The 57,425-nt window shown below is 71.7% G+C and carries 46 protein-coding genes and 2 pseudogenes (1 of these 48 running past the window's edge); 25 read left to right on the plus strand and 23 right to left on the minus strand.

Features of this window, described 5'->3' with window-relative positions; all coding sequences use genetic code 11:
• Positions 1 to 340: 340 nt before the first annotated feature.
• The 3 genes from ABZ635_RS13520 to ABZ635_RS13530 form a co-directional block, all read right to left on the minus strand.
• Positions 341 to 898 carry an SRPBCC domain-containing protein gene (locus ABZ635_RS13520; RefSeq protein WP_357763743.1) on the minus strand — a complete coding sequence of 186 codons (558 nt, stop codon included), beginning with the start codon at positions 896 to 898 and terminating at the stop codon, positions 341 to 343.
• Positions 895 to 1,194, minus strand: coding sequence for a metalloregulator ArsR/SmtB family transcription factor (locus ABZ635_RS13525; RefSeq protein ID WP_357763746.1), 300 nt, complete (start codon positions 1,192 to 1,194; stop codon positions 895 to 897). The genes ABZ635_RS13520 and ABZ635_RS13525 overlap by 4 nt, the downstream gene beginning before the upstream one ends.
• A gap of 279 nt (positions 1,195 to 1,473) precedes the next feature.
• Positions 1,474 to 2,901 carry a hypothetical protein gene (locus tag ABZ635_RS13530; protein ID WP_357763749.1) on the minus strand — a complete coding sequence of 476 codons (1,428 nt, stop codon included), beginning with the start codon at positions 2,899 to 2,901 and terminating at the stop codon, positions 1,474 to 1,476.
• A 176-nt stretch (positions 2,902 to 3,077) separates the two neighbouring features.
• On the opposite strand from ABZ635_RS13530, the gene ABZ635_RS13535 reads away from it, so the two are divergent.
• Positions 3,078 to 3,593 (plus strand): DinB family protein, encoded by a 516-nt coding sequence (locus tag ABZ635_RS13535; RefSeq protein ID WP_357763751.1) that lies wholly within the window; start codon positions 3,078 to 3,080, stop codon positions 3,591 to 3,593.
• A 27-nt stretch (positions 3,594 to 3,620) separates the two neighbouring features.
• Here ABZ635_RS13535 and ABZ635_RS13540 read toward each other — a convergent pair whose 3' ends face one another.
• Entirely contained in the window at positions 3,621 to 5,249 is a 1,629-nt protein-coding gene (locus ABZ635_RS13540) for an MFS transporter (protein ID WP_357763753.1), read from the minus strand.
• Positions 5,250 to 5,430: 181 nt separating this feature from the next.
• Between ABZ635_RS13540 and ABZ635_RS13545 the strand changes: the two genes are divergently transcribed.
• The 7 genes from ABZ635_RS13545 (at position 5,431) to ABZ635_RS13575 (ending at position 11,199) form a co-directional block, all read left to right on the plus strand.
• Entirely contained in the window at positions 5,431 to 5,682 is a 252-nt protein-coding gene (locus ABZ635_RS13545) for a DUF2795 domain-containing protein (protein ID WP_357763756.1), read from the plus strand.
• A 177-nt stretch (positions 5,683 to 5,859) separates the two neighbouring features.
• Complete coding sequence (locus ABZ635_RS13550; RefSeq protein WP_357763759.1) at positions 5,860 to 6,852, plus strand: ABC transporter substrate-binding protein; 993 nt, start codon at positions 5,860 to 5,862, stop codon at positions 6,850 to 6,852.
• 91 nt (positions 6,853 to 6,943) lie between these two features.
• Complete coding sequence (locus ABZ635_RS13555) at positions 6,944 to 7,930, plus strand: iron chelate uptake ABC transporter family permease subunit (protein ID WP_357763762.1); 987 nt, start codon at positions 6,944 to 6,946, stop codon at positions 7,928 to 7,930.
• 139 nt (positions 7,931 to 8,069) lie between these two features.
• On the plus strand, positions 8,070 to 9,053 hold the full coding sequence (locus ABZ635_RS13560) for an iron chelate uptake ABC transporter family permease subunit (protein WP_357763990.1): 984 nt from the start codon (positions 8,070 to 8,072) through the stop codon (positions 9,051 to 9,053).
• Positions 9,050 to 9,805 (plus strand): ATP-binding cassette domain-containing protein, encoded by a 756-nt coding sequence (locus ABZ635_RS13565; protein ID WP_357763764.1) that lies wholly within the window; start codon positions 9,050 to 9,052, stop codon positions 9,803 to 9,805. Before ABZ635_RS13560 ends, ABZ635_RS13565 begins: the two co-directional genes overlap by 4 nt.
• Positions 9,806 to 9,826: 21 nt before the next feature.
• Positions 9,827 to 10,735, plus strand: coding sequence for an aminoglycoside phosphotransferase family protein (locus ABZ635_RS13570; RefSeq protein ID WP_357763767.1), 909 nt, complete (start codon positions 9,827 to 9,829; stop codon positions 10,733 to 10,735).
• Positions 10,736 to 10,902: 167 nt separating this feature from the next.
• A complete protein-coding gene (locus ABZ635_RS13575) occupies positions 10,903 to 11,199 on the plus strand; it encodes a DUF4287 domain-containing protein (RefSeq protein WP_357763770.1) in 297 nt (98 codons plus the stop codon).
• A gap of 136 nt (positions 11,200 to 11,335) precedes the next feature.
• On the opposite strand, the pseudogene ABZ635_RS13580 reads toward ABZ635_RS13575, so the two are convergent.
• A pseudogene (locus tag ABZ635_RS13580) lies at positions 11,336 to 13,143 on the minus strand (alkyl sulfatase dimerization domain-containing protein).
• A gap of 131 nt (positions 13,144 to 13,274) precedes the next feature.
• Entirely contained in the window at positions 13,275 to 15,821 is a 2,547-nt protein-coding gene (locus ABZ635_RS13585; RefSeq protein ID WP_357763773.1) for a PEP/pyruvate-binding domain-containing protein, read from the minus strand.
• Between the two features lie 373 nt (positions 15,822 to 16,194).
• On the opposite strand from ABZ635_RS13585, the gene ABZ635_RS13590 reads away from it, so the two are divergent.
• Positions 16,195 to 17,271 (plus strand): alpha/beta hydrolase, encoded by a 1,077-nt coding sequence (locus tag ABZ635_RS13590; protein ID WP_357763776.1) that lies wholly within the window; start codon positions 16,195 to 16,197, stop codon positions 17,269 to 17,271.
• 23 nt (positions 17,272 to 17,294) lie between these two features.
• Positions 17,295 to 17,717: a hypothetical protein gene (locus ABZ635_RS13595; RefSeq protein ID WP_357763779.1), complete on the plus strand. Its 423-nt coding sequence runs from the start codon at positions 17,295 to 17,297 to the stop codon at positions 17,715 to 17,717.
• A 42-nt stretch (positions 17,718 to 17,759) separates the two neighbouring features.
• Here ABZ635_RS13595 and ABZ635_RS13600 read toward each other — a convergent pair whose 3' ends face one another.
• Positions 17,760 to 18,635, minus strand: a complete 876-nt coding sequence (locus tag ABZ635_RS13600; protein WP_357763782.1) for an alpha/beta hydrolase — start codon at positions 18,633 to 18,635, stop codon at positions 17,760 to 17,762.
• A gap of 372 nt (positions 18,636 to 19,007) precedes the next feature.
• Between ABZ635_RS13600 and nhaA the strand changes: the two genes are divergently transcribed.
• Both nhaA and ABZ635_RS13610 read left to right on the plus strand, forming a co-directional pair.
• The gene (gene nhaA / locus ABZ635_RS13605) at positions 19,008 to 20,270 is read left to right on the plus strand and encodes a Na+/H+ antiporter NhaA (protein WP_357763784.1); all 1,263 of its coding nucleotides are present in this window, start codon (positions 19,008 to 19,010) and stop codon (positions 20,268 to 20,270) included.
• Positions 20,271 to 20,676: 406 nt separating this feature from the next.
• Positions 20,677 to 22,215 carry a DEAD/DEAH box helicase gene (locus tag ABZ635_RS13610; protein WP_357763788.1) on the plus strand — a complete coding sequence of 513 codons (1,539 nt, stop codon included), beginning with the start codon at positions 20,677 to 20,679 and terminating at the stop codon, positions 22,213 to 22,215.
• An 83-nt stretch (positions 22,216 to 22,298) separates the two neighbouring features.
• On the opposite strand, the gene ABZ635_RS13615 is transcribed toward ABZ635_RS13610, so the two are convergent.
• Complete coding sequence (locus ABZ635_RS13615; protein WP_357763791.1) at positions 22,299 to 23,264, minus strand: DMT family transporter; 966 nt, start codon at positions 23,262 to 23,264, stop codon at positions 22,299 to 22,301.
• A 581-nt stretch (positions 23,265 to 23,845) separates the two neighbouring features.
• Here ABZ635_RS13615 and ABZ635_RS13620 point away from each other — a divergent pair.
• Together ABZ635_RS13620 and ABZ635_RS13625 are read left to right on the plus strand one after the other, a co-directional pair.
• On the plus strand, positions 23,846 to 24,610 hold the full coding sequence (locus tag ABZ635_RS13620) for an FCD domain-containing protein (RefSeq protein WP_357763798.1): 765 nt from the start codon (positions 23,846 to 23,848) through the stop codon (positions 24,608 to 24,610).
• Positions 24,607 to 25,806, plus strand: a complete 1,200-nt coding sequence (locus ABZ635_RS13625) for an MFS transporter (RefSeq protein ID WP_357763801.1) — start codon at positions 24,607 to 24,609, stop codon at positions 25,804 to 25,806. Before ABZ635_RS13620 ends, ABZ635_RS13625 begins: the two co-directional genes overlap by 4 nt.
• 177 nt (positions 25,807 to 25,983) lie before the next feature.
• Here ABZ635_RS13625 and ABZ635_RS13630 read toward each other — a convergent pair whose 3' ends face one another.
• A complete protein-coding gene (locus ABZ635_RS13630; RefSeq protein WP_357763804.1) occupies positions 25,984 to 27,549 on the minus strand; it encodes a DASS family sodium-coupled anion symporter in 1,566 nt (521 codons plus the stop codon).
• Between the two features lie 255 nt (positions 27,550 to 27,804).
• Here ABZ635_RS13630 and ABZ635_RS13635 point away from each other — a divergent pair, with 255 nt between their 5' ends.
• Positions 27,805 to 28,803, plus strand: coding sequence for a TAXI family TRAP transporter solute-binding subunit (locus tag ABZ635_RS13635; protein WP_357763806.1), 999 nt, complete (start codon positions 27,805 to 27,807; stop codon positions 28,801 to 28,803).
• Positions 28,804 to 28,907: 104 nt separating this feature from the next.
• On the opposite strand, the gene ABZ635_RS13640 is transcribed toward ABZ635_RS13635, so the two are convergent.
• From ABZ635_RS13640 to ABZ635_RS13650, 3 genes are read right to left on the minus strand one after another with little or no spacing between them, the layout of a single operon-like run.
• Complete coding sequence (locus ABZ635_RS13640; protein WP_357763809.1) at positions 28,908 to 30,311, minus strand: HAMP domain-containing sensor histidine kinase; 1,404 nt, start codon at positions 30,309 to 30,311, stop codon at positions 28,908 to 28,910.
• Between the two features lie 3 nt (positions 30,312 to 30,314).
• Positions 30,315 to 30,983, minus strand: a complete 669-nt coding sequence (locus ABZ635_RS13645) for a response regulator transcription factor (protein ID WP_357763812.1) — start codon at positions 30,981 to 30,983, stop codon at positions 30,315 to 30,317.
• Between the two features lie 50 nt (positions 30,984 to 31,033).
• Positions 31,034 to 34,792 (minus strand): hypothetical protein, encoded by a 3,759-nt coding sequence (locus tag ABZ635_RS13650; protein ID WP_357763815.1) that lies wholly within the window; start codon positions 34,790 to 34,792, stop codon positions 31,034 to 31,036.
• A 310-nt stretch (positions 34,793 to 35,102) separates the two neighbouring features.
• On the opposite strand from ABZ635_RS13650, the gene ABZ635_RS13655 reads away from it, so the two are divergent.
• The gene (locus ABZ635_RS13655) at positions 35,103 to 35,873 is read left to right on the plus strand and encodes a DUF1963 domain-containing protein (protein WP_357763816.1); all 771 of its coding nucleotides are present in this window, start codon (positions 35,103 to 35,105) and stop codon (positions 35,871 to 35,873) included.
• 245 nt (positions 35,874 to 36,118) lie between these two features.
• On the opposite strand, the gene ABZ635_RS13660 is transcribed toward ABZ635_RS13655, so the two are convergent.
• Together ABZ635_RS13660 and ABZ635_RS13665 are read right to left on the minus strand one after the other, a co-directional pair.
• The gene (locus ABZ635_RS13660) at positions 36,119 to 36,559 is read right to left on the minus strand and encodes a DoxX family protein (protein ID WP_357763819.1); all 441 of its coding nucleotides are present in this window, start codon (positions 36,557 to 36,559) and stop codon (positions 36,119 to 36,121) included.
• 195 nt (positions 36,560 to 36,754) lie between these two features.
• The gene (locus tag ABZ635_RS13665) at positions 36,755 to 37,261 is read right to left on the minus strand and encodes a MarR family transcriptional regulator (protein ID WP_357763821.1); all 507 of its coding nucleotides are present in this window, start codon (positions 37,259 to 37,261) and stop codon (positions 36,755 to 36,757) included.
• A gap of 82 nt (positions 37,262 to 37,343) precedes the next feature.
• Between ABZ635_RS13665 and ABZ635_RS13670 the strand changes: the two genes are divergently transcribed.
• From ABZ635_RS13670 to ABZ635_RS13680, 3 genes are all read left to right on the plus strand, one after another.
• A complete protein-coding gene (locus ABZ635_RS13670) occupies positions 37,344 to 38,123 on the plus strand; it encodes a class III extradiol ring-cleavage dioxygenase (RefSeq protein WP_357763824.1) in 780 nt (259 codons plus the stop codon).
• 49 nt (positions 38,124 to 38,172) lie between these two features.
• A complete protein-coding gene (locus ABZ635_RS13675) occupies positions 38,173 to 38,805 on the plus strand; it encodes an NADAR family protein (RefSeq protein WP_357763827.1) in 633 nt (210 codons plus the stop codon).
• Between the two features lie 272 nt (positions 38,806 to 39,077).
• Positions 39,078 to 39,317 (plus strand): hypothetical protein, encoded by a 240-nt coding sequence (locus ABZ635_RS13680; RefSeq protein WP_357763830.1) that lies wholly within the window; start codon positions 39,078 to 39,080, stop codon positions 39,315 to 39,317.
• A gap of 106 nt (positions 39,318 to 39,423) precedes the next feature.
• Here ABZ635_RS13680 and ABZ635_RS13685 read toward each other — a convergent pair whose 3' ends face one another.
• Positions 39,424 to 40,002, minus strand: a complete 579-nt coding sequence (locus tag ABZ635_RS13685) for a TetR family transcriptional regulator (RefSeq protein WP_357763832.1) — start codon at positions 40,000 to 40,002, stop codon at positions 39,424 to 39,426.
• A gap of 127 nt (positions 40,003 to 40,129) precedes the next feature.
• On the opposite strand from ABZ635_RS13685, the gene ABZ635_RS13690 reads away from it, so the two are divergent.
• The gene (locus ABZ635_RS13690; RefSeq protein ID WP_357763835.1) at positions 40,130 to 40,738 is read left to right on the plus strand and encodes a dihydrofolate reductase family protein; all 609 of its coding nucleotides are present in this window, start codon (positions 40,130 to 40,132) and stop codon (positions 40,736 to 40,738) included.
• 76 nt (positions 40,739 to 40,814) lie between these two features.
• On the opposite strand, the gene ABZ635_RS13695 is transcribed toward ABZ635_RS13690, so the two are convergent.
• Positions 40,815 to 41,636 (minus strand): SDR family oxidoreductase, encoded by an 822-nt coding sequence (locus ABZ635_RS13695; protein WP_357763838.1) that lies wholly within the window; start codon positions 41,634 to 41,636, stop codon positions 40,815 to 40,817.
• Between the two features lie 153 nt (positions 41,637 to 41,789).
• Here ABZ635_RS13695 and ABZ635_RS13700 point away from each other — a divergent pair, with 153 nt between their 5' ends.
• The 3 genes from ABZ635_RS13700 (at position 41,790) to ABZ635_RS13710 (ending at position 45,117) form a co-directional block, all read left to right on the plus strand.
• Positions 41,790 to 42,698, plus strand: coding sequence for a helix-turn-helix transcriptional regulator (locus ABZ635_RS13700; RefSeq protein WP_357763841.1), 909 nt, complete (start codon positions 41,790 to 41,792; stop codon positions 42,696 to 42,698).
• Between the two features lie 33 nt (positions 42,699 to 42,731).
• Positions 42,732 to 44,339, plus strand: coding sequence for a hypothetical protein (locus tag ABZ635_RS13705; RefSeq protein ID WP_357763843.1), 1,608 nt, complete (start codon positions 42,732 to 42,734; stop codon positions 44,337 to 44,339).
• Positions 44,340 to 44,463: 124 nt separating this feature from the next.
• Positions 44,464 to 45,117: a TetR/AcrR family transcriptional regulator gene (locus tag ABZ635_RS13710; RefSeq protein ID WP_357763845.1), complete on the plus strand. Its 654-nt coding sequence runs from the start codon at positions 44,464 to 44,466 to the stop codon at positions 45,115 to 45,117.
• A gap of 171 nt (positions 45,118 to 45,288) precedes the next feature.
• Here ABZ635_RS13710 and ABZ635_RS13715 read toward each other — a convergent pair whose 3' ends face one another.
• Positions 45,289 to 46,593 carry an Ig-like domain-containing protein gene (locus ABZ635_RS13715; RefSeq protein WP_357763848.1) on the minus strand — a complete coding sequence of 435 codons (1,305 nt, stop codon included), beginning with the start codon at positions 46,591 to 46,593 and terminating at the stop codon, positions 45,289 to 45,291.
• A gap of 339 nt (positions 46,594 to 46,932) precedes the next feature.
• On the opposite strand from ABZ635_RS13715, the gene ABZ635_RS13720 reads away from it, so the two are divergent.
• Positions 46,933 to 47,256, plus strand: a complete 324-nt coding sequence (locus ABZ635_RS13720; RefSeq protein ID WP_357763851.1) for a multidrug efflux SMR transporter — start codon at positions 46,933 to 46,935, stop codon at positions 47,254 to 47,256.
• A 31-nt stretch (positions 47,257 to 47,287) separates the two neighbouring features.
• A complete protein-coding gene (locus tag ABZ635_RS13725; RefSeq protein ID WP_357763853.1) occupies positions 47,288 to 47,860 on the plus strand; it encodes a TetR family transcriptional regulator in 573 nt (190 codons plus the stop codon).
• A 3-nt stretch (positions 47,861 to 47,863) separates the two neighbouring features.
• Here ABZ635_RS13725 and ABZ635_RS13730 read toward each other — a convergent pair whose 3' ends face one another.
• The 6 genes and pseudogenes from ABZ635_RS13730 to ABZ635_RS13755 all read right to left on the minus strand — a co-directional run.
• Entirely contained in the window at positions 47,864 to 49,891 is a 2,028-nt protein-coding gene (locus ABZ635_RS13730) for an AarF/UbiB family protein (RefSeq protein ID WP_357763855.1), read from the minus strand.
• A 188-nt stretch (positions 49,892 to 50,079) separates the two neighbouring features.
• Complete coding sequence (gene dacB, locus ABZ635_RS13735) at positions 50,080 to 51,657, minus strand: D-alanyl-D-alanine carboxypeptidase/D-alanyl-D-alanine-endopeptidase (RefSeq protein ID WP_357763857.1); 1,578 nt, start codon at positions 51,655 to 51,657, stop codon at positions 50,080 to 50,082.
• 178 nt (positions 51,658 to 51,835) lie between these two features.
• Complete coding sequence (locus ABZ635_RS13740) at positions 51,836 to 54,058, minus strand: ABC transporter ATP-binding protein (protein WP_357763860.1); 2,223 nt, start codon at positions 54,056 to 54,058, stop codon at positions 51,836 to 51,838.
• Complete coding sequence (locus ABZ635_RS13745) at positions 54,055 to 54,978, minus strand: ABC transporter permease (protein ID WP_357763863.1); 924 nt, start codon at positions 54,976 to 54,978, stop codon at positions 54,055 to 54,057. The genes ABZ635_RS13740 and ABZ635_RS13745 overlap by 4 nt, the downstream gene beginning before the upstream one ends.
• The gene (locus ABZ635_RS13750) at positions 54,971 to 55,981 is read right to left on the minus strand and encodes an ABC transporter permease (protein ID WP_357763866.1); all 1,011 of its coding nucleotides are present in this window, start codon (positions 55,979 to 55,981) and stop codon (positions 54,971 to 54,973) included. Before ABZ635_RS13750 ends, ABZ635_RS13745 begins: the two co-directional genes overlap by 8 nt.
• 81 nt (positions 55,982 to 56,062) lie before the next feature.
• Positions 56,063 to 57,425, minus strand: a pseudogene (locus ABZ635_RS13755) (ABC transporter family substrate-binding protein); it runs 349 nt beyond the window's last position.

The raw sequence follows: 57,425 nt of genomic DNA on the forward strand, positions 1-57,425 counted from the left end.
AAGGGGTACGCAGTAAGCGGCACAGGACCTACCGGCCCAAAGGGATAAACGGGTTGGCCGTAGAACCCTCGCGCTACACCAACCACAACCGTAGAACCCACAACTCACAGCAACCACAGACCGTAGAGCCGGCTACAAACACCAACCACAGCCCTCGTTCCCACAGCTCACAGCCCACAACCCCCGTACCCACAGCTCACATCAACCACAGACCGTAGATCCCGCCACACACCCACACACAGCAACCACAGCCACCTGACGCTCAGGGGACTCGGTCACCCACGCACTCGGTCACCCACTTCTCGACGCGAACGAGACCATCGAGCTGGTGCGCCGACCCTCAGGACTCCGGAACGGGCGCCTCGGAAGCCCCCGACGCCTCCGATGACCCCGCGTAGAGCGCGGCGACCTCGCCGATCCGCGCCCAGGCCGCGTCGGCCGACCCTCCTTCGAGGTCCAGCGCCAGGGCGTCGAGCATCACGTGCCAGCCGGTGGCGAAGTCAGTGGCGAAGTCGGCGGCGGGCTCCGGCTCCAGCTCGCCGTGCACGAGCGTGAGCAGCGTCCCCTCCGGGACGGGCTCCAGAGTCCAGCGCACCACCGAGTCCGGCACCCCCTCCCACGACCACCCATGCACGAGCAGGCCGCGCTCACCGGGCGGCTCCGCCTCGCTGACCACCCCGGTCGCGGCTCCTTCGTCACCGAAGTCGAAGCGGACCGCACCGCCGACCCGGGTGTCGATCGCACAACCCGGCAACCACCGTTCCAGGCGCTCCGGCTCGGCGATCCACGCCCAGACACGGCCCGGGGCGTGCGCGAGGACCCGCTCGAAGCGGATACGGAAGTCTCCCGCCGGGCCGACACCGAGCGTGCCGCGCAGGGGATTCTGTGTCTGGGTCATCGGGACTCTCCTTCGTCCATGGCCTGTTCCAGGGCGTCGAGCGCGGTGTCCCACCGGGCGCGCTGGGCTTCGAGCCAGTCGCCCACCTCGTCCAGCGCGGCGGCGTTGACCGAGTACATCCGCCGCCGCCCCTGAGTACGCACGCTCAGCACTCCGGCCTCGACGAGCACCCCCAGGTGCTGCGAGACGGCCGGGCGACTGATGTCGAAACTGGCCGCGATCTCACCGGCCGAGCGTTCGCCCGCCGACAGGACCTCGACCACGCGCCTGCGGTTCGGTTCACCGATCGCTTCCATGACATCCACGGAAAACATGTAAGCAGAGACTTACACGTTGGGTCAAGGAGTCCCCTCCGCCCCAGAAACCGCGCCGAACCCCACACCCTCCGCGCCGACGAGCGGCCCCCAGGCCCCCGGCGTGCTCCCGGGGTTCTCCCTGCACGAGGAGCTGGAGCCTGATGGTGCGGGCGGGGCTCTCGCCCCTGCGCGCCCTCCAGACCGCCACCCTGGAACCGGCCCACGGGGGCGTGACCTCCCCTTCCGGGGTGCGGCGGGCCCTCGGATGGCCAGGTGCTCCTAGGTGACCTGGGCGGCGACCTCCTCCGCGAGCCGGAACGCGTCGTCGAGCGCGTCGTTCGCCGAGGGCATCGGTCCCGAGGCGGGCCTGTCGTACAGCCGTACCCGCGCCACCAGGTCGCCGTCGAGCAGAACCACCTCGGCCGACCACCCGTTCTCCCCGCGCACGTGACGGGCGAAGGCCTCCTCTGCGGGGCCCGACAACGCGGTGAAGACGTGCTGGTCGGGCTCCTCCCCCGTTTCCGCCTCGGGGGCGACGCGGGCGTTGAGGTAGTGGAAGGCGAACTCCCGCGCGGCGGCGGCCGCCGCCCCGTCGGGGCCCTCGTCCGCCAGCCCGACCTCCACGGTCAGGTTCCGTCCGCCCCGCCACGCGCAGGCTCCCGTCGCCGCGCCGGACGCGCCCTCCCCGGTGAAGAGGGCCCCCTCCCCCGCCTCCGAGCCCGCGGGGACCCCGGTCTGCCTGAGCAGCTCCTCCGGCAGGTCCACGCAGGGGTCGGGCAGTTCGCCGTGCGGGTCCGCACCCTCCGGGACCGCCGCGAAGGGGCGCTGGGACGGCTGGCCCAGGCCGCGCGCGATCTCCTCCGCCGCCGTGAGCGCGCCTCCCCAGGTCGTGCCGGTGTCGAGGGGTTCCGCCTCGGGCGCGTGCAGCAGGTCAACGTGCGACTCCCACTCCGGGTCGGCACCCGAGGAGGAAACCTCCACCACGGCGTTGACGGTGCGGAACAGGACGGTGGTGCGGCCCGCGCGGTACTCGACGCCCCCCTCGTCCCCCAGGACCGGCCCCTCGGTGTCCACCGCGTTGACCAGCACCGCCTCATCACCGAGCCCCGCGAACGGCAGCGCCTCCACGGTCGCGAACAGCCCCCGGGTCCCCTCGACCGACGCGGCCAGTTCGGTGCCGAGGTCGCGGACCGCCCGGGCGTCGGACCGCGCGCCCTCGCCCAGGTCCTCCGTGGCCCGCACCGTGACGTCCAGCTCACGGCTCCGTTCCCCGCCTCCCGTGTCGAGGACGTCCGTGGACCACCGACACGTGCGTGCGACACCGCCGGAGTCGGAGCGGTCCCCGGTCCGCGGCCGAACGTCCGGTACCAGGAGGGCCGCCGTCTCCTCGGACACACCGCAGCCGGAGGGCAGGTCGGTGACGACGGGGCCCAGGGTCCGCCGGTCGAGCACCTCGGCGCGGGCGACCGGCCCGCCCGGGGTCGCGTCGGGCTCCTCGGAGCCGTCCGCCGTCAGGTACACCACGACAGCCAGGACCGACGCCAGGGCACCGGCCCCGAGCACGGTGCCGGTCCTGCGGAACCGCGCGACGCGCCGCGCCCGGGCCCCGCCCGAGGGCATCCGCCCGGTTCCGCCCTCCGGGGCCGTCTCCCCACCGGCCCGGCCCGCGCGGTCCGTTCCCTCTCCGGTCGTCTCTTCCCTGGGCATCGCCCGAACCTCCCCCACGCTCCGCCGGGGCGCGTCCGGCGCACCGGCCACCGGTACGACCGGTCACAGGTGTGGACGCGTCACCGTCCCGACCGGTTCTCTGCGGACGGAGCCCGGCACCCGGCCGCCGGAAAAAGGAGCTGTGCCGCAGGTGCGCGGTGTGACAGGTTGGGCGTATGCCTGACTACCGCCGCGACCTTCTGCGCGACCAGTACGACCTGACCTGGGCGCTCTTCGAGTACCACCTGGAGCGCCTGGAACCCGAGGACTTCCTCTGGGAGCCCGCCGAACTCTGCTGGACCCTGCGCCGGGGCGCCGGAGGCGTGTGGACCCCCGACTGGGCCGACAGCGAGCCGGACCCCGTCCCGGTCCCTACCATCGCCTGGCTGACCTGGCACATCGGCTGGTGGTGGACGGTCACCCTCGACCACACGCTGGGGCGCACCCCGCAGGACCGCGCGGAGATCCGGTGGCCGGGCGAGGAGGGGGCCGCGGACTGGCTGCGCGGCATGGGCCTGGACTGGGTGGAGGCGCTGTCCGAGATGGACCTGGACCAGCGCGCCTCCTTCCCGTGGCAGGGCGCGGAGGGCAAGACGAACGCGCACACCGCCGCGTGGGTCAACAGCGAGCTGATGAAGAACGCGGCCGAGGTGGGACAGCTGCGCATGATCCGCGCCGCCCGCAAGCGCTAGACCCACCGACCTTCAGGGTCAGTACACCTAGCTCCGGCCGGGAGCGGCCGGAACCCGGCCCCCCTCGTCCTCACTGGAGGCCCCCTCCGCACCCGTGTCGGACGCTCCCTCGGCGCCCTCCTGCGAAGCGTCGAGCCGGGTGCGGCGCAGCAGCCACAGGACGGCCAGCCCGGTGGCGACGAGCAGCACCGCGCCGAAGGCGTACCCGGTCCGCACGGCCGTGGTGAAGGCGTCGAAGGCAGCGTCCAGGAGCGGCCCCGCCTGGTCCGCCGGGAGCCCGTCGGCGACGCCCACGGCCCCGCCCACGCTCTCCCCGGCGCGTTCCAGCGCGGACGCGGGGACCTCCTCCAGCCCGGCTCCGTCGAGCCCGCGCCGGTAGACCACCGCGGCCATACTGCCCAGCAGCGCCATGCTGACCGCGCCGCCCAGTCCGCCCGCGACGTCGGACATCGCCGCCGCGGACCCGGCCCGGCTCACCGGGGCGCTCACCATGATGAGGTTCATGCCGAGGGTGAAGAGCGGGCCGAGGGCCAACGCCATGACGGTGGCCGCCGCGATCAGCGCGAGAGCGCCGGTACGGCCCGCCATGAACGCGAGCGCCCCGCCCGCGACAGCGGCCAGGAGCAGACCCCCGCCCATGGCGACGGAGGGCCGCATCCAGCGGGTGAGCAGGGGCGCGGCCAGTCCACTGGCGATGGAGACGAGCGCGGGCACGACCATCAGGGCGCCCGTCTCGGCGGGCGAGAGCCCGAGGTCGGTCTGGAGGTACTGCACCAGCAGCATGTCGGCGCCGCCGTAGGCCAGGAGCATGAGCATCAGCGCGGCCAGCGAGACCGTGAAGGCGGGGGTCGCGAAGAGCCGCATGTCCAGGAGGGGGTCGGGCAGGCGCAGCTGCCTGCGCACGAACAGCGTGCCCAGCACCAGCCCGGCCGCGACCGGGAGGAGGTAGGGCCACACGGTGGAACCGGCGGAGGCGCGGTCGGCGATCTCCTGGAGGCCGAAGACCACGCTGATGATCGCCGCCATGGACAGCAGGACGCTGGGCAGGTCCACGCTCCCCTCGGTCTCCTCGCGGTGTCCGGGCAGCAGGAGCGCGGCCGCCACCAGCAGCAGCGCGGCGACCGGGACGTTGATCAGGAAGACGGCGCCCCAGGAGAAGTGTTCGAGGAGGACCCCGCCCAGGGGCGGCCCCAGCGCCATCCCGCCGGAGAAGGAGCTCATGACCACCGCGACCGCCACCGAGAACTGGCGGGAGTCGGCGAAGATGACGCGGAGCAGCCCGAAGACGCTGGGCGACATCGTGGCGGCCGCCGCGCCCATGAGGGCGCGCATCGCGATGAGGACCTCCGGGGTGGGGGCGAACGCCGCGACCAGGGAGGCCAGTCCGTAGACGGTCACGCCCGCCATGAGCAGGCGTCGGCGCCCGACCCGGCTGCCCAGCCAGCCCATAGTGAGGACGAGACTGACCCCCATGAACTCCCCGGCGTGCAGGACCCACAGCATCTGGGTGCTGCCCGGCGCGAGATCGGCGGCGATCGCGGGCAGTGCCATGAACAGGACGGACATGTCGGTGGCGACCATGAGCAGCGGGAGCGTCATGACGGCGAGCGCCAGCCACTCACGCCAGGTGGCGCGTCCGGGGGTTGTGGTGTTCACGGTCTCCTCCGAGGTGGGGCGGCAGTGCCGCCGACCCTAGGACCTCAACCTTTGTTGACATCAAGTCCGTGGCGCCCGGACCGGGGTTGAGGCCCCCGCCCGCCGGGTAGTCCCACCTGTGTCCGAGCAGGTCAGGGCGGCCGCGCCCCGAGGGTGCGCGGCGTTCTCGAAGGGACGAACCATGGGCGTCGAACGCGGGCTCACCGGGCTCCGCAACATCCTGGACGGACTCCGGTTCCCCGTGACCCGGGACGCGGCGGTCGACGCGGCGCTGGAGGCGCGCGCCGACGAGGAGATCGTGAGCGCCCTGCGGGCCATGCCGGACGCGGAGTACAACGAGCCCAAGGAGATTCTGGGCGCCGTCCCGCTCCCCGAGCGCGAGCCGCGTTCGCACACCGAGTCGGCGCGGGCCCGGGAGCGCGACGGGAACTGAACGTGCGCCCCCCGGAAGCACCGCGAACACCGGACGGGCACACACGGACCGGCACAGAACCGCAGGTCACGGGCTCCCCACACTGAGGCCAACCTCTCAAAGGGGACTCCCCAGTGCATTCCGGACAGAGGTTAGGTTAGGCTCTCCTTCATCCCTGGAAACTGGAGGAGAACCACCATGAAGCCCCCCGTCCGCCCCGTCACGGCGCTCTCGCTCGTCCTCGCGTCCTCCCTGGTCATCGCGGGTTGCTCCGCCGACCCGAAGGAGTCCGACGACTCCGCGGCCGCCGCCGGGGGCGCCACGATCGACGTCGAGGACAACAACGGTACCCAGACGGTGAACTCTCCTCCCGCCTCGGTGGTCGCCCTCGACAACCGCACCTTCGAGACCCTCTCCGACTGGGACGTCGAACTCTCCGCCGCCGCCGTGTCGCTCATGCCCGACACCATCGGCTACACCCAGGACGACTCGATCATCGACATCGGCACGCACAACGAGCCCGACCTCGAAGCGATCGTCGCCGCCGAACCCGACCTCGTCGTCAACGGCCAGCGGTTCACCCAGCACGCCGAGTCCATCGCCTCCCTGGTGCCCGACGCCACCATCCTCGACCTCGACCCGCGCGAGGGCGAGCCCTTCGACACCGAACTCAAGCGCCAGACCACCGTGCTCGGCGAGGTCTTCGACAAGCAGGACGAGGCCGCACAGCTCGTCGACGACCTCGACTCCGCCGTCGAGCGGGTCAAGGAGGCCTACGACGGCGACACCGTCATGGCCGTCACCACCTCCGGCGGCGAGATCGGCTACCTCGCCCCCGGCGTCGGCCGCACCCTCGGCCCCGTCTTCGACCTCCTCGAACTCACCCCGGCGCTGGAGGTGGACGGCGCCAGCGACGACCACCAGGGCGACGACATCTCCGTCGAGGCCATCGCCGACTCCGACCCCGACTGGATTCTCGTGATGGACCGCGACGCCGCCGTCGCCGCCGACGAGGCCGGATACGAGACCGCCGAGAACATCCTGTCGAGCTCCGAGGCGCTCTCCGGCGTGTCCGCCGTCAAGGACGAGCAGATCGTCTTCATGCCCGCCGACACCTACACCAACGAGGGCATCCAGACCTACACCGAGTTCCTCAACGCGTTCGCGGACGCGCTGGAGGCCCGGGCTTGATCCCGCTCTCCCCCGCGGCACGCGCCGACGCCTCCGGGCCCGTCGGCGCGTGCCCGCGCGCAGACCGCCGTCGCGCCGGAGGTGACCGGACGTGACGCCCGCGACCCCGTCCCCGTCGCGCACGCGCAAGGGACGGCTGTTCGACTGGAAGCTGCTCATCGGCGTCGCCGTCGTGGCGGCCCTGCTCGCACTGTCCCTCGCCACCGGCGTGTACGACGTCCGCGGCGCCGAGGACGGCCGCGAGATGTTCGCGATCACCCGTGTGCCGCGCACCCTCGCACTGGTCCTGGCGGGTGCCGCCATGGCCATGTCCGGGCTCGTCATGCAGCTGCTGACGCAGAACCGCTTCGTCGAGCCGACCACCACCGGCATCACCGAGTGGGCGGGCCTGGGCCTGCTCACCGTCATGATCCTGATGCCCGGGGCGAGCATCGGCACCCGCATGGGCGGAGCGATCGTCGCCGCCTTCATCGGCACGATGGTGTTCTTCCTCTTCCTGCGCCGCGTCACCCTGCGCTCCTCGCTGATCGTCCCGATCGTGGGCATCATGCTCGGCGCCGTCGTCAGCTCGGTGTCGACCTTCGTCGCGCTCCAGACCGACATGCTCCAGAACCTCGGCGTCTGGTTCGCGGGCAGCTTCACCTCGGTGCTGCGCGGCCAGTACGAACCCCTGTGGATCGTGGCCGTGGTGGCCGTCGCCGTGTTCGTCGTCGCCGACCGGTTCACCGTCGCCGGGCTGGGCGAGGAGATCTCCACCAACGTCGGCCTGAACCACAACCGGGTCGTCCTGCTGGGCACCACCCTCATCGCGGTGGCCACCGGCGTGGTGACCGTGGTGGTGGGCAACCTGCCGTTCCTCGGGCTCATCGTGCCCAACGTCGTGTCGATGTTCCGCGGCGACGACCTGCGCGGGAACCTGCCGTGGGTGTGCCTGCTGGGCATCGGCATCGTCACGGTGTGCGACCTGGTCGGCCGGACCATCATCATGCCCTTCGAGGTGCCCGTGTCCCTCATCCTCGGGGTCGTCGGCGCCGTCGTCTTCGTCCTTCTCCTGTTGAGGCAGCGCCGCCGTGGCTGAGTCGTCCGCTCCCCAAGTGAGCCCCTCCCCCGAACCCCCGACCCCGGCGTCCGCGCCCCGCGTGACCCCTCCCCTCCCCGGGCCGCCCGCCCGCGCGGGTGAACCGCCCCGGGAGGGCCCCGAACGCACCTCGCGCACCCTGCCCACCCCGCGTGCCCGCCGCCGCTACCTGATCATCGTCACGGTGCTCTCGCTCCTCGCGGTCGGCTTCGCCTTCGGCCTGCTGGCCTGGGACAACCCCATGCCCGTGGGCTCGGACGGGTTCTGGCGCATCGCCGAGCTGCGTGCCACCAACGTGCTGGTCATGGCCGTGGTGGCGATCTGCCAGGCCGTCGCCACGGTGAGCTTCCAGACCGTGACCAACAACCGCATCATCACCCCGTCGATCATGGGGTTCGAGGCGCTCTACGTCGCGATCCAGACCACCGCCGTGTACGTCCTGGGCGTCGCGGGCGTCCTCGCCGTCACGGGGCTCTCCCAGTTCGTCCTCCAGATCGCGCTGATGGTCGGCTTCGCGATGCTGCTGTACGGCTGGCTGCTGTCCGGCCGGTACGGCAACCTCCAGGTGATGCTGCTGATCGGCATCATCATCGGCGGCGGCCTGGCGTCGGTCTCCACGTTCATGCAGCGCCTGCTCACCCCGAGCGAGTTCGACGTGCTGGCCGCCCGCCTGTTCGGCAACGTGTCCAACGCCGACGCCTCGTACCTGCCGGTGGCGGTCCCGCTGTGCCTGGGCGCCGCGGCCCTGCTGGTAGTGGGCTCGCGGCGGCTGAACATCGTCGCGCTGGGCCGCGACGCCAGCACCGGGCTCGGGCTGAACCACCGCCGCGAGACCATGCGGGTGCTGTTCCTGGTGTCCGTGCTCATGGCGGTCTCCACCGCTCTCGTGGGACCGATGACCTTCCTCGGCTTCCTCGTGGCGACCCTGGCCTACCAGTTCGCCGACACCCACGACCACCGCCACGTCTTCCCCGTCGCCGTGCTGACCTGCTTCGTGGTCCTCAGCGGCGCCTACTTCGTCATGCGGAACCTCTTCTACGCCAACGGGGTGGTCTCGATCATCATCGAGTTCGTCGGCGGCCTGGTGTTCCTCTTCGTCATCCTCAGAAAGGGCCGGCTGTGATCACCCTCAAGGGCGTCCGTAAGGAGTACGGGAGCGAGGTCACGATCGGCCCCGTGGACCTGGAGATCCCCCGGGGCGGCGTGACCGCGCTCGTGGGCCCCAACGGCGCCGGCAAGTCGACCCTGCTCACCATGGTGGGGCGGCTCCTGGGGCTCGACGCGGGCACGGTCGAGATCGCCGGGCACGACGTCACCCGGACCCCCTCCAAGGAACTGGCCAAGATCGTCTCGGTCCTGCGCCAGGAGAACCACTTCGTCACCCGGCTGACGGTGCGCCAGCTCGTGGCGTTCGGCCGCTTCCCCCACTCCAGGGGGCGGCTCACGGTGGCCGACGAGGAGGTGGTGAGCCGCGCGATCGACTTCCTCGACCTCACCGCCCTGGAGAACCGCTACCTCGACCAGCTCTCCGGCGGCCAGCGCCAGCGCGCCTACGTCGCCATGGTGCTGTGCCAGGAGACCGAGTACGTGCTGCTCGACGAACCGCTGAACAACCTCGACATGCGCCACTCGGTGCAGATGATGAAGCACCTGCGCCGGGCGGCGGCCGAACTCGACCGCACCATCGTGATCGTGCTGCACGACATCAACTTCGCGGGCCACTACGCGGACCACATCTGCGCCGTGAAGGACGGCTCGGTGGTGGAGTTCGGCCCGCCGGAGCGGATCATGACCGACGAGGTCCTGACCCGGGTCTTCGACACCCCGGTGACCGTCGTCGACGGCCCCAACGGACCGCTCGCCGTCTACTACTGACCGGTGGCCGATACTGGGTCGATGCGCACCCCTCCGGCCGAAGTGAACCTCACCCCCGACCTCGTCCGCCAGCTCCTGCGCCGACAGCACCCGGACCTGGCGGACCTGGCCGTCACCCCGGTCTCCCACGGCTGGGACAACTCCCTGTTCACCCTGGGCGCGGACCTGTGCGTGCGCATGCCCCGCCGGGAGGCGGCCGCCCGGCTCGTCGTGAACGAGCAGCGCTGGCTCCCGGAGATCGCCGAACGCGTCGGCGTGCCCGTCCCGGTCCCGGTACGGGTGGGCCGCCCCGACCGCGGATACCCCTGGCACTGGTCGGTGACCCCGTGGTTCGAGGGCCGCACCGCCGCCGAGGTACCGGTGGACGAACGCTCCGACCTGGTCGAACCCCTCGCGTCGTTCTTCTCACGGCTGCACGTGCCCGCCCCGGACGACGCCCCCCGCAACGAGGTGCGCGGGGTTCCCCTGCGTGTGCGCGACGCCCGTGTGCGCGAGCGCCTGGCCACCGGTACCCACCCCCGCGCCGACGCACTGCTCGCCCTGTGGGAGGAGCTGCTCCCCACCCCCGAACGGACCGGCCCTGCGGTGTGGCTGCACGGCGACCCGCACCCCGCGAACCTGTTGGTGGGCACGGCCGAACACACCCGCGCCGAGGGCCGCCTCGACCTGGTCGCCGTCCTCGACTTCGGCGACCTCACCTCCGGCGACCCGGCCTGCGACCTCGCCGTCGCCTGGCTGGCCTTCGGCCCCCGCGACCGCGCCCGCCTACGCGCCGAACTGGACCGCCGGAGCGGGGTCGACGTCCCCACCTGGGACCGCGCCCGCGCCTGGGCGCTGCTCTACTCGACCCTGCTGTGCGCCAGCGCCCCGGAGCACCCGGTCCTCGGCGCCATCGGCGAGCACACGGTCACCCAGCTGCTGGACGCCTAGGTACAGGTTCCGTTTGGCTACGGTGGCCCTGGCCCCATGGACACCCCAGCCGCGCGTCACTCCGCCACCGGCTCCGCATCAGGTGCCACCGGGGCGGTGACGCGTCAGGTGGAATGTCGTAGTCGGGTGTGAACATGGGTTCCCGGCCACCCACCCGAGGAGAGCCCATGTCCTTCCAGGCCTATCTGGACACCATCGAGGAGAAGACCGGTCTGGTCCCCCGTGCCCTGGTGGACCTCGCCAAGGAGAAGGGGTACGACGCCCCCTCCGTGAAGGCGGGCACCATCGTCACCTGGCTGGCCGACGACTACGGCCTGGGCCGGGGACACGCGATGGCCCTGGTGCACGTGATCAAGAAGGGGCCCACGATCGACGCCAAGCACGTGGGCACCACCGGCAGCCACCGGGACGCCACCACCGAACTCTGGCTCGACGGGAAGGCGACCGACCCGAACCGGGCGTGACCGGCCCGTGGGTCCCTCGCACCGGGTACGCGCGGACACGCGTCGGCGGCCCCGCTCGGCGGTCGCGAGGGACCCACGGGGCGGCCCGGTACGCGCGATCGACGATCAGTGCCCCGCCCCCACCGGGCCAGGCCCGTCAGGGCGTGACGATCGCGAAGTCCGGGTCGGGCTCGTCCAGCACCCCCATGACCCGCCGGACGGCCTCCAGGTCGCCGTCGTGGTCGAGGCCGTCCGTGTCCCCGTGCGCCAGCAGGCCCAGAAACCGGGGCTTGGTCAACCGCAGGGTGAGATCGGCGTCTCCCGCGACCTCCCCCCTCACCGGCCAGTGCACGAACACCCCGTTGGACATCTCGGTCCGGTAGGACTCCCCCAGGTCGGTCAGGGTCCAGTCGATGACCACCGACAGGGCGGCCGCCCTCGGGCCGTCCACCCGGATGGAGACCGTGTCGAACAGCTGGGTCACGGTGAGCATGGCCGCCATGCTCGACACCGCCAGTCCGGTGTGCGCCACGCCCTCACGCAGCTCCCGGGCCCCGGTCAGGTAGCAGTTGCGCCAGGTCGCGTTCTCCGCGCCCTCGCCCAGCCGCCGGAACACCGACGCGAGCAGATCCCGGGCCCCTTCGTGCGACGGGTCCGCGAACACCGCGTGCCGCAACAGCTGCGCGGCGAACCGGGTGTCCCCCTCGTCCGCGTACGCGCGCGCCCTGGCCACCACGGCGTCGGTCCCGCCGATGGTGTCCACGTACCGGCGCGCGCTCTCCTCCGGCGGGTGCTCCCACAGGGTGGCGGGTTGCCGTCGTACCAGCCCAGGTAGCGCTGGTAGACGGCCTTCACGTTGTGGGACAGCGAACCGTAGTAGCCCCGCGTGTTCCAGGCGGCCGCCAGGCCCTCGGACAGCCGCAGCTCCTCCGCGATCTCCGGGCCGGTGAGGCCCTTGTTGAGCAGACGCAGCGTCTGGTCGTGCAGGTACGCGTACAGGTCGCGCTGCTCCGAGAGGAACCCCACGATCCGGTCACGCCCCCAGGTCGGCCAGTGGTGCGAGGCGAACAGCACGTCCGCGCGGTCCGCGTACAGCTGGACCGCCTCGTTGAGGTAGCGCGACCAGATCCGCGCGTCGCGCACCACCGCGCCACGCAGGGTGAGCACGTTGTGCATGGTGTGGGTGGCGTTCTCGGCCATGCACAGCGCGCGGTGGTCGGGCAGCAGGAAGTTCATCTCCGAGGGCGGCTCGGTGCCCGGTGTCATCTGGAAGACGAACCGGACCCCGTCCACCGTCTCCTCCTGCCCGGTGCGGGTCACGTCCACGGTCGGCGGCACCAGGCCGGGCGTCCCCGTGGACACCGCCGACCCCAGACCCACGCCGACCGCCCCGTCCGGCCCCACCCCCAGGTTCGCGCCCGAGTAGTACATACCGCGCCGCAGCATGGCGGGGCCCGCGTACACGTTCTCCACCACGGAGTGCTCCAGGAAGCCCTCCGGCGCGAGGATGGGCACGCCGTCCCGTTCGGGGTCGAGCACCCCGAGGGCGCCGCCGAAGTGGTCGATGTGCGAGTGCGTGTAGACCAGCCCCGTCACGGGGCGCTCGCCCCGGTGCTCCCGGTACAGGGCCAGGGCGGCCGCGGCGGTCTCCGCCGAGACGAGGGGGTCGACGACCACCACGCCGCGCCCGCCCTCGATCAGCGTCATGTTCGACAGGTCAAGGCCGCGCACCTGGTAGACCCCGGCGGTGACCTCGTACAGTCCCTGCTTGGCGCACAGCCGGGCCTGGCGCCACAGGCTCGGGTGGACGGAGTCGGGGCGCTCGCCCTCCAGGAACCCGAACGCGTCACCGTCCCACACGACACGGCCCCGGTCGTCACGCACCACCCCCGGGACCAGCGCGCCGACGAACCCCCGGTCGGCGTCCTCGAAGTCGGTTCCGTCCTCGTACCCGGGCTCTGCCATGGCCGTCCCTCCGTCGGAGCACACCGGTCGGGCCGGGCAGGCCCACCCCCATGCTCGTCACCGGCCGCCCAACGGGGGCCCGGCCGCACGTCAACTCCGCGTCATCTTCCGGTACCGGTGGAGGGAGGGCCTCACCCCTCGCGGGGGGACTCTCCGTCGGTGAAGGTGAGGTCGGTGAGGTCGGTGGGGTCGGTGGCGGCGGGACCGTCGCCCGCGTCGGCGGCGTCCGCGTCGGCGACCACCACGACCGTCCCCGCCGAGCCGTCGACCCGGAGCAGGTCGCCGGTCCGGATCGCGGTGGTGGCGTCCCGCACGCAGATCACCGCCGGAATCCCGTACTCGCGGGCGACCGTGGGGCCGTGCGCGATCGGCGAACCCGTCTCGGAGACCAGCCCTGCGGCGGTCATGAACAGCGGCGTCCAGCCCGGGTCGGTGGTGGGCGCCACGAGGATCTCCCCGGGCTCGACCCTGGCTCCGGACGGGTCCAGGACCACCCGGGCGCGTCCCTCGGCCCGCCCCGGAGCCGCCGGTGTCCCCGGTAGCCCGCCCGGTTCCACGGCCGGGGCCGGCAACGCGGCCGCCACGTCCGTGCCATCGGTCAGGAGGGTCCCCGGCACCGTGCGCCGACGCCGCTCCCGCAGGTGGAGGCGGCGACGCTCGGCGACCAGCGACCGTCGGTCGACGCCGCCGTCCACCGTCGACCGGACCTCGTCCAGGTCCAGGAAGAAGACGTCGTCGGCCGTCTCCAGCAGTCCGAGGCCCGCCAGGTCGGCTCCGACCAGGAGCACCTGGCGGCGCATCTCCGCGAACGGCACCAGCCACGCGAACTTGCCGTACTCCCGCAGGCCCGCGAGTTCGCGGGAACGGCTCATGAGGAAGGCGGCGACGGCACCGCGCACCGGACGGCGCCGCAGGGCGCGGGGGACCAGTTCGGCGAGCGCCGCCCCGGCGGCGGCCCCGGCCCGCTCGAACCTGCGGTCCGGTGCCTGTTCGGGGTCGTCCAGGCGCAGGTAGTTGGCGACCGACGCGAACACGGGCGCCGGGTTCTCGCGCCACCGGGGCACACCGATGTCCACCTCGGCGGCCGCCCTGTGCCCGTAGGCGTCCAGGAAGGCGGCCAACCCGACCTCCGGCAGCTCCCCGCGCAGGTACCGGGCGGCGAGTTCCTCCGGAGATGTGCGGGTGAACAGGTCCCCGTGGGCGCGGGCGCGCTCGGCGATCCGCCACAGGGCCAGGTCCATCTCGGTGGTGACGTTGTGGGGCAGGCCGCCCAGGACGGTGTCGGTCTCCTCCCTGGTGGCGACCCCGCGCAGCAGTGCCGCCGGGGCCGTGCCGGTGACGATCCCGGCGAAGACCGGGCCGATCACCCGGGTCAGGTCCCGGCCGAGCATCGCGTCGAGGGCCCGCCCCGTGACCCAGTCCAGCCGTGACGCCGACCCGGCTCCGGCGCCCGGGCCGCGCAGGGCGCGCAGACGGGCCACGGCGGCCTGTGCTCGGGCGCGCGCGGCCCGGGGGCGGGCCAGCGCGTGGCCGACCCCGAACACGGCCGAGGGCAGGAGCGCGGCGGCCACGCGGAGCCCGGTCGACGCGGGGAACGGCAGCCCGGGGCGGGGGGCGAACCGCGGATCGTCGAGCAGGTGCTCCACCGCCGCGCGCGCCCGGGGCCCGTACACGTCCATGGCCTGGGGCAGCCTCCCCCGGAGCGGGGAGCTGCGCAGGAACGCGGACAGGTCGACGAACAACCGGCCTCCCACACCCACCATGAGGGGGTCGGGGTCGGCGTCGCCGGTGGCGAACCCGACCGACCCCCACCAGCGGGTCCACATCCTCTGGAGCATGGCCAGCCCGAGCGGGGTGAAGGGGCGCAACATGCCCTGCATGTGCCCGACCTCCATGTAGAAGCGGGGCAGGTCGGGCAGGTCCTGCGGCGGGAGCGGGAAGAGGGTGGTGACCGGCCGGGACTGGAGCAGCCACAGGACGCCGTCGCGGTCGTGGACCCACTCGACGTCCTGCGGGGAGCCGAAGAGCCCCTGGAGGCGCCGTCCGGCGGCGGCCAGCTCGACGACCTGCCCCGGTGCGAGACAGCCCCCGGCTCCGTCCACGAGCCGACCGTCGTCGACCGCGTAGTGGTCGGGTTCGACCGACCCGTCCACGACCGCGCCGCCCGGGCCGCGCACCGCGTCGACCACGGTGCGCGACCGGGAGCCGGTGAGCGGGTCGGCGGTGAACATGACCCCGGCGGTGTCCGCGTCCACCATGCGCTGCACCACCACCGCCATGCGCACATCGGCCCGGTCGAGGCCGTTGGCCCGCCGGTAGGCGACGGCGTGTTCGTTGTCGAGCGAGGCCCAGCAGCGGCGGACGGCGTCCACGACGGCGTCCGCGCCCTCGACGTCGAGGTAGGTGTCCTGCTGTCCGGCGAAGCTGGCCTCGGGGAGGTCCTCCGCGGTCGCGCTGGAACGCACCGCGACCCTGCCAGCGCCCAGAGCCTCGTAGGCCCGGGTGATCGGCTCGGCGGGCACCGTCCCGGACGCGTGCGCGGCGGTGGTGACGCAGAAGCCGGGGGGCACGCGCTCCCCAGCCGCGACCATCTCCCCGAGGTTGGCCGCCTTGCCCCCCACGAGATCCCCCATGCCACGGCGGACCCCGTCCAGTCCCACGACGCTCCGTACGTCCATGGCCGCGCCCTCCCGTGAGGCCGTCTGGTCGCGGGCGCTTCCGAACCGGTGCCGGGCGGGCCCGCCACAGGAGAGTCTTCCCCGGTCAGGGCCGCGCCACCCACCCGGAGGGGTTCAGGAGGAGCGTCCCGGCCATGGGGCGGCCCCGATCGGGACGTCGTCAGGAACGGATGCGTCCGCGCCCTGGCCCGGCGCCGACACTCGCAGGTGACGTCGACCACTACCCTCCACCGATCTTCGGACAAAACTCGCCAAAGGTCACTTAGACGACATAGGGGGCTACCCGAGGTCAGTGGCCTCTGCCAGGATGGCGCCACCCCCAGCCCGAGACCAGAACAGCGAGGCGTCGATGGCCGCACCACCGTCGTCGAACGTGCCAGCCGAGAACGCGGCGTGGTGGAGGCGCCTCAGCCCCGAGCGCCGCGCCCGCCTACTCCAGGAGAGACCGGCCGAGATCGGCTCCCTCGACGGGCTCCCCTCCCGAGTACGCGACCAGGCCAACCGTTCCGTCCTCGACTCCTACCTCCGGGACCACGAGGACCCGGGATCGGCGGCGCTGAAGCGCATGATCGGCGGCCCCGAGGGCGACTCCCGCGACCGCCCCCTGTTGCTGACCTACCGGCCCCCGAGCGCACCGGGAGGCACCGACGGGCTGGTGGCCGTGTCCTACGGGGACCCGGACCGCTCCCACTACACGGCCGTCCACGTACCGGGAACGGGCAACAACCTCAACGCGATCCCGCACATCCGCTTCGGGCTCGACAACGCCCGACGGCTCCGCGAACACGCGGAGGCCCCCACCGGGGGACGCGAGAGGACCGCGGCCGTCTACTGGCTCGGGTGCAAGATGCCCGACCGCATCCCCGGTCAGGCGACCAACACCAGGTACGCCGTCGAGGGGCACCCGGCGCTGACCGGCTTCGTCTCGGGCCTCGCGGTCAGCAAGCAGATCCGGGGGCAGACCACCGTGACGGGGCACAGCTACGGAACGGGCGTCGTGGCCAGGGCCGCCGCCTCCACCCGGAACTTCCCCGCAGACGCGATCCTCTTCCAGGGCAGCCCGGGCGTGGGGGACGTCCAGAAAGCGGAACAGCTCAACGTCGACCCCCGCCGCGTCTTCGTCATGGCGGACAAGTCGGACCCCGTGGTACACGCCCCGCGCCGTCTCCTCGGGACCAACCCGAAGTCCTCGAGTTTCAGGGCCAGGGCCCTGTCGACCCGGGTCAGAGGGCACAGCGAGTACATGAAGCATGGGAGTCTGGCCCTGAGCAACACGGTCAACGTCGTCATCGGCCAGTGGGACCGGCTGGTCGAGGAACCCCGGCTCATCAGCCTGTACGCCGCGGTCGCCGAACTGGCGAAGCTGGCCCTGCGCGGGCCCTTTCCCCGGAACGTTCCCCCCTTACCTCCGCGCCGGACCCCCCGCGAGCCGGGTCCGTCCCTCACGTGACCACAGCGAAGGAACGAGGACTCATGGAGACCAAAGGCAAGGCCGAGGCCGTGGACCTGGCGATGGCGAGGGCCGGCGCGTGGCAGGACCGGTTCCCCGCCCCCTTGGAATTCAGAGTGGCGGACACCGCCCTGGCCGACCCCGACCTGCCCGGAGCCGAGAACGGCGACGTGTACAACGCGTCGGCAACCTACGCCTGCCCCGCGAGCCCGCGCCGGGCGCACACAGTGCTCAGAGCACTGCACTCCGCCTGGTCCTCCCGGGGTTGGGAGAGCGCCCTGCGACGCTCCCCGCACGGCGGCGGCGTCACGGCGCAGGACCCCGAAGGGTTCACCTACTCCTTGGAGACGTGGACCGCGCCCGCGGTCCTGGTGCTGCACGTGTACTCGCCCCTGTACCGGGACCCGGACCCGGACACCCTCTTCACCCCGCGCAGACCGGGCTGAGGGACCCGGCTGAGGCCGCCCGCCCGTCGCGCCCCGGAAGGGTCAGGCGATCTCGCGCACCAGGGCGCGCACCCGCTCGGGGAACTCGTACGGCGCCAGGTGCCCCGCGCCCTCCAGTACGCGCGGTTCGGTGTCGAGGAACCGGCGGGCCGGGCCGTGCAGGCGCGCCGGGGAGAAGAACACGTCGTCCGACCCGGTGACCACCATGACGCCGTGCCCCTGCCAGGCCAGCAGCGACTCGGTGGGCAGCGGACCGGGTGCGAGACTCGTCCGGCAGTACCTGCCGACCATCGTCATCCACGACGCGAACGGGTGGGACGGGTAGCGAAAGTCCGGTCCGCTCATGAAGTTGAGCAGCCGGGTGCTCTTGTCGTCGCGCGGGCCGATCATCCACGGCAGTGTCACGCGCATGAGCTCCGGCGGCGTGGCGGCGCTGGTCAGACCGGCCGGGTTGACCAGCACCATCCCTCTGACCTGGTCGCGGGGTCTGGCCGCCAGGGCGACCGCCGCGCCCAGGGAGTGCCCGAGGACCACCACCGGGCGGTCCACCAGCTCGGGGAGCACCTCGTCGAACCACCGGCCGTACGCCTGCGCGCGGTGCCCCCGGGGCCGCAGCCCGCAGCTGAGACCGGGCTGCCCGGGCAGGTCCACGAGATAGACGTCCCGCTCCTCCGTCATGTCCGAGACCGGCGAGGCCATGAGAGCGCTGTTGAAGTTGGTGCCGCTGAGCACCACCACCGGAGTGCCTGGGCCGCCGGGCATCCGGAAGGCGCGGGTGGGGCCGATCGACGTGGGGATCTCCGGCAGGAAGACCAGGTCCGGGTACTCGTCGAGCCGCTCCCGGCACCAGTCGCGAACGGTCCGCTCCGCTGACTCGGAACGGTAGACGCGAGCTCCGTGGAGCGTGGTCTCCGGCATGGTCACACCTGGTTTCGGATAGGGATCGCCGCCTCGCCGACCAGTCTTCCCGGCACACCAGACCCGCACTCTACGCCCGTGTACCGGTTCGGCCAACCGGACCGGCCGAACACCCCGGCACGCCCGCACGCGACGGGTGCGTGGGCCGGGCCCCCAACCCGCACCCCAGCGACGTTAGCGCTGTTCAGGGGATAGAGTGACCCCAGCGCCCAGGGGCCGCTGGCGGTCTCCGAATTCTGGGGAACCTGACCGAAACTGGACAGACGGTCCACCATAGGCGAACATGGGCGCGGCGCCACACGCGCCACAGGTGTGCCGGGAAGACTGGTCGGCGAGTCCCACAAGCAACCCATCTGCCCGGAGCACACCCCGATGAGCATCGACCCCGTCCGGCCCTCACCCTCGTACAACCCGGTGAGCCGCCTGGCCAACCTCCTCCGCAGCGACACGGTCGCCGGTTTCCTGCTGATCCTCGCGGCCGTCACCGCGCTGGTCTGGATCAACTCTCCTCTCGGCGAGGTCTACGAACGGCTCCGAGGCGTCACCTTCGGCCCCGAGGCCCTGCACCTCAACCTGTCGCTGGAGACCTGGGCCGCCGACGCCCTGCTCGCGGTCTTCTTCTTCGTGGTCGGCAACGAGCTCAAACAGGAGTTCGTCCACGGCGAGCTGCGCGACCCCCGCCGGGCCATGCTCCCGATCGTCGCCGCCGTCTGCGGCATGGTTGTCCCCGCCGGCATCTACGCGATCGTCAACCTGAACTCCCCGGAGACCCTCCAGGGCTGGGGTATCCCCATGGCGACCGACATCGCGTTCGCCGTGGCGATCCTCGCGGTGGTCGGGCGCGGCCTGCCCCCGGCCCTGCGCACCTTCCTGCTGACCCTCGCGATCGTGGACGACCTCGGCGCGGTCATCGTCATCGCGGTCTTCTACACCGCGAGCATCAGCTTCCTGCCGCTGTTCGGCGCCGCCCTGGGCGTCGCGTTCTTCGGCTACCTCCAGCGCGGCAAGGGCCTGGCCGCCAAGCTCAACGCGTCCGTCGTCCCCAACTGGGTCGTCTACGTGCCGCTGGCCGCCCTCATCTGGGTACTCACCCACGAGAGCGGCGTGCACGCCACCATCGCCGGTGTGGCCATGGGCCTGATGATGCGCACCACCAAGCACGAGGGCGAGGTCGAAAGCCCCAGCCACGGCACCGAGCACGTCCTGCGCCCGTGGTCGGCCGGTCTGGCCCTGCCGATCTTCGCGTTCTTCTCCGCCGGTGTGGTCTTCGACGGCGTGGACGCGGTCTTCACCGACCCCGCCGGGCTCGGCATCATCGCGGGCCTGTTCGTCGGCAAGATGGTCGGTATCACCGGCGGTTCGTGGCTGACCACCAAGCTCACCCGCGCCGAACTCAACCCGGACCTGAAGTGGATCGACATCTTCGGGATGTCGCAGCTGGCCGGGATCGGCTTCACGGTGTCGCTGCTGATCACCGAGCTCAGCTTCGCCGGGTCCCCCGAGCACCTCGCCCACGCGAAGGCGGGCGTGCTGATCGCCTCGCTGATCGCGGCCCTGACGGCCACCGTCGTCCTCGGCCTGCGTTCGCGCCACTACCGCGCCCTCGCGGCCCAGGCGCCCGCGAAACAGGACTGACCCGCCAGGGGGGCACCCCCCGAAGCGTGACCCGGAGGGGCCCCATCCGCGCGAGCGGACGCCGGGGCCCCTCGTCATACGACGCCCCTCGCGGTTCGAGCTCCCTCTCCGTACGGTGCCCAGTGCCACAGGGGCGCGGTCTCGGCCAGCCGGGAGGCCGTGTGCTAGGTTCGTGAGGTTGCGGTCGTGCTGCCCGGGTACCCCGGGTAACCACCACGGTGACGTTCCCAGAGCCGGTCTTCTGGCAGTCGTTCTCCGACAGGCACCGGTTCGCCCGCCACGACCCCCGTTCCTTCGGGTGAGCCGTGGATATCGAAGTAGTTTCCCCCACACACGTTCGGTGTCACTCACCGAAGCGCTGTCGTGGACTTCCGACCCGGCCTCAGTCGTCGGCGAAAGGTCATCTGTGAACCATCCCCGTGCCAACGCACGTCGTGACCGCTCCACCACCTCCGGCCAGGGTTCCCGTGGCGGCTCCGGCTCCTACGGTCGCCCCCGCCCGCGCCGCTCCTTCGACGGCCCCCGACGCGGCGGCGGCCACCAGGGCCGTCCCGGCGGCGGCTCGCGCTTCTCGGGCGGCGAGTTCGCCCTCCCCAAGACCGTCGTGCCGGGCCTCGACCCGGTCGACGACTTCCAGGCGCTGGACATGCCCGACGCCCTCAAGGAGACGCTGACCCGCCAGGGTCTGACCACGCCCTCCACGATCCAGGCGGCCACCCTGCCCAACTCGCTGGCCGGTCGGGACGTCCTGGGCCGCAGCCAGACCGGCTCCGGCAAGACCCTCGCCTTCGGCCTGGCCCTGCTGGCCCGGCTCAACGGCCGCAGCGCCGAGGAGCGGCACCCGCTGGCCGTGGTGCTGGCGCCGACCCGCGAACTCGCCCAGCAGGTCACCGACTCCCTCACGCCCTACGCCCGCTCGGTTCGGGTGCGCATGGCGACCGTGGTGGGCGGCATGCCCATCCACCGCCAGGCGCGCTCCCTGCGCCAGGGCGTGGAACTGGTCGTGGCCACCCCCGGCCGCCTGCGCGACCTCATGGAGCGCGGTGACTGCGTCCTGGACCAGGTCGAGGCCGTGGTGCTCGACGAGGCCGACCAGATGACCGACATGGGCTTCATGCCGCAGGTCACCGCGATCCTGGAGCAGGTCCCCGCCGACGGCCAGCGCCTGCTGTTCTCGGCCACTCTGGACCGGAACGTGGACCAGCTGGTGCGCCGCTTCCTCAAGGACCCGGTCGTGCACTCGGTCGACCCGTCCGAAGGGGCGGTCTCCACCATGGAGCACCACCTCCTGCACGTGTCGCACGCGGACAAGCAGGCCACGGCCACCGCGATCGCCGCCCGTGACGGCCAGGTCATCATGTTCCTGGACACCAAGCACGCGGTGGACCGCATGGCCCAGCACCTGCTGGCCAGCGGCGTCCGGGCGGCCCCGCTGCACGGCGGCCGCTCCCAGCCGCAGCGCACCCGCACCCTCAAGCAGTTCAAGGAGGGCACGGTGACCGCGCTGATCGCCACGAACGTCGCCGCGCGCGGCATCCACGTGGACGGGCTGGACCTGGTCGTGAACATCGACCCGCCCACCGACCACAAGGACTACCTGCACCGGGGCGGCCGCACGGCCCGCGCGGGCGAGTCCGGCAACGTGGTCACGCTCGTGACGCCCAACCAGCGGCGTGACATGAGCCGTCTGATGTACCGGGCCCGGATCGAACCGCAGATCGCGCAGGTCGAGCACTCCGAGGACCCGGAGCTGGCCCGCGTGACCGGCGCCCGCACCCCGTCCGGCGTGCCGGTGACCCTGCCCGCCGAGCCGCGCCGGGAGAACCGCCAGCGCGGCCCGCGCGGCCCGCGTGGCGGCCAGGGCGGCCAGCGCGGCGGCTACGGCGGCCCGCGTTCGGGCGGTTCGTCCCGCCCGCGCCGCCCCCGTCGCTCCGCGCAGGACTAGCCCGGTCCGGTCCCGCCGGACCGGCCCGTACGGCTTCGAGCCCCGTCACCCCGGTGGCGGGGCTCCGTCGTGTCCGCCGGGGCTCACCTGCGCGAGGACGACAGGGCCACCCCGGCCACGATGAGCACCGCGCACACCGCCTGGGCGCCCGTGACCGGCTCACCGATGGTCAGGTAGGCGAGCGCCGCGACACAGACGGGCTGGAGGTAGTAGAGGACCCCCGCGCGGGTGGCGCCGATCATCTCCACGGACCGGTTCCAGAGGAAGAACGCCAGCGCCGAGGAGGCGGCCCCGATGTAGAGCAGGGCGGACAGGTTCCCCGGGGTGGGGGTGAACCCGCCCTGGACCACGAGCGAGACGACCTGCGCGGGCAGCAGCATGACCAGGCCGAACAGGACCGTGGCGGCGAGGAACACCACGGCGGGCAGCTCCTGGGGCTTGCGCCTGAGCAGGGCCGAGTACCCGGCGAAGGTGAACATCGCCGCGAGCATCCAGAGGTCGCCGGTGGCCAGGTCCATGCCGATCAGCACAGCGGGGTCGCCCTTGGTGATCAGACCGACCACCGCCACCAGGGCGACCGCCATGCCGGTGATCCGCCGCGGTGACAGCCGTTCGCCACCGACCGCCGCGAAGACCGCGATCGCCACCGGGGAGGCCGCCGCGATGAGGGCGAGGTTGGTGGCGGAGGTGGTGTGGCCCGCGACGTAGATCAGGGTGTTGAAGAGCGTGACGCCCAGCAGGCTGACCAGGGCGATGTAGGGGGCGCGCTCCCGGATGAGGCGCCGGTGCTCCCAGAGTCCCCGGGCCGCGAACGGCAGGAGCACGGCCAGGGCGATCGCCCACCGCCAGAAGGCGGTCTGAACGGGCGGGATCTCCCCGGAGACCACCCGGGCGATCACGAAGTTCCCGGACCAGATGAGGGTGGCCGCGGCGGCCAGGAGCGGCCCCAGCCACAGCACCCATCGTTGAACGCGGGAGGCGGTGGACCCGCCGCCGGGCCGGGGTTCGGCCGGGTGGTCGGGTTCGGCCGGGTGGTCGGCACTGGTCACGGTGACGGACTCTCCTTCGGACGGATCATCGGATGAATAGGGAGCGCGCTCCTGCGGGCGCGGAACGTGGGCGCGCCGACGCGGATACGGGCTGTGGGCTGCGGGTGCGCGCACCACACCGGTGCTGGCTCGCGCCGGAGCCCCATGGTGGGCCCGAGCGCGGGAAAATCCGGTCCGGTGACGGCTGCCCCCGCGCGGACGCGGGCACGGACTCGCTCCGGGTCTCGGCGACGGGTTCACCCACCGCCCGTGAAGTGGATCGCGCCCGGGTTCGGCGACGGATTCGCGCACCGCCCGAGCGTCGGCACCGGTTCGGGGAGGGGCGGACGGAGCGAGGGAGGGCGGACCGGGAACACCGACGGACCGCGAGGGGCGGGCTCCGTGGCGGTGACGGTTCCGGACGAGGGCAGCACGAGGACCTCCGAGGTGGAGTGCGGTGTGCGGCCGGGGCGATTGTCGCACACACCCGCGCCGACGAGCCGCCGGACCCCGGACCTCGTCTTCCGGACCTCGTCTTCGGGTCCCGCCCGGGGGGGGCGCCCTTGTGGGCCCGGCTCCGCATGCCTAGACTCCCCGTGCAAATGTCGGACAACCAGGAGGCCACCGTGACGTCCATGACCCAGCCCACCCGGGCCGAACCCCTGGTCGTGCAGGTCAGCAGGCAGTTCAGGGCACGCATCACCTCCGGGGACTGGGCCGTGCACAGCCGCATCCCCGGTGAGAAGCGCCTCGCCGAGGAGCTCGGGGTCAGCCGGGGCACCGTCCGTGAGGCCCTGCGCGCGCTCACCGCCGCCGGACTCCTGGAACCCCGCGTGGGCGACGGCACCTATGTGCGGGCCAGCGACGAACTCACCGGACTGCTCGCCCATGGCGGCGGCACCGACCTCGAACACGTCCTGGACGTGCGCGCCGTGCTGGAGGTCGCCGCCGCGGAGCGGGCCGCGCGCCACCGCACCGACGCCCACCTGGACGCCATGCGCGAGGCGGTCGCCGCCCGTGCCGAGGCCGAGCGCGCCGACGACGTCGACGCCTACGTCGCGGCGGACTCCCGCTTCCATCGGGCGGTCGTCGAGGCCGCGCACAACCCGCTGCTCACCCGGCTCTACGACGCGCTGCGGGAGAACGTGGTGGAGTCCATCCGGCGCACCACCGCCCTGCCCGAGGTCCAGGGCCTCAACGACCTGCACGAGGGCCTGCTCGCGGCGATCGAGGACGGCACCCCCGAGCACGCGCGCGCCATCGCCACGGAACTCGCCGACGAGCTCGGGTTCATCAGCGCCGTCGTCGAGGACGAAGCCCGTGACGGGGACCCCGCCGACGCCCGCCGCACGGACGGCACCGCGTGAGCGCCCCCACCGCCCAGGCCCCCGCCCGCACCTGGGCGCGCGCCGCTCTGGCCACCGGCTCCGTCCTGGTGATCGCCTCCTGCCTGCGCCCCGCCCTCACCTCGGTCGGCCCGGTCCTGGAGGCTGTGGGGGCCACCACAGGGCTGTCCAACGGCGCCCTCGGTATCCTCACCGCGCTCCCCCTGTTCGGCTTCGCCCTCTTCTCTTCGCTCGTCCACGGACCCACCGCCCGGTGGGGTGTGGACCGCGTCGTCCTGGCCGCGCTCGCCCTGCTCGCCGCAGGCATCGCGCTCCGCTCCCTGCCCGCCCTCACCGCCCTGTGGCTCGGCACGGCGATGATCGGCGCGGCGGTGGCCTTCGGTAACGTCCTCGTCCCGGTGATTTTGCGCCGCGACCACCCGGGGCGGATCGCCCTGGTCACCGGGGTGTCGTCCTCCGTGATGACCGGGTTCGCCGCCCTGGGCGCCGGGCTCTCGGTGCCGCTCGCGGCGCTCGCGGGGGGCTGGCGGCCCGCGCTCGCGCTGTGGGCGGCCCCCGTAGTGCTCGCCCTGCTGGTGTGGGCGGCGCGGGTCCGCTGGATACCCTCCCCCGCGCCCGTCGCCGCGGCCGACTCACCCGCCGAACCCGTCGGCTCGGTGTGGCGTTCGCCGACCGCGTGGCTGCTCACGGCCTTCATGGGACTCCAGTCCACCTGCTACTTCACCCTGGTCAACTGGTTGCCCAGCGTGGAGGCCGCACGCGGGGTGGCCCCGGAGGCGGCCGGATGGCACCTGTTCGCGTTCCAGATCACCGGCGTGGTGTCCGGGCTGGCGATCACCGCGCTCATGGGTCGGCGCGCGGAGCAGCGCCCCGCCTGCCTGGCCGTGAGCCTGCTCATCGTGGCGGCCATGGCCGGACTGCTGTGGGTGCCCGCGTGGGGGCCGCTGTGGATCATGGTGGCGGGCGCGGGCACGGGAAGCTCGATCGTGGTGGCGTTGTCCCTGATCGGCCTGCGCGGCCGCACCCAGGCGGAGACCACCCGGCTCTCCGGGATGGCGCAGTCCATGGGCTACCTGCTCGCCGCCTGCGGCCCGATCGCGGCGGGCGTCCTCATCCAGCTCACCGGCGAGACCGACCTGGTGCTGGTACTCGTGGGCGTCCTCGCCCTGGTCCAGACGGCTGTGGCGTTCGGGGCGGGCCGGGACCGGCGGATCTGAGACCGGCCCCGTCATCCGGACTCCGGACGCAGGAGAACGCCCCTCCCTTCACCCGTCGGACGGTGACGGGGAGGGAGGGGCGTTCCCGGGAGTTCCGGGTCGGGGCCCCAAGGTGGTGGGGCCCCGTCCCGGGGAAGGGGCCGTCCGCTCTCTACTTCGGTCGGCCCGCGGGTGGCACTAGAGGACCTGTACTCCGAGGGCCCAACTGAACAGGGCGTACATGGAGAACATGATCAGGACGAGCGCGGTCATGTTGAACCACAGGCCCGCGCGGAGCATCTCGGTGATCTTCACGTACCCGGAGCCGAACGCGATCGCGTTGGGCGGGGTGGCCACCGGCAGCATGAAGGACATGGAGGCCGCCAGGACGGCCGGGATGACCAGCGCGAGGACGTCGATGTCCATACCGACCGCGACACCGCCCATGATCGGGAGGAACGTGGCGGCGGTGGCCGTGTTGCTGGTGAGCTCGGTGAGGCAGAGCACCAGGACGACGACCGCGAGGATGAGCGCCCACATGGGCACGCCCTCCAGGATGGCGACGCGGGTGCCGATCCAGGCGCTCAGCCCGCTGGACGTGAACTGCGAGGAGATCGCGATACCGCCGCCGAACAGCAGCAGGATGCCCCAGGGCAGCTTGAGAGCGGAGTCCCAGTCGAGGAGGCGGTTGTCGCGGTCCGCGGGGATGATGAACAGCAGGACCGCGACGAGCATCGCGATCATGGCGTCGGAGACGCTGCCGATCCACGGGATGACCGAGGCGACGGCGTCGTTCTTCGCCAGCATCGGCGCGAAGATCCAGGAGCAGGCGGCGAACGCGAAGACCGCGAGCACGAGCTTCTCGGCGCGCTTCATCGGGCCCATCTTGGCCAGCTCGCCCCGGATGAGCTCCTGGGCGCCCTCGAGGCGCTTGACCTCCGGCGGGTAGATCACCTTGGCCAGCAGGAACCAGGCGATCAGCAGGAAGATGATGGCGAGCGGGACGCCGGCCATCATCCACTCACCGAAACCGATGTGGATGTCGTGGTTCTCGGCGAGGTATCCGACCATGAGGACGTTCGGCGGGGTGCTGATCAGCGTCGAGACCGAGCCGATGGACGCGGAGTAGGCGATCGCCAGCATCAGGGCGGTGGCGAAGTTGGCGTCGGTCTTGCCGTTGCGCAGCTGCGTGACCAGGCCGATCACCGACAGGCCGACCGGCAGCATCATGACGGCCACCGCGGTGTTGGACACCCACATGCCGATGACGAAGGTAGCGGCGATGAACCCGCCGATGAGGCCGACCGTGTTGGAACCGACCTTCGACACGATCAGCAGCGCGATCCTGCGGTGCAGGTCCCACTTCTGCATGGCCAGGGCCAGCATGAAGCCGCCCATGAACAGGAAGATGACGTCCGAGCCGTACGACGGGGAGACGTCACCGATCCCGACACCGTCGATCAGCAACGGGAAGAGGACCAGCGGCAGCAGCGAGGTGGCCGGGATCGGGATAGGTTCGGTCGCCCACCAGATCGCGATCCAGGCGGTGACGGCGGCGACGATGCCACCGTTCACCGACATGACGTTTTCGGTGTCGCCGTCGCCCAGCGGCAGAGCCATCTCCGGCAGCAGGAAGTAGATGAGCAGACCGACCAGCGGACCCGCGACGAAGCCGATCACCCGGCTCCGCGTGGTGCGCTCCCCGGGTGTGCCCTTGGTCGTGGCCGGAGCGTCGTCCGGTTTCTTGTCGGCTTCCATCGCCATGTGTGGCCTCCTGCGTGCTGGTACGGCAGCTGTCCGCGACTCCCCTCCGGTCGACACCGTGTTGCCTGCCGGTTTCTCGGGGGTTACTACCTCTTGATGAGGAGATGATTGTTACGACCCCCGAATGTGTGCAACGCAACTGCGCAAGAGTTGGGATTCCTCTGACATTGGGCCACGCTGGGTGTGTGTCCTGGGGCACAAAGTGACGCGCGATACACGCGCGTGACCACCGCCCCACCCGCCTAAGCTGCGTGTATGCATCCGAGGGAAACCGACCGCCGCACGGTGCTCCTGGGCCTGGCGGGAACCGTCACCGCGGCGGCGGTGACCGGTTGCACACGCGCGCCCGACGCCACCCCGCCCCGGCTCATCGTGGCCACCGGCCCTCCGGGCGCCGTCTACCGGGAGATCGGCGGCGAACTCGCGGTCCTCCTCGACGAGCGCCTGACGCACAACAAGGTGATCCCCGTGGAGACGCGCGCCTCACACGACAACCTGTACCTGTTGGAGGACGGCGACGCGCACCTGGGGCTGGCCAACCTCGACTCGGTCCTGGCCACGGAGGTCGAGCAGCAGAACCTCGTCAGCGCGGTGGGGCGCCTCTACGACAGCTTCGTGCACCTGGTGGTCGCCGCCGACTCCCCCGTGCGGCGGCTGGCCGACCTCGACGGGCTGCGGGTGTCCATCGGAGCCTCGGACTCCGGCACCGAGTTCACCACCGAGCAGATCCTCGCCGAGACCGGTGTGGAACCCGAGGTTATCCGCCTCGACCAGGCCACCTCCGCCGAGGCCCTGGAGTCGGGCGGGATCGACGCCATGTTCTCCCTGACCGGTCTGCCCACCCCCGCCATCGCCGACCTCGCGGACCGGATTCCGCTGCGCCTGGTCGACCTGGCCGACATCGCCGACCAGATGCTCACCGTGTACCCGGAGGCCTACTTCCCCGCGACCATCCCGGCCACGACCTACGCGGGGATACCCGCGTGCCCCACGATGTCCATCCCGAACCTGCTCCTGTGCCGCCAGGACCTCCCCGACGACCTCGTGTACGTGGTGACGGACACGGTGTACACCGGCGCGTCGCGGCTGGCCGAGCAGCGCCCCGAGGCGGCCCAGATCAACGTGCGGACCGGTATCTCCACCGGGATCGTGCCACTGCACGCGGGCGCAGAACGGTGGTACCGGGACAACAAGCCCGCCTCTGAGGGCGCGCAGATCCACGTGAGCCCGTCGGCGCGGACCCCCGCCGACTGAGCCCGGCGACTGAGCCCGGCGACCGGGCCCGGCGACCGGGTGAGGCCAGGTGAGGGCCGGGCGACCGGGGAGGCCCGGGACGGCGGACGGGGACGGCGGACCGGTCAGTCCCCGTCGGGCGGAGCCGCCGGGGGCAGGGTGATGACGACACCGAACCCGCGCCGCCCCTGGTCCGCGAGGCCGTCACCCAGAGTGAGGACACCCCCCGACTCGCGGACCAGGTCCGCGACGATCGGCAGCCCCAACCCGGTGCCCTCGGTGTTCTGGTGCCGGGGCGAACGCCAGAACCGGTCCAGGGCGGCCTCGCGCTCCTCCTTGGGCAGGCCCACACCGTTGTCCAGCACACCGACGCGGACCTGCTCGCCGTCCTCAGCGCGCACCTCGATCCGCGTGCCGCCCGACAGCCGCAGCGCGTTGCTGACCAGCTCGTCGAGGATGCTGCCCAGCCCGCCCGCCGGGGCGTGCGCCCACAGGTGGTCGGGCAGGTCCGTGGTGACCTCGATCCCCCGGGACTCCCCCAGCGCGTTCCAGCGCGCCACCCGGGTGTCGACCACCCCGGTGACCTCCACGACCTCGGTCCCGGTCACGCTCTCCAGCCTCGTGGCGGCCAGCAGGGAGTTGAGCATGCGGTGCATGACGGTGGCCTCGTCGATCGCGATCGCGTGCGCCTCGCGCGCCTCGGGGCCCTTCAGGTAGGGGGACAGGTTCTCCACGGACAGCCGCAGGCTCGCCAGGGGGTTGCGGAGCTGGTGGGAGGCCTCCGAGACGAAGGAGCGCTGGCGCTCCAGGGCCCGGCGCACCACCCCCACCATGGTGTTGAACGAGTCCGTGAGGCGGCGCAGCTCCGGAGGTCCCCGTTCCGCGTCCACGTGGACCTCCAGGTCCCCCGAGGTCACCGCCGTCGTGGCCGCGTCCAGGCGGTGGATGGGTTGCAGGACCCAGCGTGACAGCGGGAGGGAGGCCGTCACCAGCAGCGCCAGCGGCACGACGCTGAACAGGGCCATCCACCCCCACGTGGTGAGGATGTCCTGGCTCAGGACATCGGTGGGCGAGACCAGGACCACCGCTCCCGCGACCTCGCTGTCACGGCCGATGGGTTCGGCGATCACCAGCGGGTCCGACCGCCACGGCCACACCGTGGTCGGCGGCTCCGGCCGCTCACCGGCCAGCGCCACGGTGATCACGGAGCCCATGCCGAGGTCCGCGACCAGGTCGCGCATCCGATCGGTCGATCCCGAGCCCGCCACCACCTCGCCGTCGGGGGCGACCAGCACCACGGGGATGCCGTAGAGCTGTTCGTACCGGGACATCTCCTGGGTGAGGGCGTTGCTCCGCTCCGCCTGGAGCGCGGTTCCGGCCAGCGAGGCGAACCGGCCCGCGTCGCCCAGCCGGTCGACGTACACGGCCTGGGTCTGCTGCTGGGCGATGACCGTCGCGATGGGGACCAGGACCGCGCCGACCAGGACGAAGGCGATGGGAAGCAGAACGGTGAGCAGACGCCTGAGCACGGGTCAGGCCTCGTCGAGCATGTAGCCGACCCCGCGCACCGTGCGGATGCGCGGCGTGGGGCCGATCTTCGCGCGGAGCGAGGCGATGTGCGTGTCGAGGGTGCGGGAGGAGGCCTCCCAGGCGGCGCCCCACACCTGGTCGAGGATCTGGTCCCGGGCGACCACGCGCGGGGAACGCTCCACGAGCAGGCGCAGCAGGTCGAACTCCTTGCGGGTCAGCGGCAACGGCTCGCCGTCCGTGCGCGCCTCGCGGGAGTTGACGTCCAGGGTGAGCCCACCGACCCGCAACGGGGGGTCGACCTGTTCGGGTTCGGCGCGGGCCGTGCGGGTCCGGCGCAGGACGGCGTCGATGCGGGCGAGGAGCTCGGCGACCCCGAAGGGCTTGACCACGTAGTCGTCGGCGCCCGCGCGCAGGCCCCGGACCCGGTCGCGCTCCTCGCCCCGGGCGGTGACGGCGATGATCGCGGTCTGCGGCCGTTCGCGGAGCCTGCGCAGGAGGTCGATGCCGTCGGCGTCGGGCAGGCCGAGGTCGAGCAGGACCACGTCGGCCGAGGGCGCCGAGAGGGCGCGCTCGGCGGTGGCCACCCGCTGCACGTCGAAGGAGGCCGCCCGGAGCGCGGTGACCAGGCCACGGGCCACCCGGTCGTCGTCCTCGACCACGAGAATACGCATGGCTAGTCATAGTAGGCAGAGACGGCGGTGGCCGCCCCACCGGCACGCGCTCACCCCCGCAGGGGCACCCGCCGAGGGATGTGCGGGATGGCGTCCCGGATCACCTGCGCCGGGTCCACGACGGAGAGTCCGAGCTGCTCCAACCACGACGCCACCTGCGTGATGCTGGTGAACACCGTGTGGGCGAGGTGGACCAGGTCGTCGAGTTCGATGGCGACCGTGGCGTTCAGGTACTCCGACTCCTCCCCGTACTGGGAGAGCAGGTGGATGGCGGCCGGGAAGCTCAGTCCTTCGGGGAGCGACCGGTGCGAGACCTCCATCCCATAACCAGCCAGACGCCCCACGATGGTCTCCACTCCCTCGTGCAGCTCCCGGGAGGCGACGACCACGTGCGCGAGCGGCATGGGGTCGCCCACCCGGACCCCCCACCACCTCAGGTGGTGGTTCGCCAACAGGGCCTCGTCCAGGTCGTCGTACTCCTCGGGGAGGGTGAGGGGGATGTCGAAGCCGAACTCCCGGAGCCGAGCGAATGCCAAGTCGAGTTGGTCCGGGTACTGGCTCTCCATGATGTCCGCGTAGGTCACCCCCTTCGGCGGCGAGACCCCGAAGTCCTCACCCTCCCCGTAGAGGAGGTCCAGGTCACCGGAGTCAGCGTCAACCGGGAAACGGGGCGGGACCGGTAGCCCCTCCTTCCCCAGGACCCGCACCATGTCCACGGGTTCCACACCGATCTCCTGAGCCCAGTTGATGAGCAGCGCGGGAGCGATCACGTCCTCCCCCTGGACCCACGGCCAGCCGCCGTTGCCCAACGGGCTGAGGTACCGCACGAACCCCTGATCGAGGTCGTCGGGGATCGAGGAGTCTTCCGCGTCGACCCCGCACTCCCTCAACAGCCCGCGGATCTCCGGTACCGGGCGCTCCATCGACTCCGAGAGCGCGAAGAGAGCCCCTGCGGGCAATCCCTCTCCCTTGCCCGGAAAGGCCTGCGGCCTCCCCGGGCCCAGAACCCGCAGCAGTTCCTCCAAGACGGGCTGTCCGGCGGCCGAAGCCACGTGCGCGGGCACGTCGAAGCCCTCGTACCGGAGAAGAAACGCCACCTCCTGGATATCGAGGTCGAGCGCTCGAGCCGTGCGGAACAGGGTCACGGGGGTCACGGGGGCCCCTTTTTCCAGTTCCAGACAGAGGATCTGTCGGAGCTGAGCGGACGCGGGTTCACGAAGATCGGCCGCGGCCAGCACCGCGCGAGGGATACGCAGATACCCGAGATCACACAGTCTGCCCAGGAAGTCCTTCGGGGTCGTATCGAGTGTCCGCAGGATCTCGGGCAGCTGAAACTCCAGGTCGCCTCGCCAGAAGCCGGGTGCGGACAGCGGAGTATCGTTCCCGGCCATGAGCTGGTCGGACGGAACGGCGTCTCGCACGTCGGTGACCACGCCCAGCTCCGGGCAGAGAGCTGTCAGTTCCTCGAGAACCTCCGGGTCGCCGTGCACCAGCATCCTCCACAGGAAGATGTGCGCCGGAACCCTCCCCAGCGGAGAGAGCGGTGAATTCCTGTAACGGCGCTGGTACGACATCCCCCTCGTGAACGGCTCGATGCCGGGCAGGTCGAGGTCGGCGGGGAAGAAACCCCGGCGCTTCGTGCCGTACCGACCCAGCCCCAGGGGGGCTGAGACACCCCTCCGAACCGCGGCCTCGGCGACGAGGTCCGCGAGCACGATGCTGCCGTTCGCCAACCTCGCCACCCACTCCGTGCACAGCAGGGGGCTGGCGGTGTCGATCAGGGCAACGGCGGCCTCGCCCAGTACTTTCCGGACCGGACCTTCCGTCTCACCCAGGACCTGGGAACGGTCCGCGGACAGCGCCAGAGGAGCACCCGGCCCGCGCAGATTGACCACCACACCGTCCAACCCGGCGGCCGATGTCGAGAAGACCCCTCCGTTTCCACCAGGGCGGGTGAGCAGACCGTCGACGAGGAGGGCTCCGCCCTTCTCACACCACAGGACGTCGGCCCACTCGTGCAATCCCTCCCACGCACAGACGACGCCACCTGCCCAGTAACCGCTCACGGGCTCTTCGTTCCGCTCCGGTGTACGGAGCGCGAACACCCCGGGCTCCCACACGTGCCGGTCGTCGCCCGTGGCGGTGGTGCGGAACTCGGCGATACCGAGCACGCTCCTCAGCACCTCCACGCACGACCACTCCGTCTGCGCAGTGTCCGGTCGCAGGTACAGACGAACCGTGGTGCCGGGGGTCCGCCTCTTCCTCCCGGTCCGGACCACGCGGAACAGGTGCCCCGGGCCATGAATGGCCGCCTCCAGCTCCGACCCCAGCACACCGTCCGCGCCCATGCGGCAGGTGGTCACCCGGATCTCGTCGGCGAGCATGAAGTAGCTCAGCACCCCGATCCCGAACCGGCTGTTCGGGTACAGCCGGATCGGCGGGTCCTCGCGCGCCCACCGCTCCCGCTCCAACAGGAAGCCCGACTCCTCGGCGAACCGCGAACCCGCGTGGGAGAACACCCCCCGCAGTTCCTCCTCCCCCATCCCGACGCCGTCGTCGGAGCAGTCCACGTAGGGGCGCCCGTCCTCGTCCACCCCCTGCACGAACTCGATCGCGCCCTCGTAGGCGTAGTCGGCCAGGGAGGTCCGGTCCAGGTACTCGGTGCGCGCCCGGCGGTACCGGCACGCGTCCAGGGCGTTCTGGTACAGCTCCCGGATCGCCAGGTCCTTGTTCTTGTACAGCTGCTCGCCGGTGAGCAGCTCGCGGGCCCGGCGCTCGTCGATCCGGAACCGCGCCCAGCTCTCGAAGGCGCCCCGCGCGGGTTCGACGCGGTCGGAGGAAAGCCGGGCGGGCAGCCCGGCGACCCTGCCGCCCAGAACCCGGTGGATGCCGTGCAGCAGCTCGTCCGCCCGCTCGACGTACTGGTGCAGGCCCTCGATGACCGCCTCGTGGCCGCACTCGGCCTCCAAACTGAGCAGGTGCGGGTCGCCCCGCCAGCACACCTCGGCCACGGTCCGCCGCACCTGTGACGGGTCCACCGGGTAGGGGATGGCGAGGTGTTCGACCACGGTGTCCGACAGCGAGGTCGGCTCCGGGGCCATCGCGAGCCCCAGTGCCATGGTCAGCGCCAGTCGGCGCTCCCGCAGGTACTGCGCGCCCTCGGCGGGGACGTACTCGTTCTCCCGCAGGTCGGCCAGGTACTCGTCGTTGCAGACCCCGCGCCCGAGCCGGAGACCGTGCAGGAAGTGGCGGATGCGGTCGCTCTTCCACAGCCTGTGGAAAAGTCGCGGCGCCCCCTCCCAGAGAGCCTCGATCCCCTCGCCGTTCTCCGCCCTGGCCATCCAGCGGTGGAACAGCCACCAGCCCACGGCAGCCTCGTCCTGCCCCCGCCGGAGTACCCGCTCCGTGAGGCCCCGGTACTCGGCGGCGAACGCCTCGAAGGAGGCACGGTCCGGAGAGGGCGACGCGGCGGGCACGAGCGAGCCCGGCCCCAGTGTGGCGCGTTCGGCGGCCCGTCGGAGTTCGTACACGCGGAGCAGGAAGGGCGTGAACACCAACAGCGCCGCCTCGGCCGGATACAGGTCCGTGTCCCCGCTCCGGTCAGGCGAGCCGAGCAGCTCGGTCAGCCGTTCGTGGAAGCGCAGGGGCGCGCCGTGGTCCAGCCAGGGGTCGTCGGCCAGCCGGGCCCGCGCCTCGTCGCGCAGGGGTACCAGGTCCTGGACGAACGCGGTCGCGGCCCGGCGGAACGGTTCCGCGTCGCGGCCAGCGGGAACGCGCCCCCACAGCGCGGATTCCGCCGCCCTTTCCACCCAGGGATCGCGGTCGGCGCGTTCCGACGACGCACTCGCTTCCCCTTTCCCATGGAAATGCTGGTGGAACTCACCGATGGAATGCGTCTGGACCAGCGTCCCGTCAGAGGCGACGTCCCCCGCCGTGTTGCTCGCTGAGATCTCCCGCACCGCGTTCCCCTCTCCGCTCCTGGACTCAGGCTAGGAGAGCGCCGAGTACCGAAAGGAACGTCGAAGGGGCACTTCACGAATCCACCCCGCGCCACCAGCGCTTTCGCCGCCATTTTCAGGGACGGGCGAAATGTCTCCCGTCTACGGCAGCATGTCCGGTATGCACAGTCATCAGACCTACCGCGAGGCCGCCCGCGCCAAGGGCGTCCCCGAGCACGCCATCGACCTGGCCCTGAGCCTGGCCCTCCCCCAGGCGGAACTCTCCCCGGCCCACGCGGACACCGGGGTCCCGGTCGGTCGCTACGGCGGCCTCCCCGCGCTCCCCGAGGGCGTCGAGTGGGACAGCGGCCTCGACCTGGTCGCCACCGTCGACTGCGCCGCCCTGCCCGCCGACGCGTGCGACCTCGCGCTCCCGCGCGACGGCCACCTGCTGTTCTTCGCGAGCCGCACCGACCCCGACGGGTTCGCGCTGTTGGACGACTCCCGCTCGGTGATCCACGTCCCGGCGGGGACACCCACCACCGAACGGCCGGTCCCCGACGACGAGGAGCACTTCCCCGCCCTGGAGTCACGTCCCCTGTACGCACGGACCTTCCCGTGCCTGCCGGACACGGCCGACGACGCCGTCCTGCCGCACCCGGAGGTCCGTCGCCTCTTCGACGAGTACCGGTTGCAGGACCACGACCAGCGGCTCCCGCAGTGGGACGACACCCTCCACCTGGGCGGCTACGCCTACTCGCCGCAGGACCCGCCCATCATGGGCTCCTCCCCGGAGGACGAGAAGGGGGGCTGGGCGCTGCTGGCCCAGGCGCAGCTCGACATGCCCGACGACCCGGACTTCACCGCGTGCGTGTTCTGGATCATCCAGCGCGACGAACTCGCGGCGGGCAACTTCGCGGCGGCGGGCCTGGTGTCGATCTCCTACCACTGAGACGCCGATCCGGCCCCGCGCGTTGGTGGGGGGCTCCGCATACCGGAGAGGTTCCGCGTACCGTGCGGGGCCCGTTTCCGGAGAGCGCGCGTTCGCGAGGGGCCTGCCGGTCCGGGGAGGACCCCGGACAGCACGAACGGCCGCCCAGCACCGGTGTGGACGGCCGCGTCAGCGGGTGCGAGTCCGGACCAGGGGTGAGTTCACGGGCCCCGGGTCGGGACGGATGCCGAGTCAGTCCGTGCGGTTCAGGCCCGCGCGACCTGCTCGGTTCCGCGCGCCGGGCGGACGCGGCCCCACGGCATGAGGCGGTCCACCGCGTGGCGACCGCCCGAGAAGCCGAGCGCCAGCGCCGCGGCACCGAGGACCAGCGGCAACTCGAAGCCGCCGACCAACGGGGCGCCGACGTGGGCGAAGAAGTACGCTCCGACCATCATCAGGGCGAGGGAGAGTCCGGCGAGGGGCAGGGCGAAGCCGATGACGAGCGCGACGCCCGCCCCGACCTCGACGGCGGCGGCGATGGAGGCGGACAGCGTCGGGAAGGGCACACCCAACGCCTCGAAGCCCTGGGCGGCGCTGCCCAGGTCGGTGGCCTTGGGCATGCCGTGGACGATGAAGACGACCCCGATGACGACCCTGGCGATCAGGGCGGTGAGGTCGCCGATCCTGACTCTGAGCGATTCGGTCATGGTTGTTCCTGTTCTGCTGTAGCGGGTATCCCGGTGTCGGGTTGCTCGTGTGGGGACGAGCCCAACACTTGAGGTCACAACCTTTTCCCGGGAAGCAGCATGGTAGTACGTATCCGGCCGAACACATAGCGTCCGAATGACCGAGTTCACACTGCCCGGGGTTCGGCCAGGTCAGGCCAGCGAACAGAATCCCGCTCAGTCGCGGACGCCGATACCGTCCGGGTCGGGGTACCGGGGCTCCTCGCCCTGGGGGTCGAGGGCGGACAGCATGGACTCGGAGATCTCCCGCAGCTGCCCCACCTGCTCCGGACTGAGGGTGTCGAACAGGACCCGCCGCACCTCGTGCACGTGCCCGGGCGCGGCGTCCTCCAGCGCCTTCAACCCGACGGGCGTGATCTCCACGATCACGGTGCGCCGGTTCTCCGGCCGCTTGTAGCGGTGGATCATCCCCTCACCCTCCAGCCGCGCGGCGGCGTGCGAGAGCCGACTGGGGGACGAACGCAGCAGTCGGGCCAGCCGTGTCATGGTCAGCTCCCGGCCGGGCGCCTCGGAGAGCATGGCGAGGATCTGGTAGTACGCGTGCGGCAGCCCGGAGTCGTGCCGGAGTTGGCGGTCCAGCGCCCCGTCGAGCAGGTTGACGGCCATCAGGAAGGCACGCCAGGTGTGCTGCTCGCCGTCGTCGAGCCAGCGCGTCTCCGCCATGGACCAGTGCCCCCAGAAATACTTGAGCGTTCAATTGTGTTTGCACCGAACACGAACCGCAACCCCGAGTCCGGAGGCCGTCATGGCGACACGCATGCCCACGCTGTACCTGAGCCACGGCGCACCACCCCTCGCCGACGACAGCGAGTGGACCCGCCAGTTGGCCGACTGGTCTGGTGCGCTCGCCCGCCCGAAGGCGATCCTCGTCGTCTCCGCGCACTGGGAGGACGCACCGCTCACCGTCGGCGCCACCACGGACGCCACCCCGCTGACCTACGACTTCTGGGGTTTCCCGCAACGCTACTACGACGTGACCTACGCCGCCCCGGGCGCACCGGAACTCGCCGACCGCGTGCGAGAACTCGCCACTGGTCCAGGTGGCACCGTCCACCAGGACTCGGCCCGGGGCCTCGACCACGGCGCCTACGTCCCCCTCAAGGAGATGTACCCGGAGGCCGACATCCCGGTCCTCCAGGTCTCCATGCCGACCCTCGACCCGGCCCGCCTCCTCGAACTCGGCCGCAGCCTCGCTCCCCTGCGTGACGAGGGCGTCCTCATCCTGGGCAGCGGGTTCACCACCCACAACCTCCGGGAGATGTCCCGCAGCACCCACGGCGACGCCCCCGCGTGGTCGGTGGAGTTCGACGACTGGACCCACCGGGCCGTGCTCGACCACGACGTCGACGCCCTCCTGGACTTCCGGCACAAGGCGCCCGCCGCCGCGATCGCCCACCCGCGCAGCGACCACTTCGCGCCCCTGTTCGTCGCCCTCGGCGCCGGACTCGACGACCACCGGGCGTCCGCGTCCACGGTGGACGGGTTCTGGCACGGTCTGGCCAAGCGCTCGTTCCAGTTCGACTGACCGAAACCCGCTACCGGAACGTCCTCGCGCGGTGGCAGACTCTCGCGCCATGAACCACCTGCACCACGCCGCCGACGCCCGGTCGGTCGAGGACCTGCTCCGGGTCGACGGACGCGTCAAGTACCTGCACTTCTGGGGGCACAGGCCCCCGGCCGCCGGGGTGTCGGCGAGCTGCCTCTCCCAGTGGTGGCCCGCCGACTTCTCCGTGGACGGGGTCTCCTTCCCCACCGCCGAGCACTTCATGATGGCCGGGAAGGCCCGGCTGTTCGGCGACGCCGAGGCCCACGACCGGATCGTCGCGGCGGGCCACCCGCGCGACGCCAAGACGATCGGCCGCCAGGTCCGCGGGTTCGACCAGCGGGTCTGGGAGCGGGAGCGGTTCGAGATCGTGGTCCGGGGCAGCGTCGCCAAGTTCGGGCAGAACGAGGACCTGCTCGCCTTCCTGCTCGGCACGGCACAGCGGGTGCTGGTGGAGGCCAGCCCCCGCGACCGGATCTGGGGCATCGGCCTGGGCCGCGACCACGAGCACGCCGAGCGCCCCCGTCACTGGCGCGGCCGGAACCTGCTCGGCTTCGCCCTGATGGAGGCCAGGGCCCGGCTCTCCGAGGAGCCCCGGGGCACCGAATCCGCCAAGGACGCCGAGGACGCCCACGGCACCGGGCGGACCCCGACGCCCGAGTGAGGGCCACCGTTCCCCGCGATTTCACTTCGGGTTCGCCCGTTCACCCTGCGTGTGCGGCGCGAGGTGCGTAGAGTCCGGAAAGCGCGGACAGCACGGTGCCCCGGCACCCGCGCCCGTTTCCCGCCCCGGCGCCTGATTCCGCGCGCCCTTCGACCTCACGGCCCGCCCGGAGGTCACGCCGCACCCGGGAGACAGTTCCTCCAGCTTCGCCGAACGCGCGAGTTCCGGACTCCACCGTCCTCACCTTCCAGGACGACACGCAGGGGAATCCCATGGCCTACTACCGCATCCAGCTCAACGACGGCTCCTCCCACACCCTCCAGGCGGTGCGCATGCGCACCGACGCGAGCAGCCTCTACCTGGAGGAGCACGCGGCGGGCGACTGGCGGGCGGTGTTCAGCAACCCGATCGGCGAGGTGAGCGGCGTCCAGCGCCGGTTCACCGAGAACGACGGAACCTGGACCTGGCTGCCGGAGCGGCTGCCCGCCCCGGTGGGTGTCCGGGCCTGGTGAACCGGGCGCGGTGCGGTCCCGGGGCGCCTGGTGAACCGGGACCGCGCACCCCAGGACCGCACGCCGCAGGGCCGCGGGAGGCCGGGCCGCGTGAGGCCCCGTAGGCTCACCCCTCCAGGGTGAGCTGCTCCACCACGAGGTCCACCAACCCCTCCAGATCGCCCTCGGAGGCCAACACTCCGGGCAGCGTCAGGTGCTCGGTGACCAGCCAGTTCATCGCCAGGTAGAGGACCAGGACGGTCCTGCGGCCGCCAGGCATGCCGGACTGCCCGTGGAAGGCGATGTTGGCGTCGAGGTCGGCGCGGACCCGCGCCGTGAGGTCGGCGCGCAGACCCGGGCGGCGCGTGGCCTCCAGCTGGAGTTCGAGCGTGGCCAGGTACACGTTCGGGTTCGCGGCCAGGCGCGCGACCGTGGCCCGCATGACCTCCGCGATCTTGGCCCGGTCCCGGGGCCCCTCCATCACGTTCTCCCACTCCCGCTGCTCGGGCATGAAGCGTTCGTAGGTGCGCACGCTGGTCTGGGCGAGCAGGTCCTCCCGGTTGGCGAAGTAGTTGGAGGCCGTCCCGACGGGCACCCCCGCCCGGGTGTCCACGGCCCGGAAGGTGAGGCCCCTGGCCCCTTCCTCGGCGAGTGCGTCGATGGCGGCGTCGAGCAGCGCGGCGCGCCGCTCCGGGTTCCTGACCATGTACTTCTCCCTCTCTGCAAGAAATCCCACGGGACCGCTTGGCAAACCACTATGCATGCAGTACTTTACTTGAAGTACTTCAATCTTAGTGGTCAACCGGCCGCAGGAGTACCCTCCAAGGAGACACATGCGAACCCTCACCTACTTCGTCGCGGTATCGATCGACGGCTACGCCTGCGGCCCCGACAACTCCCACGACTTCTACGAGGCCCCCGACCCGAGCGGCGACCTCGGTGACAACGGCCGGTTCCACGTCGACGAGTACCCCGAGCTCCTGCCCACCGTGGCACGCGCCCACCTCGGGATCGACGCCCCCAACCAGCACTTCGACACCATGCTCCAAGGGCGGGGCTCCTACCAGGTCGCCCTCGACGAGGGCGTCACCAGCCCCTACGACCACATGCGACAGATCGTCTTCTCCCGCAGCCTGGACCCCGACACCGACCCCCGGGTCACCATCGTGGCCACCGACCCGCTGGAGACCGTCCGTGAGCTCAAGGAGGAGGACGGCCCCCTCGGCATCGTCATCGTCGGCGGTCCGGCCATGGCCGGATACCTGCTCCCCGAGATCGACGAACTCATGATCAAGCGCTACCCCGTCGTCGCCGGGCACGGCCGCCCCCTCTTCGAGGGCGCCGCCTTCGACCCCGCCGGCTTCGAGCGGGTCAGCAGCACCACCTTCGAGGGAGGGGCCGACTACACCCTCTTCCGCCGCCGCGCCACCAGCGCGACGTGAACCCGGCAGGGCACCGGGGCGGCGAAGGACCCCCTCCGTCCACCGCCCCGGCACACGCGCCCCGCACCACACGGCGCTACCAGGGCAGGACCCCGTAGCGCTCCGGGTCCTCCTCCGAGGCCAGGTGCCCCCACAGCACCCCGGTCGGACCGTCCTCGGGCAGCGTCGCCAGGTGCAGACTCACCCGCGCCCCCTGCTCGGCGGTACGGGAGCCACTGTGCCCGTTCAGGTCCGTCGCGCAGTACCCGGGGTTGGCGGCGTTCACCTTCACCGGCGTCCCCGCGAGTTCCTTGGCGTACAGGGCGGTCAGCATGTTGACCGCCGTCTTCGAGACGGGGTAGCCGGGCGACCCGGTGAGCCCGGAGTAGGGGCCGTCGGGGTCGGTCAGGACCCCGATCGACCCGACCTCGCTGGACACGTTCACCACGCGCCCCGCGTCCGACCGGCGCACCAGGGGAAGGAACGCGTTGGTCACCCTCACAACGGAGAGCGTGTTCACCTCCAACAGGTCCCGGAACCGCTCCGGGTCGGCCGTGCTCGGGCTCCCACCCAGGCCGAAGGCCGCGCCCGCGTTGTTGACCAGCACGTCCAGCCGACCGAACTCGTCCTCCACCCTCCGCGCGGCCTCCTTCACACTCACCGGGTCGGTGACGTCCAGCGACACCGCGTGCGCGTCCAGGCCCTCCTCCCGTAGGGTCCGCTCGGCCTCGGCCCCGCGCCCGGCGTCCCGCGCGCCCACCAGAACGGTCATGCCCTCCCCTCCCAGCAGCCGGGCGGTCTCCAGCCCGATCCCCCTGTTGGCGCCGGTGACCAGGGCGACCCTGGCGCCCTCGCCCGTTCCGCTCCCCTCGGTGTTCGTGTTCGTGGTCGTGTTCTCGATAGCCCGGTTCTCGCTCATGAGCACATCGTGGAAGCCCCGCACGCCCGGGAAAAGGGACCTCCCAAGGGTGGTATCAGCGGTACCAGTGTCACCGGCGGCCCCGGCGTGCATCCTGGAGTCGGGCCCGGCCCCGCCCCCACACCACCGAGGACCCCACACGAGGAGGCCGCCATGGCGGACCGCACCGAACTCGCCGCCTTCCTACGCGACCGACGCGCCCGCCGCGTCCCCTCCGACGTGGGCCTCCCCGACACCGGAAGACGGCGCACCCCCGGGCTGCGCCGCCAGGAGGTCGCCCAGCTCGCCGGGATGTCGGTCGAGCACTACGTGCGGCTCGAACAGGCGCGCGGCCCCAACCCCTCCCCCCAGGTGCTCTCCGCTCTGGCCCGCGCCCTCATGCTCACCGCCGACGAGCGCGCGTACCTGTTCCGCGTGGCCGGGGAGGAGCCACCCCGGGTCCGCGGACCGGTCCGCGAGGTCTCCCCCGCGATCCAGCACCTGCTGGACGGTCTCACCGCCACCCCCGCGTACGTCCTCGACGCCCGGTACGACGTCCTCGCCTGGAACGCCCTGGCCACCCACTTCATCGGGGACATGGCCGCGGCCGACCCGTCGGAGCGCAACATCATCACGTGGATGTTCCGGATGGCCGACGACGACCCCCGCGTGGCCGGGCGCTCCGACGCCGACTGCATGGAGCGCGGCTCGGTCGCGGACCTGCGTGCCGCCTACGCCCGCTACCCGGGCGACCCCGGCATCGAGCGGCTGGTCACGACCCTCCTGGGCACCTCCCCTCGGTTCACCGCACTGTGGGAGGAGCGTGACGTCCAGGAGCGCCGGGTCCTCCACAAGAGCGTGGAGCACCCGCTCGTCGGCCACCTGGAGTTCGAGTGCCAGGTGCTGCACGTCCCCGAATCCGACCAACGGGTGATGCTGTACTGCCCCGAGCCAGGCTCGACCAGCGAGGAGCGCATGCGACGGCTGGCGGCCGAGCACGTACCTCCGCGTGCCGGGGACTTCCCCGGCGGGGCCCGCAACGCCTGCCTCAGCGAGGTGGTCCGGGGACCGAGGGTAGGCTGACCCCGCCCCCACCCCCCGTACCGCCGAGGTTCCGTGTCCCCCTCCCCCCAGGAAGACCGCCCCCCGACCCCCGACGACGCGCGACCGGTCCTCCGGCCGCCGCGCTCCCTCGGCGCCGTCCTGTGGTTCCCGGTCTCCGCCTACGCCCGCGCCCCCTTCGCCCTCCTGGCGGCCACCGCCCTGCCCCTCGTCCCCGGGCAGCTGCTCGGGGCGCTCCTCGACCTCGGCGGGACCGAGGGGGCCCGGGTCGTGGACGGCGAAGTACTCGCCCCGCCCACGCCCCTCGGCGCCGGCACGTCGATCTCCCTCGGCAACGTCGAGCTCACTTCCGGCTGGTTCGCGGACGCCCTGACCCTCGTGGGCTGGGTGATCGGCCTGGCCGTGGGCGCCCTGGTCGCCGCCGGTGTCCTGTTCGACCGGCGCCTGGACGCGCGGGCCGCGGTCCGCTCCGTCGCGCGGCGCCTGCCCGGGCTGGCGCTGTGGTCCGTGCTGCTCCTGGTGTTCGCCGCGTTCGCCCTGGGCTCCGCCGGGGCGGGTTGGATCATGCTGTTCTCCGCCCTGACGGGAGACATGGCGTGGTCCGTGACCACACTCGTGTGGCCCCTGCTCGGAACGCTGATGCTGGTGCTGGCGGCACCGCTCCTGCTCGGCCCGCCGATCGCCGTCCTGTACGGCCTGACCCTGCCCGAGGCGATCGGCGCCGCCTGGCTGCTGGCACGCGGCCGCCGCGTCGCGCACCTGCTGTGCCTCCTTCCGCTGGGGGCCCTGCTCCTCCTGCCCGGAACGGTGGAGGACCGTGTGACGGAGGCGCTCGCCGGTTCGGGGACCGGCCTCGCCCTGGGCACTGGGCTGGGGCTCAAGGTCCTGTTGGTACTCGTGCTCGCCCCACTGCCCGTCCTGCTGCTGACCGGCCAGGCGCTGTGGGCGCCCCGGGACGGATCAGCCGCCGCGTCGACGCTCGGAGGCCCCGCCGGACCGCGTCTGGTCGCCGACCGCCTGCACCGCGCGGGCACGCTCCCCGGGGTTCCTCCGCGCCGCCCGCTGGCGGCCGCCGCCCTGGCCGCCTCCCTCGTGCTGGTCGCGCTGGCCAGCGGTGCGGCGCTGGGAGCCAACCCCCACGGCGCACCGGGCGTGACCACCGAGCGGCTGTCCCCGGAGGAGTTCGAGGCGCTGGCCGAAGGCCGCCTACCCGGCGGACACGACGTCCCCGCTCCGCCCGCCGAGGTGACGCGCTCCGACGGACGCCCCCTCGTCGGGGACCGCGACGACGAGGTGTACCTGCGGGACTGCCGCGACACCGCCTGCTCGGAGTGGGACACGCTCCCGCTCGGCGGCGGTTCGGTGAACTCCCTCCACGGTCCTCCCGGTCTGACCGTGGACGACCGCGACCGGCCCAGGGTGGCGTTCGTGGACGGCACCAGTGGAATGCTGACCTTCCTCGCCTGCGCCGACCCCAGCTGCGCCGCTTGGGAGACGACCGAACTCCTCGACCCCTACGACCTGCCCCTCCGGATGAGCGCGGAGGACCCCTCGGGGTACGCGCCGGTGCGCGTCCTGCCCACGGACGGCGACCGCCCCGAACTCCTGCTGGGACACCACCGGATCGCCTGCGCCGACCCTCTGTGCGGCCTCACCGTCTGAACACCGGGCCCCGGAGCGCGGGCCCGGGCCCTCATCGGGTGAGGGGGCGGACCGGCTTCTCGATAGCGTGGGGCGGACGGGAACGGCGGCCCCGGCCCGTGGCACGAGGAAGTGGAGAGCAGGCATGAGCGAGACGCCCCCCGCCCCCACCCCCCTGGAGGAGCGGCGACCGCCCGGGCACCCGCAGCGCCGACGGGTGAACCGGCGCGACCAGATCCTGCGCGCCGCCGCCGAGGTGTTCGCCGTGCGGGGCTTCCACAACTCCTCGCTCACCGACATCGCCGCGGTCCTCGACATCACCCCCGCCGGGGTGCTGCACCACTTCGGTTCCAAGACCGACCTGCTCACCGCCGTCCTGGAGCTGCGCGACTCCACCGATCCGGCACCCGAAGGCGGGGGCATGCTCGACCACCTCGTCACCACGGCCGACCGCAACGCCGAGCGCCCCGGAACCACACGGCTCTACACGGTGCTCTCCGCCGAGAGCGCCACCGCCGACCACCCCGCCCAGGAGTGGTTCCGGGAACGCTACGCCGTGCTGCGCCGGGAGGTCGAGGAGGCGGTGCTCGACCGGATCGGCCCCGAGCACCGCGAGGCAGCGAGCACGCCCGGGCCGAGCGGCCACTCCCCCGCACGGTCGGCGGCCACCGCGGTGCTCGCCGCCATGGACGGGCTCCAGGTGCAGTGGCTGCTGGAACCCGAGGCGGTGGACATGGCCGCCGTGACCGAACTCGTGATCGACGCCGTCGTCGCCCGCCTGGAGCGCGCCGGGGCCTGAACCGCGCAGGGTGACACCACCGGCACCGAGCACCCCGGCGCGAGTCACGGAACGAGAACGCGCGAAGGCCCGAACGGCGCAGGGGGCAGCGAGGGATCGCACAACGCGAAGGGCGCCACGGTGCGGTCGCACCGTGACGCCCCGGGTGGGTTCAGCGCCTCCGGGAGGCGGTCACAGGTCCTCGCCGTGCACGGCGCCCGGCGTTCCGTACGTGGTCGACTGCGGGTCGGCGGTCTCGCTGCCCTCCAGCCACTCGTCCCACGACTTCTGCCAGTAGCCCCAACCGTTGTCCCACTCGAACTCGCGGTCGGTGCCGGTCGTGTCGAGGATGTCGCCCATCAGGGTGTTCTCGAAGAACCACCGGGCGTCGTCCATCCGCAGGTTGGTGCACCCGTTGGAGGTGTTGGCCGAGCCGATGTTGCCGTTGTAGGACGCCTCGTGGACGAACTCACCGCTGTTGGAGGTGCGCACCGCGTACTGCACGTCCACCTTGTAGGAGCCGGGGGCGTCCTCGGGGATGCCCACGGTCGCCGAGTCCATGGTGAGCTGCTCGTAGCGCTCCATCATCACGTGGGTGCCGGTGGTGGTGGTGTCGAAGCGGCGGTTGGCCGCCCCGTTGCTCACCTCGATGACGCGTTCCTCTTCGCCGTCGATCTCGATGACCATCTCGTGGTCGGGCACGTGCATGGTCGCGATCAGCTCGCGGCCGATCTCGAAGTCGATCTGGTAGTTGCGCACCCCGTAGACGCCATCGGACGCCTCGACGCCCGCGAGGTTCAGGTCCACGGTGACGTTCTGGTACGGCTCCCAGTACTCCTCCGGGCGGAAGACCGCCATCTGGTCGGTGACCCAGTTCCAGGCGCCGACGGTCTCCTGCTCCGCGACCACGTTCATGGAGTTCTCGACCTGCGCCTTGTGGGTGACGGGCATGTCGAAGTTGATCACGATCGGCATGCCGACGCCGACGGTGTCGCCCGAGCTGGGGAAGTTGGAGACCAGTTCGAGGCGCTGTCCGGGGGTCGCCTCCAGGGTGGTGAACTCGGTGGTGAACTCGGTCTCCTCACCGGCCTCGTTCGCTCCGGTGGCGGTCACCACGATCTCCGAGCCGGGGCGCAGGTTCCAGTCGCTGACCCACTCCGTCTCGTCCTCGTTCAGGGTGCCGGTCATCGCGTAGAGGTCGCTGTCGCCCTCGCCGTCGCCCTCACCCTCGGCGGACGCCTCGCCGACCACGACCTGGTCGACCCGGACGTCGGTGATGACCCCGCTCTCGGCGCTGACCCGGACGGGGGTGTTGGGCGCGATCTCCTCACCACCGGCCTCCGGGGTGATGGTCAGCTCGGCCGGCTCGGCGTCGGCGGGATCGGCGTTGCTCTGCGTCTCGGCGTCACCGGACGTGCAGGCGGTCGCTGCGAGAGCGAGCGCCACCAGGCCGATGCCGAACCGACGCGTCACCGCCGGGTGGGACTTCCCCGTCACGTCTGGACCTCCATAGCTGAAACTCGAACCCGACCTACTGCTCTGAGTAAGACGCTCCGGCGCGGAAAAGGTTCTGAACTCGCGCGCATCGGTATACAGCGGTTATCCGGGACCCGTCGACCCGTGACACCCGGAAGCGACGAGAATACACCCAGGGGGTACACGGGCGGCCCGTCGGGGGCGGGGTTTCGGGCCGCCCGGAAGCGACTCCACTTGCCTTGCCATCATGCCCGACCTAGAATCTTGTTCGTTCGCTCAGGTTGTTGTTCTCCGGGGAAACCTGAGCATCCGGACAACTTTCACGGGCCTCACCGGCCCACCCGTCACAAGGGGAAACACATGCCGTGGTTCTGGCTCGCCGGGGCGATCGTCCTGGAAGTGTTCGCCACCACCTCCCTGAAGCTCTCCGAGGGGTTCACCCGCCTCCTCCCCTCGGTGTTCGTCGTCGTCGGCTACGTCGGCGCGTTCTACATGCTGTCCCAGACCCTCGACCGGGGCATGCCGCTCGGAGTCGCCTACGGGGTGTGGGCCGCGTTGGGGGTCGCCCTCCTCGCCGTCATCGGGGTGGTCTTCCTCGGTGAGTCCCTGACCTGGATACAGGTGGGCGGCATCGCCATGGTCATCGCGGGGGTCATGGCCCTGGAGATGGGAGGCCAGCACTGACCAGCCGCGACCGACCGGCAGGATGGGCAACGTGAGCACCCGGTACCCCGACCCCGAGACCATCAGTGACGGCCGCCGACGCAAGGGCGAACTGCGGCGTCGCCTACTCCTGGACGCCACCATGAACGTCATCACGCGCGACGGTGTCGCCGCCGTCACCCAAAGACGCGTGGCGGCCGAGGCGGGCGTCCCTCCCAGCACCGTCACCTACTACTACGCGGCCGTCGACGACCTCCTGGTCGCCGCCCTCACCAGGGTGAACGACGCCTACGTGGAACAGATGGGCGCACTCGCCGACGACCCCGACGAGGCCCTGCGCGGCTTCGCGGCACTCATCGCCGAGGGCACCGGGAGCGACCGCACCCACGCCCTGGCCGAGATGGAACTGTTCCTCCTCGCCGCCCGGCGGCCCGCCCTGCGCGAGCAGACCGACCGCTGGACGGCGGCCGTGGACGCCTTCTTCGCGCCCTACCTCCCCGACCCCGAGGCCCGGGCGGGCGTCACCGCGGCGGCCAACGGATACTTCCTGTGCTGCTGCACCACCAGTCCCCCTCCCGACGCCGACGAGGTGTACCGGGTCCTGCGCCGCCTGGTCAACGGCTGACCCTCACACGCGTCCCCGCCCCCGGCCACGGCCGTCCCGGACCATGTCCACCAGCAGACGCAGCACGAACATCGCCGTGGCGGCCAGCAGCAGCCAGGCCAGCAGGTTCAGGGCCTGCGTGTGCGTGGCCAGCTCCTCCCACGACACCCCAGGCGTCTCGGTCACGTTGAACAGCCCCACCGACATGAATCCCGTGACCACCGCCAGCACCGTCATCACCGCGCGCCAGACCACCGAGCGCAGGAGTCTTCGGTCCTCCGGGTGGGCGAACAGCCGGGCCTGCACGGTGAACCGACCCTTGTGCAGCTGGTCGGTGATGCGGTCCAGCCTGCGCGGAAGCCGTCGCAGCGTGGGCAGCAGCGCCACCAGCTCCGCGGACGCCACCTCCCGCAGGTTCCCGGTGCCCCACTGCTCGGACATCCGCGCTCCGGCGTAGCGCTTGGCCTCGGCCACCGTGTCGAACCCCGGCGACAGGTGCACCAGGGTGCCCTCCAGCGTGGCCAGTGCGCGGAACACCCCGGCCAGCTCCCCCGGGAGCACCAGCCCGAACCGGGTGACCAGCATCAGCAGCTCGGTGAACATCCGCATGCTCGAGGTGGTGCCGCCGTGCAGGTAGCGGGCCATGAACTGGCCGAGCGAACGGCGCAGCCGCTCCGCGTCGACGTCGCCCGGGTCGTCGACCACGTCCAGCAGGGTGTCGGTCAGCAGCACCGCGTCGCCCCGGTCGATGGCCAGCAGCATCATCTGGAGGGCCTCACGGGTTTGGGCGTCCAACCGCCCCACCGACCCGTGGTCCAACAGCCCCACACCGCCCCCGTCGAGCACCAGGATGTTGCCCGGGTGCGGGTCGGCGTGGAAGATCCCGCTGACCAGCACCTGTTCCAGCAGGCAGTCCAGCAGGACCCGGGCCAGGCGCTCCCCCTCCTGCGCCGAGAGCTCGCGTCCGCCCACCTGGGTACCGTGCAGGCGCTCCATCACCAGGACCCGGCGGCTGGTGTAGGCCTCGTACACCCGGGGAACGCGTACCCCGGAGCCGCTCGTGGCGTCCGCGACGGCCGCGATGTTGGCGGCCTCCGTCTCGAAGTCCATCTCCTCCAACAGCGCCTCGGCGAATCCGTCGGCGAGTTCGAGCACCCCGATGGCGGGCCCCCAGTCGGTGTGCTCCTCGAACCGCCGCGCCATCCTGCGGATGATGTCGAGGTCCCTGCGGACCACCGGGACGATCCCGGGGCGCTGCACCTTCACCACCACCTCCTCGCCCCCGTGCAACCGCGCCGGATGGGCCTGGGCGATGGAGGCGGCCGCCAGGGGCTCGGGGGCGAACTCGGCGAACACCTCGTCGTACGGTCGGCCGAGCTCGCCCTCCACGCAGGCGCGGATCTCCTCGAAGGGCACCCGCGCGACCTCGCTGTGCAGACGGCCGAGTTCCTCCACGAACACCGGGGGCAGCAGGTCCCGCCGGGTGGCCAGCACCTGTCCCAGCTTGACGAACACCACCCCGGCCTCCTCCATGGACCGGGCCAGGGAGCGGGCCAGGCGCCGCTGCACCGAGGAGTCCTCGATTCCCTCGCGTCTGCCCAGCACGTAGCCGCCCAGCCCGTGCCGGGCGAGAATCCACAGGATGCGCCGGTACCGGCCGAGCCGCCCGAACCAGTTGCGCGCCTCCCGGACCATGGCCACCGGCCGGAACCGGGTGCCCCGGGGCAGCAGGAGTTCCAGCGCGACGAAGGCGAGCATGGCCCCCACCGCCATGGCGAAGAGCATCAGCGACATGTACCCGGGGTGGTCCAGGTCCGCGGGTTCGAGCGAGTTCAGCGCCTCGAAGCTGCCGTAGTAGGCCAGGATCGCGCCCACCGAGCCGACCGGGGCACCGATCAGCGCCGCCAGCGCCAGCCTGGGCAGGTTGAACGGCACGTCCATGAGCCGGCTCGCCAGCGTGCCCAGACCCAGGAGGACCAGGACCAGCGCGACCAGTGACACGACCTGGCTGACGACCATGCCGAACACCGAGGTGACGGTGAGCGTTTCCATCACGTCCTTCAGCCGGATGAGGGGTGGGGCCCCAACACTGCCACCTCAGGGCATCGGCCGACAGCCTCGGTCCCCAGCCTGTGGACAACCCGCGCTCGCGCCGCCCCCTTCCCGGCGGGAACGCGCGAGGGCCCACGGGGTCTCCCCGTGGGCCCTCCTCAGGTGCGCGGATCAGGCTGATCAGCGGGTCAGCACGTCAGATCCCAGGAGCACTCGACCTGCCCGCCCTCGACGGCGACGGTGCCGCCGCGCTGGGCGACCGTGGCCGCGCCGCCCTGGTTGCCCAGGTACTCGGCCAGCCGGACCACCACGGCGTCCTGCGCACCAAGCGGCGCACCGCCGGTGTGGCCGTTGTTGACGACGCTGAAGTACAGCTCGCCGTCCGGGCCTTCCACGTAGCCCGAGAGCGCGCTCACCCCGGACATGGTGCCGGTCTTGGCCCGCGCGACCCCCTCGGCGGCGGTGCCGCCCATCCGGTTGGCCAGCGTGCCCCCGACGAACGGGTCGCTGTCGCCCGCGACCGGCAGCGAGTCGTGCCACACCGGGTACCAGTCGGCGTCCTGGACGCTGTCGAGCAGGTCCACCACGGTGTTCGCGGTGACCAGGTTCCCCCGGGACAGCCCGGAGCCGTCGGTGAGGACCAGGTCCGAGGTGTCGACGCCCAGCTGCTGGAGCGCGGTCTCCTGGACGGTCAGGCCCGCCTCCCACGATCCCTCGCCGGAGACCTCGCGGCCCAGGGTCTTGGTCAGCATCTCGGTGTGCCCGTTGTTGCTGAACTTCATGAGCGGGACCAGCACCTCGCCCAGCGGCATGGAGGTGTGGTCGCCCACCACGCGCGGACGGTGCCAGTCCTGGGGCACCTCTCCCCGGGTGACCTCGCCCGTCACGGTCACGCCGTTCTCCTCCAGGGCCTGGGCGAACAGGTGCCCGGCGAGCCCCGCGGGCTCGTCCACCGTGCGCAGCGCGACCACGGGACCGGCGTTCTCCGACAGCGACCCGGTGACCCGCAGGGTGTTGGTGCCGACAGGGCGGTCGACCGTGATCCCGGTGCCCTCCCCCGCGGGAACGGTGGCGGCCCGGTTGTCGAGCTCCGCGTAGCCCTCGGCGGCGCCCAGGTCCACGCTCACCGGCTCACCGGCCGAGGAGGCGGTCACGGTCACCTCGGTCACACCGGTGTCGTAGCGCTCGCCGTGGGCCACGGTGAGCGCGGAGATCTGCGCCGAGTAGGCGTACGGCTCGTCCTCGGGCCACCAGTCGTCCACGAGGCGCTGGTTGTCGAACCACGAGTCGTCCGCGTACAGGTCGCCGACGGAGGTCACCCCGGAGGCGGCCACCTCGGCGGCGATCGTGTCGAGGTCCTCCGCGTTCAGGGTCGGGTCGCCGCCGCCGACCAGGTACAGCTCGGGCACGTCCCCCCGGCCCGGGCGGCGCTCCACCACGGCCTCGGTGTCGAAGGTGTGGTCGGCTCCGAGCTCCTCCAGGGCCGCGGCGGCCGTGAAGAGCTTCACGTTCGAGGCGGGCAGCAGCGGGGTGTCCGCGTCACGCGAGTACAGCACCTCACCGGAGGCGGCGTCGGTGACCACCACGCCGGAGGTCGCCCCCGCCAGGGCCGGGTCCTCCAGGATCGCGTCGATGTCGGAACGCAGGTCGTCGGCGCGCTGGGCCGCGTCGGCGGTGTCGGCCCACACCGGCGCCACCGGCGTGAGGGCCACCAAGGGTGCGACGACGAGCGCGGGGAGCCATCGTCGAGGGGGTACGGGGGTCATGTCTCTCCTCGGGTGGGACCGAACAGGAGTGGGAGTGTGCCAGGCGAACCTAGCCCACGGACTCCCCTCACGCCAGGACACCCGGGGCGGTTCGGCGGCACGGAGGCACCCCGAGAGAAGGACCCGTACACGACGACGGGGCGGGTGGGGAGACCCCGCCCGCCCCGTCGGACCAGCCCTAGATGAGCTCGATCGCCTTCGAGTAGTGGCACGCGTCATGGTGCCCCGTGCCCCGGTCCCGCAACTCCGGCGGCTCCTCCACGCACCTGGCGCGTTCGGCGTCCGAAAGCTCGTCGGCGAACTTCGGGCACCGGGTCCGGAACCGGCAGCCCGAGGGCGGGTTGGCCGGGCTGGGGATGTCACCGGTGACGGTGATCCGCTCCCGGGTCCGCTCCTTGACCGGGTCCGGTAGCGGGATCGCCGAGATCAGCGCCTGCGTGTACGGGTGCGCCGGAGCGCTGAACAGCTGCTCCGTGGTGGCCGTCTCCACCATCTTGCCGAGGTACATCACGGCCACGCGGTCCGCGATGTGCTTGACCACCGACAGGTCGTGCGAGACGAACAGGTACGACAGCCCGAGCTCGTCCTGGAGGTCCTCCAGAAGGTTGATCACGCCCGCCTGGATGGACACGTCCAGCGCCGAGACCGGCTCGTCGAGCACCAGCACCCTCGGATTGAGCGACAGCGCGCGGGCCACGCCGATGCGCTGGCGCTGGCCACCGGAGAACTCGTGCGGGTACCGCGAGCCGTGCTCGGGGTTGAGCCCCACCAATTCCAGCAGCTCGGACACCCGTTTGCGGGCGTCCCGGTGGCCGCTCCCGTGGATGCGCATGGGCTCGGCGATGATGTCCGCGACGGTCATGCGCGGGTCCAGGGACGCGAACGGGTCCTGGAACACCAGCTGGAGGTCCTTGCGCAGCGGCCGCATCCGGCGGTCGGACAACCCGTGCAGCGGCTGGCCCATGTAGGTGACCTCGCCCGAGGTCAGCTTGATGAGGTTCAGCAGCAGCCGTGCCGTGGTGGACTTGCCGCAGCCGGACTCGCCGACCAGCGCGAGGGTCTCCCGTTCACGCAGGTCCAGCGAGATCCCGGAGACCGCCTGTACCGCCCCGACCCTGCGCCGCAGCAACCCCTTGGAGCGGATCGGGAAGTGCTTGACCAGGTCGGTGGCGGAGAGCAGGACCTCCGGCTCCTCGGTGGAGGAGACGTCGCGGGCGCCGTCCGCGCCCAGCTCCTCCAGGTACTCCTCGCGGGCCTCGACCACCTGCGACTCGGCCGCCTCCATCTCGGCGACCGAGGCCATGCCCTCGGTGTCCACCGAGGTGGCCCTGAACAGGTCGCCGGCCTCCGCTTCCACGAGCTCCTCGCTGAAGTGGCAGGCGGCGGTGTGTTCGGAGGCCGACCCGCCGCCCTCTCCCTCGCCCTCGCCGACGAGGAGCAGCCGGGGCTCCTCCTCGTGGCAGCGGTCCCGGGCCATGGGGCAGCGCGGCGCGAACCCGCACCCCTTCGGCAGGTCCCGCAGCGAGGGCGGAGCGCCGAGGATGGGGGTGAGCCGGTCGCTCCGGTCGCCGTCCAGGCGCGGCAGCGATCCGAGCAGCCCCAGCGCGTAGGGCATACGCGGCCGGTAGAAGACCTCCTCCACCGACCCCATCTCCACGATGCGGCCCGCGTACATCACGCCCACCCGGTCGACCTGCCCGGCCACCACGCCGAGGTCGTGGGTGATGAGCACCAGGGCGGCCCCGGTCTCCGCGCGAGCCCGCTGGAGGGCCTCCAGCACCTGCGCCTGGACGGTGACGTCGAGCGCCGTGGTGGGCTCGTCCGCGATGATCACGTCCGGGTCGTTGGCCATCGCGATCGCGATCACCACTCGCTGGCGCATACCGCCGGACAGCTCGTGCGGGTACTGCCTGAGCCGCTGCTCCGGGGACGGGATGCCCACGATCTCCAGTAGTTCCAGCGCCCGTGCCATGGCGGCCTTCTTGCCCACCTTCCGGTGGGCGAGCACGGCCTCGGCGATCTGGTAGCCGATCGTGTACACGGGGTTGAGCGAGGTCAGCGGGTCCTGGAAGATCATCGCGATCCTCTGACCCCTGACCTCGCTGATCGCCTTGTCGTCCAGCCCGATGATCTCCTGCCCCAGGAGCCGGGCCGAGCCCTCCACCTTCGCGTTCCTGGGCAGCAGGCCCATGATCGCCATGGAGGTCACGGACTTGCCCGATCCCGACTCCCCCACGATGCCCAGGGCCTCGCCCCGGCGCACCTGGTAGGAGACCTGTCGGACCGCGGGCAGCGGGCCGTCGTCGGAGGGGAAGGTGACGCTGAGGTCGCTGACCTCCAGCACCACGTCGTCGGTGTCCGCCACGGCGGTGCCTCCCCCGTTCTCGTTCTCAGTCGTCATCGCCGCACCCTGGTCTGTCGTGGGTCGAGGGCGTCCCGGAGGCCGTCACCGATGAAGTTGATCGTCAGACAGATCAGCACCAGCAGCACACCCGGCGGGTAGAACAGCCACGGTCGCGTGGAGACCGCCGTGCGCGCGCTGCCGATCATCTGGCCGAGCGAGATGTCCGGCAGCTGGATGCCCAGCCCGAGGAAGGACATGCCCGCCTCGGCGAGGATGGCCACCGCCACCAGCAGGGTGGCGGCCACGATGATCGGTCCGGCCGCGTTGGGCAGCAGGTGCCGGAGGATGATCCACGGTGCCGAGGCGCCCGACGCGCGGGCCGCCTCGACGAACTCCTGTTCCCTGAGGGACAGCACCACGCCGCGCACCACGCGGGCGATGGTGGCCCACGAGAAGATCGAGATGATCAAGGCGATCGCGGACCAGGAGGTCCCGGCCCCGCTGTTGCCCGCGATCGCGGCGGCGGCCACGAGCAGCGGGACGATCAGGAAGATGTCGACGACGCGCATCATGAGCGCGTCCACCCTGCCGCCGTAGTACCCGGCGGTGGCGCCCCACAGCGACCCGAACGCGGTGGACAGCAAGGAGACGGTGAAGGCGACCTTCAGCGTCTGCTGGGCTCCGCGCATGAGCTGGCCGAGGACGTCGTGCCCGGCGGCCGAGGTGCCCAGCGGGTGGGTGCCGGACGGGGGCTGGTTACTGGGGATCTCCCGGTAGACCGTGTGGTCCCACGTCCAGAGGAAGGGTCCGACGAACGCGAACAGGGCGATGACCGCCAGGAGGACCAGGCTGATCATCGCGGGCCGGTGGCGCGTGAACCGGATCAGGATGGTCTGGAGCTGGGTCTGGTCCGCGCCGCTCCCGCGCTTCTTCGCCGGGTCACGGCGCGCGCTCTTCGACATGCCGTTCTCACTCATAGCGAATCCTCGGGTCCAGCACGGCGTACAGCAGGTCGGCGACGAGGTTGGCCAGGATGACGATGACGCCGCTGAGCAGCAGCCATCCCATCAGCGCGAAGGAGTCGTTCTTGTCCACCGCGGTGATGAAGTAGTCACCGAGACCACGCCACTGGAAGACCACCTCGGTGAGGATGGCCCCGTCGATGACACCCGCGACGCCGATGGCCACCACGGTGGTCAGGGGGATCAGGGCGGTGCGCAGCGCGTGGCGCCTGATGACCGTGTGGTTGCGCAGGCCCTTGGCCCGCGCCAGGCGCACGTAGTCGCTGTTCATCACCTCCAGCATCGAGGTGCGCTGGTAGCGGCTCCACGACGCGAAACTGATGAGCATGAGCACGATCGTGGGCAGCGCCATGTGCGCGAAGGCGTTGAGGAACTGGTCCCACAACGGCGCGCCCTCGGCTCGGAAGCGGCCGTCGCCGATCGTGGCGAAGACCTGCTCGCCCACCAGCTGGTTGAACTTGACCCCGGCTGCCTGCATGATGCCCGCGAACCAGAAGGTCGGCAGCGCCAGGGCGAGGAAGCCGACGAAGGTCAGGGTGTAGTCGAGCTTCGAGTACTGGCGCAGCGCGCTGATCACGCCGGTGATGATCGCGAGGCCCAGCGCGAAGACCATGGCCGCGCCCACCAGGCGCAGGGTGGTCCACAGGCGTTCGGCGATGGCCGTGCCGATGTCGTAGTGGGCGCCCTGGGTGGAGGGACCGAACTCCCCCTGGAGCAGTCCGATGTCGCCGTTTCCGCCGATCCCGGTCACCCACAGCCAGTACCGCTCGGGCATGGAGCGGTCGAGGTAGAGCCGCTCCTCCGCCTGTTGCAGCACGGCCTCGGTGGGCGGTGGCTGGGCCATCCGGACGTCGGCGAGCGGGTCACCGGAGATGTCGATCATCACGAAGGTGAGGATGGACGCGAGGATCAGGACGGGTATCGCGCCCAGGATGCGCCGCGTCGTGTAAACGAGCATGGGAGTGATCCTTCAGGGGTGGACGAGGACCGGTCCGGCCCCGGGAGGGTGTCCGGGGCCGGACCTGGGTGGTGCGCCGGACTAGCTGGCGACGTCCCACTCACCGATGTTGTAGGTGGCTCGGTAGCTGGACTGAAGGTTGTCGTGGACGTTCACGAGGCGGTCCGAGTTCGCGAAGAAGTAGTTCGGCTCCGCCATGATCGGCATGACGTAGGCCTCCGGAACGTGGATCGCCATGGCCTGGTTGGACAGGTCGGCGGCGGTGTCCAGGTCGGGGGCGTTGTCCACGCCCTCGGTCAGCTCGTCGACCTCGTCGTTGGCGTAGCCGCCGAAGTTGCTGCCGCTCTCGGAGTGCCACTGCTGCTGCGGGGTGGTCACGAAGTACGGGGAACCGGACCAGCCGAACTGGACGATGTCGTACTCGGCCGCGGCGAGCATGCCGCCGAGGTCGTCGGTCATCTCGATGTTGGTCGTGATGCCGATCTCGGAGAGCTGGGCCTGGATGAGCTGGACCGAGGTGTTGCGGACGGTCGAGTCGGTGCTGCGCAGGCGGAACGGGCCGATCTCGTCGCCGTCCAGCGTGAGGGTCTCACCGGACTCGAAGCCCTCGTAGCCGGCCTCCTCCAGGATGCTCCGGGCCTCGTCGAGGTCGCCGGTGCCCAGGGGCTCGTTCTCGTAGTGGTCGACGAAGTAGGGGCTGTCCGCGCCGAAGGTGTGGTTGTTCTTCAGCTCGTACTCGGGGTAGCCGGCGCCGAAGTTGCGGTTGGCGATGTCGTCGCGGTCGATCGCGGTGAAGATGGCGCGGCGCAGCTCGACGTCCTGCAGCTTCTCGTTCCTCAGGTTGAGGTCGATGTGCTCCCAGGTGGCGCCCTCGGCGACGGTCACCTCGGCGTTGGCGACGTCCTGGAGCTGGAGGATGACGTCCTCGCTGTAGTCGGCCGGGTTGGCGCCGTCGATCTCGTTGTTGATGAAGGCGTTGACGAAGGTGCCCTCTTCGGCGTTGTACGGCATGGTGATCTTGTCGAGCGCGGGCTCGGTCTCACCGAACCAGTTGGGGTTCGGCTCCTTGACGACCTCGTTCTCCAGGTCGCCCGCGGTGATCATGTACGGGCCGCCGGACCACTCGGGGCGCTCGGAGTGCAGCCAGGCGTAGTACTCGCCCAGGTCGTCGGCGTCGTCGATGTCCCAGCCGTTCTCCTCGGCCAGGTGCGCGGGCACGAAGCCACCGGTCTGGCTGTGCGCGTCGAAGAGGCCCATCCACTCCGGGTCGGCCAGCCCCTCCTTGAGCTTGAAGGTGGCGGTCTTGCCGTCGACCTCGACGGACTCGACCTTGTCGTTGCTGGCGGAGGAGCGGGGTCGCACCCGCCGCAGTAGCCCTCGTCCGGGCTGGTGCCGAGCATCCAGGAGACGCGCAGGTCCTCACCGGTCATCGGCTCTTCGTCGC

The sequence above is a fragment of the Nocardiopsis sp. NPDC007018 genome, from assembly GCF_040635075.1.
Taxonomy (GTDB): Bacteria; Actinomycetota; Actinomycetes; order Streptosporangiales; family Streptosporangiaceae; genus Nocardiopsis.

Excerpts from the sequence above, each read along its gene's own strand:
- ABZ635_RS13520 (WP_357763743.1), bottom strand. The coding sequence starts at position 898 with ATGACCCAGACACAGAATCCCCTGCGCGGCACGCTCGGTGTCGGCCCG.
- ABZ635_RS13525 (WP_357763746.1), bottom strand. The coding sequence starts at position 1,194 with ATGGAAGCGATCGGTGAACCGAACCGCAGGCGCGTGGTCGAGGTCCTG.
- ABZ635_RS13530 (WP_357763749.1), bottom strand. The coding sequence starts at position 2,901 with ATGCCCAGGGAAGAGACGACCGGAGAGGGAACGGACCGCGCGGGCCGG.
- ABZ635_RS13535 (WP_357763751.1), top strand. The coding sequence starts at position 3,078 with ATGCCTGACTACCGCCGCGACCTTCTGCGCGACCAGTACGACCTGACC.
- ABZ635_RS13545 (WP_357763756.1), top strand. The coding sequence starts at position 5,431 with ATGGGCGTCGAACGCGGGCTCACCGGGCTCCGCAACATCCTGGACGGA.
- ABZ635_RS13550 (WP_357763759.1), top strand. The coding sequence starts at position 5,860 with ATGAAGCCCCCCGTCCGCCCCGTCACGGCGCTCTCGCTCGTCCTCGCG.
- ABZ635_RS13570 (WP_357763767.1), top strand. The coding sequence starts at position 9,827 with ATGCGCACCCCTCCGGCCGAAGTGAACCTCACCCCCGACCTCGTCCGC.
- ABZ635_RS13575 (WP_357763770.1), top strand. The coding sequence starts at position 10,903 with ATGTCCTTCCAGGCCTATCTGGACACCATCGAGGAGAAGACCGGTCTG.
- ABZ635_RS13585 (WP_357763773.1), bottom strand. The coding sequence starts at position 15,821 with ATGGACGTACGGAGCGTCGTGGGACTGGACGGGGTCCGCCGTGGCATG.
- ABZ635_RS13595 (WP_357763779.1), top strand. The coding sequence starts at position 17,295 with ATGGAGACCAAAGGCAAGGCCGAGGCCGTGGACCTGGCGATGGCGAGG.
- ABZ635_RS13600 (WP_357763782.1), bottom strand. The coding sequence starts at position 18,635 with ATGCCGGAGACCACGCTCCACGGAGCTCGCGTCTACCGTTCCGAGTCA.
- nhaA (WP_357763784.1), top strand. The coding sequence starts at position 19,008 with ATGAGCATCGACCCCGTCCGGCCCTCACCCTCGTACAACCCGGTGAGC.
- ABZ635_RS13620 (WP_357763798.1), top strand. The coding sequence starts at position 23,846 with ATGTCGGACAACCAGGAGGCCACCGTGACGTCCATGACCCAGCCCACC.
- ABZ635_RS13630 (WP_357763804.1), bottom strand. The coding sequence starts at position 27,549 with ATGGCGATGGAAGCCGACAAGAAACCGGACGACGCTCCGGCCACGACC.
- ABZ635_RS13635 (WP_357763806.1), top strand. The coding sequence starts at position 27,805 with ATGCATCCGAGGGAAACCGACCGCCGCACGGTGCTCCTGGGCCTGGCG.
- ABZ635_RS13645 (WP_357763812.1), bottom strand. The coding sequence starts at position 30,983 with ATGCGTATTCTCGTGGTCGAGGACGACGACCGGGTGGCCCGTGGCCTG.
- ABZ635_RS13655 (WP_357763816.1), top strand. The coding sequence starts at position 35,103 with ATGCACAGTCATCAGACCTACCGCGAGGCCGCCCGCGCCAAGGGCGTC.
- ABZ635_RS13660 (WP_357763819.1), bottom strand. The coding sequence starts at position 36,559 with ATGACCGAATCGCTCAGAGTCAGGATCGGCGACCTCACCGCCCTGATC.
- ABZ635_RS13665 (WP_357763821.1), bottom strand. The coding sequence starts at position 37,261 with ATGGCGGAGACGCGCTGGCTCGACGACGGCGAGCAGCACACCTGGCGT.
- ABZ635_RS13670 (WP_357763824.1), top strand. The coding sequence starts at position 37,344 with ATGGCGACACGCATGCCCACGCTGTACCTGAGCCACGGCGCACCACCC.
- ABZ635_RS13675 (WP_357763827.1), top strand. The coding sequence starts at position 38,173 with ATGAACCACCTGCACCACGCCGCCGACGCCCGGTCGGTCGAGGACCTG.
- ABZ635_RS13680 (WP_357763830.1), top strand. The coding sequence starts at position 39,078 with ATGGCCTACTACCGCATCCAGCTCAACGACGGCTCCTCCCACACCCTC.
- ABZ635_RS13685 (WP_357763832.1), bottom strand. The coding sequence starts at position 40,002 with ATGGTCAGGAACCCGGAGCGGCGCGCCGCGCTGCTCGACGCCGCCATC.
- ABZ635_RS13690 (WP_357763835.1), top strand. The coding sequence starts at position 40,130 with ATGCGAACCCTCACCTACTTCGTCGCGGTATCGATCGACGGCTACGCC.
- ABZ635_RS13695 (WP_357763838.1), bottom strand. The coding sequence starts at position 41,636 with ATGAGCGAGAACCGGGCTATCGAGAACACGACCACGAACACGAACACC.
- ABZ635_RS13700 (WP_357763841.1), top strand. The coding sequence starts at position 41,790 with ATGGCGGACCGCACCGAACTCGCCGCCTTCCTACGCGACCGACGCGCC.
- ABZ635_RS13710 (WP_357763845.1), top strand. The coding sequence starts at position 44,464 with ATGAGCGAGACGCCCCCCGCCCCCACCCCCCTGGAGGAGCGGCGACCG.
- ABZ635_RS13720 (WP_357763851.1), top strand. The coding sequence starts at position 46,933 with ATGCCGTGGTTCTGGCTCGCCGGGGCGATCGTCCTGGAAGTGTTCGCC.
- ABZ635_RS13730 (WP_357763855.1), bottom strand. The coding sequence starts at position 49,891 with ATGGAAACGCTCACCGTCACCTCGGTGTTCGGCATGGTCGTCAGCCAG.
- dacB (WP_357763857.1), bottom strand. The coding sequence starts at position 51,657 with ATGACCCCCGTACCCCCTCGACGATGGCTCCCCGCGCTCGTCGTCGCA.
- ABZ635_RS13740 (WP_357763860.1), bottom strand. The coding sequence starts at position 54,058 with ATGACGACTGAGAACGAGAACGGGGGAGGCACCGCCGTGGCGGACACC.
- ABZ635_RS13745 (WP_357763863.1), bottom strand. The coding sequence starts at position 54,978 with ATGAGTGAGAACGGCATGTCGAAGAGCGCGCGCCGTGACCCGGCGAAG.
- ABZ635_RS13750 (WP_357763866.1), bottom strand. The coding sequence starts at position 55,981 with ATGCTCGTTTACACGACGCGGCGCATCCTGGGCGCGATACCCGTCCTG.